Source organism: Streptomyces sp. NPDC056503 (genome assembly GCF_042794995.1).
Classification (GTDB): domain Bacteria; phylum Actinomycetota; class Actinomycetes; order Streptomycetales; family Streptomycetaceae; genus Streptomyces.
Window position 1 is genome coordinate 1 of sequence record NZ_JBHTST010000049.1, and the last position, 50,209, is coordinate 50,209.

Here is a 50,209-nt window from a genome sequence, read left to right on the forward strand (position 1 = left end):
GCCTCCGTCGGTGACGGAGGCGGGGCGCTTCGGAGGACCCCGAGCGGCCGGCCGGGGGAAGGGCCGCGGGGCGGAAGGATCAGACGGTGACGACCTCGATCCCCGCCTCGGCGAAGCGCGCGGCCATGTCGGGGGCCAGGCCCGCGTCGGTGACCAGCACGTCGACGCGGTCGAGGCCGCAGATGCGCGCGAACGCCCGCTGCCCCACCTTGGTCGAGTCCGTCGCGAGGACGACCTTCCGGGCCCGCTCGGCGAAGAGCCGGCTGATGCCGGCCTCGTCCTCGTGCCGGGTCATCACCCCCAGCTGGGGGTCCACGCCGTCCACGCCGAGAACCGCGATGTCGAGCACCACCTGGTTCAACACGCCTTCGGTGAGCGGCCCCACCAGCTCGTACGTCTGCGGACGGGCCACACCGCCGGTGACCACGATCTTGAACTGCGGACGCACGGCCAGCTCGCCGGCGATGTTGAGGGCATTGGTCACCACCGTGAACTGCGGCGCGGCGGGGCCTTCGTTCCGCTCGCCCGCACCGCTGCCGGCGCGGAGCGCCAGGGCCCGGGCCACCTCCGTCGTGGTGGTGCCGCCGTTGAGCCCGACGACGTCCCCCTCCCCCAGGAGCTCGACCACGGCCTTCGCGATCCGCTGCTTCTCGGACGTGCGCCGCGAGGACTTGTAGCGCAGCGGCAGTTCGTACGAGACGCCGTGCGCCATCGCCCCGCCGCGCGTGCGGACGAGGAGCTTCTGCTCGGCCAGCTCGTCGAGGTCCCGCCGGATGGTCGCGGGCGACACGGCGACCGCGGCGGCCGCCTCCTCCACGTCCAGCTTGCCGTCGACCGCGAGCAGCTCCAGCAGCTTGCTCCATCGCTCCTGCTTGGACATGCGGCACATCCTTCTGGGTCCCCGGACTCGTTCGCTCCCTCATGGGATGCGCGAAAGCGATCGTAGCCCCGCAGCCTTCACGCACGGCGCGTACGGGGCGATCTCCGCACGCCAGCAGCGTCCGCGCACGCCGACCCCTGGACTCCACGACCACCCCAGCGGATACTTCGCTCAGTCTGACTGCATCTATACGCTCAATATAGGCAACAAACATGCAGAATCATGCACAAGGACGGTCTGGTCACATGACGCGAAGCCCTTATCCCCCTCCCCCGGCGCCCACCGCGGGCTCCCGTTCCCGCGGGCCGGACGACCGGGGCTGCGTCCTCGGTCTCGACGTGGGCGGCACCGGCATGAAGGGGGCCGTCTTCGACTCCGCGATGAACCCCCTCGGCTCGTTTCACCGCCCGACACCGCGCGCGGAGGGACCCGGCGCCGTCGTCGCCGCCCTCACCGACGCGCTGGCGGCGCTCGCCCGGACGGCCGCCGAACACGGGCGGCAGATACGTCACGCCGGGGTCGTGGTGCCCGGGATCGTCGACGAGGACCTGCAGAAGGCCGTGTGGTCCGCCAACATCGGGTGGCGCGACCTGCCCCTGGCGTCACTCCTGCGGGACCGGACCGGCCTGCCCGTCACGCTGGGGCACGACGTACGCGCGGGCGGCCTGGCCGAAGCGGCCCTCGGGGCCGCCCGAGGAGCCCGCGACACCCTCTTCGTGGCCATCGGCACCGGCATCGCGGCGGCCGTCGTCAGCGACGGCCGGTCCGTCCGCGCCGGAGGGTACGCCGGCGAGCTCGGGCACGTCGTCGTCGAAGCCGACGGCGACCCGTGCGCGTGCGGCGGCACCGGCTGCCTCGAAACGGTGGCCTCCGCCTCCGCCGTCGCAGCCGCCTACGCGGCACGCACCGGACGGGCCGTCTCGGGCGCGGCCGACGTCGCGGCCCTGACCGAGCGGGGCGACCCGGCGGCCCGCGCGGTCTGGAATCGGGCGGCCGACGCGCTGGCGACCGCGCTGGCGACCGCCGTCACGCTGTTCGCACCCCAGACGGTGGTGATCGGAGGCGGCCTCGCCGAGGCGGGCCGGCTGCTGCTCGACCCGGTGGAAACCGGGCTCGGCGCACGACTGACCTTCCAGCGCCGCCCCGCCCTCCTCCGGGCCGAACTCGGGGACAGGGCGGGATGCCTCGGCGCCGGACTCGTCGCCTGGCAGGAAGCCCGGCGCGCCCCCTCCACCGCGCCGACGGGAGCCCCCGCCTCATGATCCTCACCGTCACGCTCAACGCCGCCCTGGACGTCACGTGGCACGTCGACCGCCTCACCCCCCGCTCCTCCCATCGCGTCGACGCCGCCCACGAGCGAGCGGGCGGCAAGGGCGTCAACGTGGCCCGGGTCCTCGCCTCCCTCGGGCACACGCCGATCGCCACCGGCCTCACCGGCGGGCCCACCGGACGTCTGATCCGCGAGGGGCTCCACGCCGCGGGCATCCGGGACGAGTTCACCGACGTGGCCGGGGACTCGCGGCGCACCCTCGCGGTCGTCTCCCGCGACGACGGTGACGCCACGGTCTTCAACGGCCGGGGTCCGCGGATCGCGGAAGCCGAGTGGGAGGCCTTCCGCCGGCACTACGCGACCCTTCTCCCCGAGGCGCGCGTGGTCGTGCTGAGCGGCAGCGTCCCCCCGGGACTGCCGGGGAACGCGTACGCACAGCTGATCCACGCGGCGGCGAAGGCCGGGGCGGCCACCGTGCTCGACACCAGTGGTCCGGCGTTGACGGCCGCCCTGAAGGCGGGGCCCGACGTCGTCAAACCGAACGCGGACGAGATCACCGCGGCCACCGGCCGACACGACCTCCGGGCCGCGGCCGCCGCGCTGCGCGCCCGGGGCGCCCGCGCGGTCGTCGCGTCCGCGGGCCCCGAAGGCCTGTACGCGCTCACGCCGGAAGGCGGCTGGCGCGCGAAGCCCCCCGAGCGGCTCTCCGGCAACCCGACGGGGGCGGGCGACGCCTGCGTCGCCGCCCTGGCGGCGGGCCTGGCGGCCGGCTCTTCGTGGACCCGCATGCTGCGGGAGGCGGTGGCCCTGTCGGCGGCCGCGGTTCCCTGCCCGGCGGCCGGGGACGTCGACGCGGGGGTGTACGAGCGGTTCCGGCGCGAGGTGCCCGTCGAGGCCCTGCCCGCGATCTCGGATCAGCAGATCACCTGATGCTCATTAATGCTCGAAGTGCGCGCTGTACACGCAAGTATTGACACTCAACATGCATGTAGCACACCATGGGCGGACAGCGCTCTCGTCATCCCGTAGGCCCAGGAAGAAGGAACCCGCGTGACCACCTTCGAAACCTCCCGCACGTCGATCGAGATCGACTCCCAGCCGGCGGTCTGGCAGCGCACCGTCGACTCCGTCGGCGAGTTCGCCCCGGCACTGCCCCGGCGCGGTGAGCGCGTCGCCGTGGTGGGCTGCGGCACGTCCTGGTTCATGGCGCACGCGTACGCGCAGCTGCGCGAGGCCGCGGGCCACGGCGAGACCGACGCCTTCGCCGCCTCCGAGTTCCCGCACGGGCGCCAGTACGACCGGGTCCTCGCCATCAGCCGGTCCGGCACGACCACGGAGGTCCTCGACCTGCTCGGCCGGGTGCGGGGGGCCGTGCCCACGAGCGCGATCACGGCGGACCCGGACACTCCCGTCATGACCGCCGCCGACGCGGTGGTGGTGCTCGACTTCGCCGACGAGGAGTCCGTGGTCCAGACGAGGTTCGCCACCACGGTGCTGGTCCTGCTCCGCGCCCACCTGGAGGCGGAGGGCGCCCTGCCCCCGGGCGTCCGTCCGGTCGCCCAGGCGGTTCGGGACGCCCGACGGGCATGTGAGCTGCCCCTCGGCCCCGACGTGACCGGGGCCGAGCAGTTCACGTTCCTCGGCACCGGCTGGACCTACGGCCTCGCCCAGGAAGCCGCCCTGAAGATGCGGGAGGCGGCCGGCGCGTGGACCGAGGCGTACCCGGCCATGGAGTACCGCCACGGCCCCATCAGCATCACCCGCCCCGGCCGCGTCGCCTGGCTCTTCGGCGCCGCGCCGCGGGGACTCGCCGACGACATCGCCCGGGTCGGCGGGCACTTCGTCTCCGCCTCCGGGGACACGGCCGACGGTCTCGACCCCCTCGCCGACCTGGTGATCGCCCAGCGGCTGGCCGTCCACCTCGCCCTGGCGAGCGGTCAGAACCCGGACACCCCCCGGAACCTGACGCGCTCCGTCATCCTCCAGGACGCCTCCGCGTAGACGCGGCACGTTCCCCCGAAGCCGGCGGGCGGCCGAGCGTTCCGCTCCGGCCCCCGCCGCGGCCTTGGCCGTCCGCGGACGGCGCCCCCACCGCTCTGTGGAGAACCCTCATGCCCCTCACCCCCACCGATGACATCATCGGTCCCGCGTCCGCCGGCAACCGCGGCGTCGGCGCCTTCAACGTCGTCCAGATCGAGCACGCCGAAGCCATCGTCGCGGGAGCCGAACGAGCCGGGCTCCCCGTCATCCTGCAGATCAGCGAGAACACCGCCCGCTACCACGGCGCCCTCGCCCCGATCGCGGCCGCGTCGCTGGCCCTCGCCCGTGCCGCCGCCGTGCCCGTCGCCGTCCACCTGGACCACGCCGAGACGGCGGAGCTCGTCCACGAGGCCGTCGCGCTCGGCTTCACCTCGGTGATGTTCGACGCGTCCAGGCTCCCGTACGGGGCCAACGTGGCCGCCACCCGCATGATCACCGACTACTGCCACCGGGCCGACGTCTGGGTCGAGGCCGAACTCGGCGAGGTCGGCGGCAAGGACGGCGCGCATGCCCCCGGCGTCCGCACGGATCCCGAGGAGGCCCGCGCCTTCGCCGCCGCGACCGCCGTCGACGCGCTGGCCGTCGCCGTGGGCAGCTCGCACGCCATGCTCACCCGCGACGCCGTCCTCGACCTGGACCTCGTCACCCGCCTGCGGGACGCCCTCGACATACCCCTGGTCCTGCACGGCTCCTCCGGTGTCGGCGACGAGGACCTCGCGAAGGCCGTCGCCGCCGGCATGACGAAGGTGAACATCTCCACCCACCTCAACCGGCTCTTCACCCGGACGATCCGGGAACGGCTGGCAGAGGCCCCGGCCGTCGCCGACCCCCGCACGTACCTGGGACCGGCCCGCGAGGTGGTGGCCACCGAGGTCGAGCGACTCCTCGGCGTGCTCGCCGGACGCTGACGAGGAGACCGGACGGAAGGGCCCGGCCGCTCAGGCGGCCGGGCCCTCTCCCGTGTCGGTCGGTCGTACGTCAGGCGGAGAAGGACCATCGCTGCGCGGTGCCGCCGTCACAGGTCGCCAGGGTCAGCCGGGTGCCGTTGGCGGTGGCCGAGCCGACCGGGACGAGGCACTTGCCGCCGCTGCGGATCGTGCTCTCGGCGCCGAGGGACCACCGCTGCGCGGTGCCGCCGTCGCAGCTCTGGACCGTGACGTTCGCGGTCGACCCGTCCAGGCAGACCCCGTTCAGTCCGGTCAGCCGACCGTCGGACCGGAAGCTCCACCTCTGGTTGCCGCCACCGTGACAGCTGTAGAGGGTGGGGAGGGTACCGGGCGCGGTGCTGCTCCCCGGAAGGTCGACGCAGCTGTTCGAGGCGGCGTTGACCACGGCCGTACCGGTCGGCAGCGGCGCCGCGGTCCCGGTGGCCGACAGCTCGCCCACGCTCGTCCACGGCCCTCGGTCACCTGCCTCGCTGAGGGCCTTCAGCTTCAGGTAGCGCCCCGTCTTCGGAGCCGTTCGCACGGTCGTGCTCCCGGCGGTGTCGGCCAGGCTTCCGGTGGCCACCGGACTTCCCCAGTCGGCCGTGGTCTCGGAGACGTAGACCTCGTAGCGACCGATGCGGCCGTTCACGCCGCCGTCCTGGCGGGGCACGTGGGTGAGGCCGTCCACGATGTACCGGCCGCCGAGGTCGACGCGGAGCTCGTGCGGCAGGGCGGCCGGGCTCCCGGAGGACCAGGCCGTGTGCCACTGGGTGGCGGGGTTGCCGTCGACGGCGTTGCGCGCGGGCTCGGCGGCCTCCTGGCTGTCGGCGGTGGCCGTCCAGTCCGCCCGGGGGATCTGCGGCGAGGCGGGGATCGCGTCGGCGGTCGGCAGGGTCGTACCGGTGGCCTTGACCGTGAAGGCGCCGGACGTGTCGCCGGCCTTGATCCACAGGATGCCGCCGCGGTCGGCCGCGTCGAAGTACCAGCCGGTGGAGGCCCCGTCATAGGCGCTCTTGGACGGGTGCTTCGTCAGCTTCGTCGTGTCGACGGTGACCGCGGACGGGGCCTTGGCGACGTGGACGCTGAAGTCGTAGCCCCGCGAGGCGGGCTTGCCCGTGTAGCTGCCCGTGGCGGCGCCGACGGAGACGGTGACGTCGCCGGCACCGGCGTTCGGGGCGGTGACGTCGACCTTCTGCTTGGCGAAGGCTCCGTTCTGGAAGGCGCGGGTGAGGCCGTCGTCCTCGTACAGGGTGAAGGAGGAGGTTCCGCGCGGGTGGATGTCGTAGGTGAGGGTCGAGACGGCCTTCTCGCCGGTGTGGTTCATCTGCGGCCACATCGGGACGATGCCGCCGCCCCTGACGAACAGGGGCAGGGTGTCGAGCGGGGCGTCGTACCCGTTGATCCAGCCCGGACCCTGGTGGGTCCTGCCGGTCCAGTAGTCGGTCCACGTGCCGGCCGGAAGGTAGATGCCGTCGCGGACGGTGGTGTCGGAGACGACGGGGGCGACGAGGAAGGAGTCGCCCGCCATGAACTGCCCGCTGGTCGCGTTGCCGCGGGCCACCGGGTCGTTCGGGTACTCCAGCACCATGGCGCGGGTGCTGGGGACACCGGTCTCGTGGGCGACGCGGCTCGCGCTGTAGAGGTACGGCATGAGACGCATCTTGAGCTTGAGGTACTTGCGGTTGATCGACAGGTACGGGTCCGGGAAGCGCCAGGGCTGCTTGTCGTGGTAACCGGCCGCGGGGTTGGTGGCGCCCCAGCCGGACATGGTCATGAAGGCCGGGGTGAACGCCTTCCACTGGAGGTCGCGGACGTACGTCCTGGGACTGCCGTCGAAGATGCCGTCGACGTCTCCGGCGGCGTAGTTCAGACCGGAGAGCCCGGCGCCGGCTATGGCAGGGACATGCCAACGCATGTCGTCCCAGGTGCCGTGGGTGTCACCGGTCCACACCACCGCGTTGCGCTGCGTACCGGCCCAGCCGTCGACCGTCCACACGAACCGGCGGGCGTCGGAGTTCTTCTCGATGCCCTCGACCGCCTGCTTGACGCCGTCGTAGGCGTACTTGTACCCGGAGCCGATCCAGGCCACGTCGGTCTTCACCGCGCGGCTGCCGGCCGCACCGACCTCCTCGTCGATGTCGGCCAGCCCCGTCGACGTCCACAGGCCGGTCCGGAAGCCCTTCGCCTTGAGGCCGTCGACGGTCTCCTTCAGATCCGCGTGGCCGCAGCCGTAGCCGTCGTTCGGCAGGAACCAGCCGGAGGGCATGTCGGCGGCACGGGCGTCCGCCGCGTAGCCGAGCACGTCCTTGGTGGTCTGGTGACGGGCCCTCGTGTGGTCGCCCCGGTAGTCGGGGTTCGAGGCGTTCCAGCAGTCGGCGTTGCCGAGCTCGAAGCCCCACTGGGGTGCCATGAACGGCTTGCCGGTGACGTCGGTGTAGTCGTCGAGGACGCCCTTGAGGGAGGTGTCGACGAAGTACCAGGCGTCGAAGCGGGCCTCGTCGTGGGTGAACGCGCCCGGCGCGCCGAAGCTGTACGAGCCGGGGGCCCAGGTGTTCCGCATGACGCCGTAGCCGTTGGTCGACATGTAGAACGGCGCCGGACTCGCGTTGGTGTTCTCCCGGTACTTGTTGTCGACGGCGACGGGCACCGTCTTGCCGCGCAGCGCCCACTCCCCGAGGCGCAGCCCCGTGCCGTAGAACTGCTCGTCGGGGCCCTGGGCGAGGTGCTGGGTCGTCTTCCCGCCCGCCCAGCTGGTGGCCGCGGTCTCCCGCCACACCAGGGTGGTGTCGTCGGCGCGGTAGACGGAGAAGGTCAGCGGCGACTTGTTGACGTGGATCGACAGGTCGGGCGTGGTGATGCGGTAGTACGAACCCGCGTCGGTCCAGTCCGCCGTCACCGGCCCGAAGTCGGTGTCGACGGCGAGGTCGTCGCCCGCGGGGTCGTCGCTGAACCGCCCCGCCGGGTCGATCCAGATGCGGAAGACGTCCGAACGGGCCAGCGAGATACGGGCTTTGGCGCCGGACGTGGTCGTGGCCGTGAACGTGCCGCCGGACCGGCCGAAGCCGGTCACGGAACCGGCCGTGTCCGCGGCCGCCGCGGACGCGACGGGTCCGGCGGTGGCGAGTCCGGCTCCGGCGAGGAACATGGCGAGCGCGATCGCCGCGGCTCTCCGGCGGCCGGTCCGCCGCGCGGTGCTCGAACCGTGTCTCATGGGGCTCCCTGAGGGGATCCGGGGCCGGTTGGAGCAGCCGGCCGACGTGAGGGGTTGCGTGAAATGTACGCGACAACCCCTTCGAATGAACAGACCTGCTACAGCAGAGGCGATTTCAAGCAACTTCAAGCATGATCGGCTGGCTCCGCTGTTCGCGTGGCAACCGGTGGGAAGCGCCCGGACGGAGAGACGCCCGGTACGGCGCTGGGCCGTACCGGGCGTCCCGGGAGTCCCGGAAGGGGGTCCCCCGGGGGTCGTGCGGGGTGGGTCAGCCGATCGCGCAGGTCATGTAGTACGGGAGCTTGGTGCAGGTGACCTTGGTGGAGGCGGTGCCCGTGGCGCCCTTGGCGTCGGTGACGGTCAGCGTGGTCTGGTACGTGCCGGAGGCGTTGTACGGGAACTGGTGGCTGACCTCGGCGCCGGTGCCGGTGGTGCCGTCGCCGAAGTTCCAGGCGTACGAGGCGAGGGTGCCGTCCGGGTCGTAGGAACCCTCGGAGTTCAGCGAGCAGTGGCCGTTGACCGTGCAGAAACCGGAGACCTTGGCGGTGGGCTTGTCGTTGTGGTTCGGGGCGAGCAGGCGGAAGGTGGTCTGGTTCCGGCCGGTGCGGCCGGAGGAGTCGGTGACCGTCAGTTTCACGGTGTAGGTGCCGTAGGCGGCGTAGGTGTGGGTCGGCTTGACGCCGGTGCCGGTGGTGCCGTCACCGAAGTCCCAGCCGTAGGAGAGGCCGCTGCCGCCGGTGAGCGCGGCGTCGAAGGAGCAGGCGCGGGTGGCCCGGTCGCAGTCGGGGACGAAGGTGGCCTGGGGCGCTGCGGTGCCGCCGGCCGGGTACGCGGCGGTGTCGGTCACGGCGAGGAGCGGCTCCTTGGCGCCGTCGCCGGAGGTGTCGGTCCAGTGGGCGTTGCCGGTGGCGACGAGGCGGTCGCGGACGGCGAGGACTCCGGCCCGGTTCGTGGGCTTGGCGGAGCCGCGGGTGAGCCAGCCGGCGGCGCCGGCGACGTGCGGGGCGGCCTGGGAGGTGCCGCTGTAGTTGGAGTAGCCGCCGTCCTTGAACGCGGAGCGGATGCAGTCGCCGGGCGCGGCGAGGTCGACGCCGCGGCCGAAGTTGCTGAAGTTGGAGAGCGTGTCGTCCTTGTTGGTGTTCTTCGCGTTGCACCAGGCGAAGTCGCCGAGGGCACCGGGCTTGCCGTCGGCGTCGCTGAGCGAGGAGACGGTGATGGCGTCGGCGACGTTGGCAGGGCTCTGCTCGGCGACGTCCCGGGAGTCGTTGCCCGCCGAGACGACGACCACGATGCCCTTGGCGATGGCCCGGTTCACGGCGTCGTTGACCGCCTGGACGGTGCCGTCGAAGCCGAGGCTGAGGTTGACGACCTCGATCTCGTCGGCGTGCGCGGTCACCCAGTCGATGCCGTTGACGATCTCCTCGGTGCTGCCGCTTCCCTTGCTGTTCAACGACTTGACCGACCAGAGGCGCGCGCCGGGCGCGACGCCGACGTAGCCGATGCCGTTGTCGAGTCCGCCGACGATGCCGGCGACGTTGCTGCCGTGCCCGTTGTCGTCCATGCCCGCGTTCTCCACGCAGGAGGTGACGCCGACGCAGTTCACCCGGCGGACCACGTTGAGGTCCGGGTGGGTGTAGTCGATGCCCGAGTCGATGACGGCGACGTCGACGTCGACGCGCTCGTCTCGCCCGTCGCCGACCTTCAGGCCTGAGTTGGCGGTGGCGCCGATGCGGGCGGTGCCGTTGGGCGTCGCCTGCCCGTGGGCGTGGGCGATCGCGGACTTCTCCACGTACGCGACGTTCGGGTCGTTCCGCAGCGCGACCACGGCCGCCGGCGTCAGCTCGGCGGAGAAGCCGCTGAGCGCCGAGCGGTACACCGACCCGAGCGCGACGCCCGCGGCGGACCGGGCGACGGAGACCGGGTCGGCGGTGGCGCCGTTCTTCAGGACGACGACGTACCGGGCGCCTTCACCGTCCGGCGCCACGCCGCCCTGGGCCGCGGCCGGAACCGTACCCAGCGCCGCGGCGACGGCCAGCGTGAGGCCCGCGGATATCGCGAACCGCTTCATGCTTCCTCCTGGTGGGGGTGGGGACATCGGCCCAGACAGTAGGGCCGGGAAAGCAGGAGCGGTACGCCGGATAACCGACACTGTCGCTGTTCCGACACTCTGGGGAGCCCTGTCGGACAGGGGGTTCGTCGACTTCCCCCGGGCCCTTGGGGCCGGTGTCGGACAGGCTTCGAGCACTCCTTGAGGGGGCTTTCCGCCCTGGGTGCGGAACCAGCGGGATCTGTATGCGAAACGTGGCCGAACACCTCGTGACGTCGGTGCCCGAGGTGCCGCCGCGGCAGAGGACGACCGGTGCCCACCCTCGCGCGGCGCCCAATGACGTCTCGTCAACTTCGTTGTTTGAAAGGGATGTTCTGCGTTCCACTCCGCCCGGGAGGAGTCAGGTGCTCCCCCGCCCCCGACGGCGCGACCTCCACACGGCCCCCCGTGGAGGTCGCCCGAGCCGAAGCCACGTGGACGTCGGCTGAACCGCTCCACCCGTTGCGCTCGGCGGAGGCCCGGAGGGGCCGCGAGCAGTCCGGCGCCGCTCACCCGGGTCGGTCCGGCGTGTCGGCGGCGCCCGCCGCCTCGGGCCGCGCGGATCGAAGCCGTGGCGCACGGGCGCGCCCGGCGAGGTCCGCCGGACGCCCACCGGCCCGCTATATCTTCCGGTTGCAGGACGGCGACCACCGTTCCGCACCCGACGTGAGGTTCTCCAGTGACCGGACGCACCCCCGAACCCGCCGAAAGCCCGAGCCGGGCCGAGCCCGACGGCGAGGCCCGCTGGCCGATGGCCATGGCCGTCGGCACCGCCATGGTGCTGACCGTCCTGCTCCCCGACGACCTCCGTCTGGCGCCTCGCTGGGTGCTCCCGGCCGTCGAGGGGCTGCTGTTGCTCGCGCTCGTCGCCGGCGACCCGGGCCGGATCGACCGGCGGTCGACGGTCCTGCGCGCCCTGTCCATCACCCTGGTGGGCGTCCTCGCGCTCAGCGCCGTCTGGTCCACGGTGCAGCTGGTCGACGACATCCTTCACGACGGCAAGGAGACCAGCTCCGCCACCAGCCTTCTGCAGTCGGGCGGCACGGTCTGGGCCTGTACCGTCCTGGCCTTCTCCCTGCTGTACTTCGAACTCGACAGCGGCGGGCCCGCCGCCCGTGCCCACCACCTCCCCCGCACGCCCGCGCTCGCCTTCCCCCAGCAGCTCAACCCGGAGCTGGCGAGCGCCCACTGGCGGCCGCGCTACGTCGACTACCTCTACCTGGGGCTGACCAACGCCACCGCGTTCAGCCCCACCGACGTGATGCCCCTGGCGCCCTGGGCCAAGATCGCCATGGGCGTCCAGTCCCTCGTCTCACTGCTCGTCCTCGGTCTGGTGGTCGCCCGCGCCGTCAACGTCCTCGCGTGACGAGGCCGTGCGCCCACACCGTCTCGCACAGCGCGTCCGGGGCGCCCGAAGGGCCACTGCGGTGCCGCCCGCGCGGGAAGGCGCGGGCGGCGGGGTGAGGATCGGGCGCCGGGGGATCAGGCTCCGGAGGTCGGGCGCGGAGATTCAGGCTCCGGAGGTCGGGTGCCGAGGTCAGGCGCCGAGGATGCGGCTCTTCTGGGCCTCGAACTCGGCCTCGGAGAGCACTCCTTGTTCCTTGAGCTGGGCGAGCTCCTTCAGCTGGGAGATCTTGGTGTCCATCGACACCTCGGCCGGCGGTTCGGGCGCGGGCGGCGGAGCGGAGTACGCCTGCTGGGGCGCCGGGGCGGCGCGTCCGGATTCCTGCTGCGCCCATCGGCCCGCCTGTCGGCGCGACACGCGGTTGGACACGGCGGTGGCGGTACCGGAGATGACCGCGGTGCGCGCGACACCGCGAAGGAGACCGGGCATGACAGATTCCTTGTCGTGAGGTGGGCGTCGGCCGACGGCCGTCAGGAGCCGGATCCGGTGGTCCCGGCCTCGATGGCCTCCAGACTCGCCAGGAGGTCCTCGGCCGGGATCCTCCCGTTGGCCACCATGCGTGCTCCGCCGCGGCGCAGGGCGGCCGCCAGCGGCACGGCCCACAGGTTCTCGTACACGAGGACGCCCGCGGAGTTGCCGGGTTCGAGGACGGCGGCGGCCTCCTGGAGGTCGTCCTCGCCGAGCAGGCCCGAGGAGGCTCCCTCGAACACGGCCAGGTCGAGTTCCCCGTCACCGTCCAGGTCGGCGATCTTCAGCGCCGTGATCGAACCGTCCTCGTCCTTGCGGACGAAGGACAGGTCGAGGACACGGATGACGCGCCGCTCGACGAGGTCGAGCAACAGGGGCAGCCCTTCTCCGGTCATACGATTTCCCGGGAACTCAAGGATCAGGAAGTCCACGGGTCCCATCTCGGAGAATTCGTCGACGCTCATTCCGACTCCTCGCTGGCGGCTGTCAGCCTTCGACCGTGCGGCAGCGATACCCCTGCCGCACGCGTTGCCCCCTTCCATTCCAGCACCGCGCGACCGCGCACGCACCTTCGTGGCGGCAGGGAGGTGCGCGGCATCCGGCGGCGGCGACTCCGGGCACCCCTCTCGTGTGCGCCCTCGGGAGGACGACGCCGCGCCTCCGGCGGCGGTCAGACGGCCGTCGCCGTGGCCAGCCGATCCCGGGCGAGCAGCCCCGCTCCCAGGAACCCCGCGGCGTCCCCGAGGGCCGCGGGCACGATCGCGGGGTGCCGCTGGTAGGTGAGGCGCTCCGCCACCGCGGCGCGCAGGGGGCCGAGCAGGGTGTCGCCGGCCTCGGCGAGGCCCCCGCCGATGATCAGGGTGCGGGGGTCCAGGACGGTGACCGCGGTGACCAGGCCGTCGGCGAGGGCCGCGACCGCCGTCCGCCACACCCGGGTCGCGGCCTCGTCGCCCGCCTCGACGGCCCGGGCGCAGTCGGCGGCGTCGGCGGCGGGGGTGCCGCTCGCCCCGGCCCAGGCGCGGCCGACCGCGGCGGCGGAGGCCAGCGCCTCCAGGCAGCCGCGGCCGCCGCACGCGCACGCCGGGCCTCCGGGGCGTACGACGATGTGGCCGATCTCGCCGGCGCGGCCGTGGGCGCCGGCCTCGACGCGGTCGCCGATGCCGAGGGCGCCGGCGATGCCGGTGCCGAGGGACACGAAGAGGAACCGGCCGGTCCCGCGGCCGGCTCCCAGGCGGCCCTCGGCGAGGCCGCCGGTGCGGACGTCGTGGCCGAGGGTGACGGGCGTGCCTCCGAGCCGGTGGCTCAGCAGGGCCCGGAGCGGGACGTCGCGCCAGCCGAGGTCGGCGGCGTGGACGGCGACGCCCCGTTCCGTGTCGACGATGCCGGGCACGGCGAGCCCTACGGCCTCCGCCGCCGTGCCGAAGCGCGCCCGCCCGCGGGCGCGCAGGTCCTCGGCGAGGCGGAGGACCGACTCCACGACGGCGTCGGGCCCGCGTTCGCGCCCGGTCGTCCGCCGCTCCTCGTGCAACAGCGCCCCGTCGAGACCGATCAGGGCCGCTTTCATTCCGGTGCCGCCCACGTCGAGGGCGATGACATGCCTCACGGAAACACTTTCGCTGGTGACGTCCGGCGGGTCGGCCCACCGGGTGGTGCCGGCCGCCGCCGCGTGCCGCGGCGGCGCGGGGCGGGAGGCTCCTCGCGGTGGAGGAGTCCCGCCCCGCCGGCTCATGTGCGGGAGAGGTCCAGGACGCGGATGTCGTCGTGATGGACGGTCCTCGTCGGTACGTCTCCCTTCTCGAGCGACTGGCCGGGACGGTAGAGGCCCCACTTGAGGTAGCCGAACTCCGCCGGGTTCACCGGGTGGAAGGTCCTCACGTTCTCGTACGCCTGCCGCAGCGTGAACTGTGATGCGCCGGGCAGCCGGGTGGAGATCCTGTAGTAGCCGGTGTCGTCGTCGGTCCAGCTCACGTCCACGCGGAAGTGCATCCACCGATCGACGTGCGGGCGGAAGTCGTCCACCACGGTGGACTGGAGGTCGAGGGTCGGCGAGCGGAAGGCGATGCCGTTCCGCTTGGTCATGAGGTAGAAGGAGGGGAGGTTTCCGCCGGCGTGCTTCCCCTGGAAGATGATGTCGCCGCTCTCCGAGTCCCCCGGCCGGAAGGGCTTCCAGTCCTTCAGCAGCACGCTGAACTCGTACCGCTGCTCGTCGCCCACGACGAACGTGCCCTCGTGGACGTCGTTCGTGGCGCTCTCGCTGCGGGGGGCTCCGTCGGAGACGTAGGCGGGGTCGCCCAGGGTCACCTTGTGGACGACGGCGTGGTCCGCGCCGGACGGGACGACGTACGACGCGTCGGCGGCCGTCGCGTGGGTCGTGGTCAGGTCCGGGATGCCGGAGGTCGGCGTGCCGTTCCCGTAGTCGATCGTCAGCAGGGTCGCAGGGCCGTCGGCCTCGGCGCACGACGGGCCGGACGCAGTCCGGCTCTCGCCGTTCTGCCCCGCCTGCGCCGCGGTCGGGCCCGCCACGGTGAGCGTCCCCGCGAGCGCCGCGGCCGTGACGGACCGCCTCGTCGACTTCCTCATGGTCGTCACCGCCTGTCCTCGACGCGGACGAGGTTGCGGCCGCGCATCGTGTACAGCCGGCCCTGGTGGTCGGCGTTGACGTGCGGACCGCTGTACCAGCCGCCGTTGATCTCGGGGACGACGGTGTCGACGGCGAAGGTCTTGGGGTCGAAGCGGAAGAGGGTGGTGTCGGAGACGCCGTAGACGACCCCCCGGCTGGTGACCATGGCCGCGAAGCCGGGGCAGACGGCGCGGTGGTCGGCGGTGTGGACCACCCGGCGGATCGTGAGGTCGACGACGAAGAAGCCGCCCTTCCTGGTGAGTCCGTACAGGTGCCGGCCGCGCACCGCCAGCGCGGCGGTTCCCGTGGTCAGGGAGGCGGGGAGGTCCAGGCGCCACAGCTCGCGTCCGGCGACCGGGTCGAAGGCGACGAGGGTGCCGCGCGGCCCCTGGGCGGTGGGGTTGTCGCCGCCGAGGTACGCGACGCCGTCCCGGGTGGCGACGGCGCGCACCAGCTGGGTGCCGTCGACCGGGTTGACGTACGCGGCCTTCTCGCCGGTCCCGGGCGCGTACGTCCACAGCGAGCCGCCGCCCTCGGTGTCCGACTGGACGCCGACCAGCAGGAGTTCGTTGACGGTGTCGTAGCAGACGTCGAGCGGACGGTTCTGTTCGCCGGGGAAGGCCGCGAGCTGGTGCGGCTGCCCGCCCTTCAGGGGGTCGTAGGTCCACATGCCCTGCGAGCTGTACTGACCGGTGTAGAGCACTCCGTTCAGCACCTCGGCGTCCTTCGCCTCGCCGGGTGCGCGGAGGTTGACCACCGTGCCGGTGCGCAGGTCGTGGCGGGCGATGCCGTTGTTGCCGCCGACGTAGGCGTACCGGTGGTCGGCGGCGATGCCCATCGTGGTCTGCGGGGTGACGGGCGCGCCCGCCTCGCCGAGATCGGTGACGACGGCCCGACCGGTGGCCAGGTCGATCTCGCCGACGAAGCCGTATCCCGACACGACGGTCAACGTGCCGCCGACTGCATCGAGGCCCCAGACCTCGCCGAGGTCGCCGTCGAACTCGACGGGGCTGATGGCCTTGGTCGCCATCGAGTAGGAGTGCAGACCGGCGTCGGTGGCGAAGTGGACCGTGTCGCCGTCCGTCGTCAGGTTCTTGACGACCTTGCCGGTGGTGGGCGTCACGCTGTACGAGGAGAGGTCGGCGAGGTCCATCACGGCCAGCTTGGCCGACTCGGTCGATCCCGAGGTGCTGATGACGAGGCGGTCGCCGGCGACGACGAGGTCGCGCAGGCTGGGGTCCCTCTCCATCTCCGGCGGGGTGATGTCGGCGAAGGTGCCCGTGGCCCGGTCGTACGCGTACAGCGAGGCCTTGCTCGCCCCCTCCCCGCCGGACAGGACGCTGCCGGCGCCGAAGAAGACGGTCGTGTCCGTGGCGGCGACGGCCCTGGCCAGGGTGGCCTTCGGGTCGGGTATGCCGAGCTTGGTCACCGTGCCGGTGCCGGGGTCGTACGTCCACAGCGCGGGTGCCTTGCCGGGGATCCCGCCCACCGCGTAGACGGTGCCGTCCGGGGCGACGGCGAGATCGCGGATGTCGCGGTCCTCGGTCCGGCCGACGCCCACGGCGGGCTTCTCCGGGGTGGTCAGGTCCCAGCGGAAGAGGTTGGGCTTGCCCTCGTCGCCCTTGGTCAGGATGCCGGCGTACAGGAACCTGCCGGTGGAGTCGGCGGCGAGCGCCTGGATCGAGTGGCCCACGCCGAGGACGGTCTGCGCCACCACCTTGCGGGTGGGCAGGTGGAAGCCGATGACCTGGGTCGGTTCGAGGTTGCGGGAGCCAATGTAGACGGTGTCGCCGACCTGGAGCGCGCTCATGAGCGCGAACTGCTCGATGCCGGGGCCGAGATCCGTGATGCGGACGCAGGGGGGTCCGTCGGGCGCGGTCCGCGCCTCCGCCCGCGCCGTGAGCAGGGGGGCCGCGGCCGCGGTGACACCGAGGGCACCTCCTGCCATGAGCAGCCGGCGTCTGCCCACTGTTCGGGAGTGCTGCATGGGGGGACTCCTTTGTTCGTCGTGCGGGGACACAGTGCGGGGAGGAGCGGTCGCCGTGGCCGGGAGGGGCACGGCGGGGGGGGGGACGACCGGTTCCCGGAGCGGCGGCGTCCGGGGCCGGCCGGTGCCGTCAGGCCGAGGTCGCGAGGGCGGCGTGGTGCACGGCGTGCGCGAAGGGTTCTCCGGAGCAGTAGCGCTCGATCTCGTCGAGGACGCTGCCGGTGATCCGGTGGAGTTCGCCGCCGAGCGAGCCGGCGATGTGGGGGGTGAGGAGGACGTTGGGCAGGGAGTAGAGCGGCGAGGTGGGGGGGAGCACCTCCGGTTCGGTGACGTCGATGACCGCGTGGATGCGGCCGCTGGTGGCTTCGGCGGTGAGGGCGTCGGTGTCGACGAGCGAGCCACGGGCCGTGTTGATCAGCGTGGCGCCGTCGCGCATCAGCGCGAGCCGGCGCGCGTCCAGCAGGTGACGGGTCTCGGGCAGCGCGGGCGCGTGCAGGGAGACGACGTCCGAGGCGCTGACCAGTTCGTCCAGTTCCACGCGCCGGACGCCCATGGACGCCGCCCGCAGCGTGCTGACGTGCGGGTCGGCGAGGAGGATGTCGAGGTCGTACGGCCGCAGCAGTTCGATCACCTTGCGGCCGACGAGCGACGCTCCGACCAGCCCCACGGTCCGGCGGTAGTTGCCGAAGCCGGGGAAGTGCCGGGACCAGTCGAGGGGGGAGCGGTGCTCGCGGTAGAGGCCGCCGATCTCCAGGACCCGCTTGTTGGCGAAGAGGACCGCGGCGACCGTGTACTCGGCGACGGGGACGGCGTTGGCCGCGGCGGCCGAGGAGACCACGAGACCGCGGTCCCAGCAGGCCTGCGTGACATGGTGCTTGACGCTGCCCGCCGCGTGCACGATCGCCTTCAGCGCCGGTGCCCGTGCCAGGACCTCCTCGTCGAGGACGGGGCAGCCCCAGGAGGTGATCAGGACCTCCGTCTCCCCCAGGGCGGGTTCCGCGGCGAGGCTCTCGGCGACGTGGTCCGGGTCGATGTCGACGTACGCCGTCAGACGCGCGGTCTCGGCGGGGGCGAACAGCGCGTCCCGGTGGCGGCGGCCCATGGCGAACAGGGCGCGGGGGCGGGTGGTCGGGGTCGGGGTCGGGCGCATGGGTGGATTCCTCACGGTGGCGGCCTACTTGACGGCGCCGGCGGTCATGCCGGACTTCCAGAACCGCTGCAGCATCAGGAAGACGGCGATCAGCGGGGCCACGGCCACCAGCGAGCCGACGACGGCGAGCAGGTAGTCCTCGGGGTGGCCCTGCGTGAGCGCGGACGAGTACCAGACGTACAGGCCCAGGTTGACCGGGTAGAGGTCCTGGTCGGAGAGCATCACCAGGGGGAGGAAGAAGCTGTTCCAGATCTGGGTGAACTGGAAGAGGAAGAGGGTGACGAAACCGGGCGCGATCATCGGGAAGGCGATGCGGCAGAAGATCCGGAACTCTCCGGCCCCGTCCATCCGCGCCGCCTCCAGCACCTCGTCCGGCACGTAGGAGGCGCTGAAGACGCGGGCCAGGTACACGCCGAACGGGAAGACCAGTCCCGGGACGAAGACGCCCCAGAAGGTGTTCACCAGACCGACCTTGGCGGCGAGCAGGTAGAGCGGGATCGCCATCGCCGTACCCGGCACCATCACGCCGAGCAGCACGAGCGAGAAGAGCCGCTCCTTGCCCGGGAACGAGAGCTTGTCGAACGCGTAGCCGGCGGCGACGCCGAACACCGCGGCCAGGAGCGCGCCCACACCGGCGTACAGCACCGTGTTGACGAGCCACCGGACGTACACTCCGCCGTCCGCGGCGAAGAGGTGGCCCAGGTTGCCGGCGAGGTGGTTCTCGTCGCCGAGCGCGAAACCGCTGGTGCCGAAGAGGTCCTCGCGGCTCTTGGTGGAGGACAGCAGCAGCCAGGTCAGCGGAAGCAGGGTGTAGAGGGTGGCGAGGCCCAGCATCGCGGTGACCCCGGCCTTGGACAGCAGGACGGACGGTGGCTTCACGGGTCCCCTGGGTCTGCGGGATGCCGGCCGGCGGCCGGACGGCGACGGCGTCACCGGTGCGGGAGTCGGGGCGTCGAGGGTGGGGGTCCTGGTCACGAGGTGCTCCCCCGGCGTGAGACGCGGGTGACGACGAACGACAGCACGGCGGCGAACAGGGCGATCAGCAGGGAGGCCGCCGCCGCCAGGCCGAAGTCGTTGTTCTGGAAGGCGGCCGTCTGGACGTACATGTTGGGGGTCCAGCTGCTGCCGATCGCGCTGGAGGCGTTGTAGATGACCTTCGGCTCGGTGAACAGCTGGATCGAGCCGATGACGGTGAAGAGGACCGCGAGGGCCACCGCCGGGTAGATCATCGGGACCTTGACGGAGAGCGCCGTCCGTACGGCGCCCGCGCCGTCGACCTTCGCCGCGTCCAGGGTCTCGCGGGGCACGGCCTGCAGGGCGGCGTAGAAGATGACCATGTTGTAGCCGGTCCATTCCCAGACGGCGATGTTGGCCGCGGAGAACACCGCGTTGTCGACCGACAGGAAGTCGACGTCGAAGCCGCCGGATTCCAGCAGGTCGATCACCGGGCTGAGGCCGGGGGTGTAGAGGTACACCCAGATCAGCGCGGCGATCAGCCCCGGTACGGCGTGCGGCAGGAACAGCGCCAGCTGGAAGAAGGACCGGGCCTTGGCCAGCCCCGAGTCGAGGAGCAGGGCCAGGACCAGCGCGCCGCCGATCATGACGGGGATGTAGACCGCGCAGTACGCGGCGATGACGAGGAACCCGTCGCGGAACGCCTCGTCGGACAGGGCGCGGGCGTAGTTGCCCAGCCCGGAGAAGACGCTCTCGGTGCCGCCGAACCCAAGGCCGGAGGTGCGGGTGGTGAACAGGCTCAGCCAGGCCGCGTACAGCAGCGGGGCGAGGGTGACGGCCGCGAACAGGCCGAAGAACGGTGTGAGGAGCAGCGCGGCGGTCCGGCGCTGGCCTCGGGCGGATGGGCTTGCCATACCGGCCTTCCTTGGGTGGGGCGGGTGGGGCGGGTGGCGCGAGTGGGAGTGGTGGCGCGGGTGGGGGTGGTGGCGCGGGTGCGGCTGGTGGAGAGCGGGAAGTGCTACGGGGCCGTGACCCGCAGGCCGCGCTGCTCCATCTGGGTGACCGTGACCCGCTCGGCGGCGGAGAGGGCGTCGGGCAGGTCCACCGATCCGTCCGCGACCTTCGGGAGCCGGTCCACGAGCGCGGTGTTGGTGGCACCCATGACCGGGCCCCACGTCCAGCCGGGCGGGATGGCGTCGTAGGACCGCGCCATCAGGGCGTAGACGTCCTGGCCGCCGTAGTAGTCCGTCCTGAAGGCGGCCTTCGTGACGGGCACGAGGTCCGGGTCGGCGGGGAACATGCTGCTGGTGCCGGAGGACACCCATGCCTTCATGCCCTCGGGATCGGTGGTGATCCACTCGATGAACTCGGCGGCGGCGCCGCTGTTGTCGGACCCCTCCGGGATCACGAAGGACGATCCGCCGTACATGCCCGAGGCCGGCTTCCCGTCCCAGGTCGGGACGGGGGCCACGGCCCACTGGCCCTTCTGGTCGGGGACGGTGGCCTGGTGGGCTCCGGCGCACCAGCTGGCGCAGACGTAGGCGACGGTCCGGCCCTTCTGGACGCTCGTCCAGAAGGGGTCCAGCTGGCTCAGCGAGTGGACGAGGTCCTCACGGGCGAGACCGCCCCAGTAGGCGGCGACCTTCTTCGACGGGCCGTCGTCGACGGTGACCTTCCACGCGTCCTCCCCGGTCGAGAACCACCGGCCGCCGGCCTGCCAGGAGAGGGCTTCCAGGAGGCCGGGGTTGTCGGTGTACAGGACGCCGCCGCGGGCGGCGGGGTCGGCCTTCCGCACCTGCCGGGTCATGTTCCGGTACGCGTCCCACGTGGCGGGGACCTCGATCTTGTGCCGGGTGAAGAAGTCCTTGCGGTACATCAGCATCAGGGGGGCCGCGTCCCGCGGGACGCCCCAGGTCCTGCCGCCGAGTTCGACCAGCTGCCGCGTCGCCTCGGGGAACCGCTCCTTCACCACCGGGCCGAGCGTGCCGCTCAGGTCCTCGACCTTGCCCTGGGCGGCGAACTCCGGCAGGTGCGGGTACTCGACCACGGCGACGTCCGGTGCGGTGCCGGCCTTCACGGCGTTGGTGAGCTTGGAGTAGTACTCCTGGCCCGACGGCACCGTCTCGAAGGCCACCTCGATGTCCGGGTGGCTCCGGTTGAAGGCCTCGGCCACCTTGTCGGACCCCTTGACGAAGGACCAGAAGGTGACCTTCCCCTTCTTCTCCGTGGGGGAGGCCGCCTGGTCCGCTCCCCCACAGGCCGTGGCGAGCAGGGCGAGGGCTGCGGCGGAGCCGGCCAGGGCGGCCGTGGTTCTGCGAAGCATGAGGTGCACCGATCGTTCGCGGGGGCGTTGACCGGAATCATTCGTCAGTAAGCAGAGCCCGTCAATGCTTTTCGCTTCATTCGATGGAAAACGAAAGCAAACGATGCGATCCGATGCGGCTCCCCCGGCGCCGCCCTACGTGCGCTCACCGGCCGCGGCCGGGGCGCCGCTGGACTCCCGCACGCGCAGCTCGGGACGGAGCAGCAGCTCGGCCAGGGGCGCGGCGGGATCGGCGAGCCGGCGCCTCATCAGGTCCACCGCCCACGCCCCCACGGCCCGCTTGGGAGGCGCCACGGCCGTGAGCGGCACGTCGCCGAGCTCGGCGACCTCGTCGTCGTACGTCACTATGGCCAGGTCCTCGGGAACACGCAGGCCACGCGCCTGGAGGAACCCGATCAGGGCGACGGCGTCGAGATCGTTGTGGACGAGGGCGGCCCGGACCTCGCCCGCCTCGACCGACCCCGCGAAGTCCTCGAACCATCCGGCGGGAGCCGCGCCGTCGGCCGGGTCGATGGCGTACTCCGGCCCCTCCGGCAGCCGCAGGGCCCGACAGGCCTCCGCGTAACCCTCCCGGATCAAGGGCGTGTTGGGGCTCTCCGCCCGCGCGATCAGCGCGATCCGCCCGTGCCCCAGCCCGGCGAGGTGCCGCACCGCCAGCCCCGCGCCGTGGGCGTGGTCGGACGCCACCTGCTCCAGCCGCCCGCCCTGCCCGCCGGCCCTGCGGTCCACGAGCACGACCGGTACGTCGAGGCCGGCCAGCCACTCCTCGGCCAGGTCGGCGGGGTCCAGCCCGGCCCGCGGCATCAGCAGCAGGCCGTCGGCGCCCGCCGCGATCAGCCGCCGGACCTGCTCGCGGTTGTCGCCCAGCGTCTCGCCGGAGACGGCGAGGACGACACGCACCCCGTGTGCGCGCGCCGCGTCCTGCACGCCGCGGATGACCTCCGGGTAGTAGTAGGCCCCCGGCGGCACGATCAGCCCGAAGACGTCCCCCTGCCCCGCCGCCGGCCGGGCACCGGCGGGCCCGGCCACGTCGGCCGCCTGCGCGGCGCTCGGCGACATGGCCCCTCCGTGCACCCGCACCACCAGGCCCCGGCCCGCCAGGTCCCGGACGTCCTGGCGCACGGTGACGGCGGAGACCCCCATCTCCTCCGCCGCGTCCTTCACCTTGACCGCCCCGCGGCGCTCGATCAGGCGGAGGAGGACCTCACGCCGCTCTTCAGCCAGCACGTCACGTGCCCCCTCTCTCGGCGCAAGCGAAGCCATTTGCTTTCACTTGACAAATGAAAGGTATCAATCAACCTGCGGGGAGCGGGCCGGGACCGCCGGCCGATACGGATCCTGCCGTGAAGGACGGGGCCTCCCGTGAAGGACGGGCCGGAAGGCCGGACGGCGGCGCGGGGGCCGGACGGCGGCTTCGCACGCGGCCGGCGGCGTCCGGCGGTGGTCCGGCGGCGTCCGGCAGCGTCCGGCAGCGGTCCGGCGGCGGACGGCAGCGGGCGCACCGCCACGTGCGGCCCCGCACGGGTGACGTCGGGCCGGCGCGCGCGTGCCTCCCGCCCCACCGGGTACGCGCGCCCCATGCCCCCCACCATGGATTCCGCCGCCCCGTGGCACGACAGCACGCTCGGGCTCCTGGCCCACGGCTACGCGTGGCTGCCCAACCGGATGCGCGCCAGCCCCGACGGCACGGTCAGGACCCGCTTGCTCGGCCGGCCCGCCATCGCCCTGCGCGGGCCGGAGGCGGTCGCCTTCTTCTACGACGAGCGGCACGTCGTACGCGCCTCCGCGCTGCCCGACCCCGTCCTGGACACGCTCTTCGGCCACGGCGCCGTGCACGCCCTCGACGGGGACGCGCACCGGGCGCGCAAGGCGATGTTCCTCGCCCTCCTCAAGGACGGCGCCGGGGTCGCCGCGCTCGGCCGGCACATCGCCCGGCGCTGGCGCGAGGCGATGGCCGATCGCCGCCGGGACCCTCTGGTCCTCTTCGACGAGGCCGCCAGGGTCCTCGCGCTCGCCGTCCGCGACTGGGCGGGCGTGCCGCTCTCCGACGCGGCGGCCGCCGACCTGGCCCACGACTGCACGGCCATGGTCGACGGCTTCGCCGGCCCCGGCCCCCGCCATCTGCGCGCCCGCCGTGCCCGGCACCGCCAGGAGCACGCCCTCGCCGACCTGATCACCGAGGTGCGCCGGGCGCCGGAGCCGGGCGCCGGGGGTTCGGCGCTGGAGACGGTGGCCTGGCACCGCGACCCGGACGGGACCCTTCTGGACCCCCGTACCGCCGCGGTCGAGCTGCTGAACGTCATCCGGCCCACGGTCGCCATCGCCTGGTTCGCCACCTTCGCCGCGCACGCGCTGCACCGGTGGCCCCAGGACCGCGCCCTCCTGCGCGCCGCCCCCGGAGGGTCCTACGCCGAGGCCTTCGCCCACGAGGTGCGGCGCTTCTACCCCTTCGCGCCCTTCGTGGCGGGTGTCGCCGCGCGGGACCTGACCTGGCACGGGAAGGGCGTTCCCCGGGACACCCTGGTCCTGCTCGACCTGTACGGGCAGAACCACGACCCGTCCCTGTGGGAACACCCCTACCGGTTCGACCCGCACCGGTTCGGCAGCGGCGACCGGACGCGGCGGCCGCTGGAGGAGCTCGTCCCGCAGGGCGGCGGGGACCCGGCCCGCGGCCACCGCTGCCCGGGCGAGGACATCACCGTCACCGCGCTCGCGGTCCTCGCGACGGAGCTGGCGCGGCTCGACTACGACGTCCCCGACCAGGACCTCAGCATCCCCCTGTCCCGCATCCCCACCCTCCCCCGCAGCGGTTTCGCCTTCAGCCCGAGGTGACCGCCCTCAGGAGGCCGCCGTCAGGGGACCGCCCTGACGAGGCCGTCGTCAGGGGGGAGCGCCTTCATGGGGTGACCGTCAGCTCCGCGCACCGGGTGACGACGGAGGCGAGACCGTTCCCGTCGGCGTGCAGCCGACGCTGGGTGCGGGCTCCGTTTCCGCGTTCGTGCAGGCGGGCGATGCCCTCCCGGACCCGCTCCTCGTCGCCGAAGTCCTTCAACGCCTCGCGCACGTGCTGGTACAGGACGTCGACGGCGTCCTCGGCGGAGGTCTCCCGCATGGTCCCGGGGTGCAGGAGGGGCCCGTCGAGGCCGGAGCGGCCGGCCCGCCACGAGGCCAGTCGCAGCAGACTGGTGCAGACCCTGTCCGGAGGCCGTCCGTCCTGCCAGTCGCGGGACGCCGTCTCGACCAGTCCGCGGACGAGGGCGGCGAGCAGGACCGGCGTGCAGGCGTCCAGGCAGACGTCGGCGACCCGGACCTCCACGGTGGGGTAGGTCGCCGACAACCGGGCGTCGAAGTAGATCATTCCCTCGTCGCGGAGCACCCCCGTGTCGATCATCTCGCGGACCAGCGTGTGGTAGCGGTCGGCGGAGCCGAAGACGTCGACCGGTCCGGCGGAGGGCCACCGGTTCCACACCCGGCTGCGGTAGCTGGCGTAGCCGGTGTCCGTGCCCTGCCAGAAGGGCGAGTTCGCGCTCATCGCCGTCAGGACGGCCAGCCAGGGCCTGACGCGGTCCAGGACCGCGACGCCCTCCTCGTCCGACGCGACCGACACGTGGACGTGGCACCCGCAGGTCAGCTGTTCCTGCGCGGTCAGCCCGAACTGCTCGCCCAGCCACCGGTAGCGCCGCCCGACGCTCAGCGAGGGCCGGACGGCCAGCGGGGACGTCGCGACCGCGGCCACGACGGCTCCGGCGCTCGCCGCGTGGCGGGCGGCCTCGCCCCGGATGCGGACGATCTCCTCCTGGAGCTCGCCCATCTCCGTGACCGGCTTGGTGGCGAACTCCACCTGCTCCTTCTGGAGTTCCTTCTCGAACTCGTGGTCCTGTCGTCCGTTCGTGTCGGGGCGTTGCCAGGCGGAGCGCTCCGCCGCCGCCAGCATCGCCCCGGAGACCGCGAGCGGGGCACCGCTCTCCGCGTCCACGAGCAGCAGCTCCTCTTCCATGCCTACGCTTCGCACGTCGCCGCCCGCCTGTGGTTCGAATCGTCGTCTTCGTCCCCCACCTCTGCCCCTTTTCCCCGCCTCCACGCCCGCCACTCCGGCGGGCGCCGGGCGGAGGCGGGTCCCTCCGCCCGGCGTCGGCGCGGGCCGGGGGTCAGGCGTGGCGGTGGCGGCCGCCGGTGACGAGGCGGTGGAGGCCGAGGAGGATCATCGAGCCGACGACGGCCGCGATCCAGGTGGAGAGGTCGAAGAAGCCGTCGATGGAGTCGACTCCGAAGACCACCTTGCCGAGCCAGCCGCCGAGCAGACCGCCGGCGATGCCGAGGAGCATGGTGACGATGACGCCGCCCGGGTCGCTGCCCGGCATGAGGGCCTTCGCGATCGCGCCGGCCAGCAGGCCGATGAGGATCCACGCGATGATGCCCATGGTGAGCCTCCGATTCTTCGCCCGATGGGTTCGTGGGTTCCGCCTGCGCCGATCCGGCGCCGTCAAACCCCCCTTTCTTCACGGGGCCGCCGGAACCACCGGGGGGCACCGGTTCCGCGCGGGCCGGAGGCCGCCGTGGACCACCGCGTCACGCCGGTCCTCCGGGCGGTCCGGACCTGGTCCGGACACGGTGCGGACGTGGTCAGGCCGCGGTGCGGACGTGGTCAGGCCGCCGCGGGGGCGAAGCGGTGGAGTTCGTCGACGCCCGGCTGCACCACGCCGTAGCTGTTCTCCGGCACCTCGTTCCAGGCACCGGGCAGGTCCCCGAGGGGTTCGGAGACGATGAGCCGGGTCTCTCCGGAGATGCCCCGCAGGAACTCGACGTCGGGGTGGAGCCGGCGCAGGGCCTCCACCCGGCTGCTGTAGAACAGCGAGCGGGAGGCCCGGGCGCTGGAGTAGCGGAAGGCCCAGACGCGCTCGCCGTCGGTGAGCGCGAGGGTCATCTGGAGGGGGTGCTCCACCCCGTGCTCACGGCCGACCCGTTCCACGACGCCCGCCATCCTGGCGACGGCCGCGGGCGGGTCCTCGTCGAGACCGTAGGTGAGGGCCAGGTAGAACATGACCTCGGAGTCCGTCGTGCCCTCGATGTCCGCGTAGAGCGCGGGGTCGACGAGCATGGTCAGGTCGCGGCGCAGGCGCGGGAACCCGGCGATGGCGCCGTTGTGCATGAACATCCAGCGGCCGCGCCGGAACGGGTGGCAGTTCGACTGCTGCACCGCCGTCCCGGTCGACGCCCGGATGTGCGCGAAGAACAGCGGGGACCTGACGTGGTCCGCCAGCTCGCGCAGGTTGCGGTTGCTCCAGGCGGGCCCGACCTCGCGGAGGAGCGCCGGGGTGTCGTTGTGATCCGAGTACCAGCCGACGCCGAACCCGTCGCCGTTGGTGGTCTCCACTCCGAGTTTGGAGTGCAGGCTCTGGTCGATGAGGGAGTGCTCCGGCCGGTACAGGATCGTTTCGAGCAGCACCGGTGTCCCCCAGTACGCGAGCCATCTACACATACGCGATCACCCGGGTCCTCGCACTCCACGCCGTCCGGTCCTCCCATTCTCGGTACCGTCCCCGCGCGGCGCCACAGCAGCGCCCGCGCCCCCCTCACCCGCCCTGACGGCGCCCCTCCTCGCCCGGCAGGCCGGCCCCGCGCCGCTCCTCCTCGCTCCACGCGCGCGTGTCGCGGGGTTCGACGTACGGCTCCCGGTCCGGCGGCATGCCTCCCGCCACCGCGCGACGGCGCAGCAGCTCGGCGTCGAACTCCAGGCCCAGCAGCACGGCCAGGTTGCCGATCCACAGCCACACGAGGAACACGACGACGCCGGCCATGGTGCCGTAGACCCGGTTGTACGAGGCGAACTCGGCCACGTACACGGCGAAGCCCGCCGAGGCCGCCAGCCAGATCAGCAGGGCGAGCACGCTGCCGGGCGTGATCCACCGCCACCCCCGGCCCTTCGCGTTCGGGCTCGCCCAGTACAGCAGGGCGATCATGACCACGGCGAGCAAGAGGAGGGCGGGCCACTTGGCCACCGACCAGACCGTCAGGGCGGTGTCGCCGACGCCCAGCAGGTCACCGGACCGGCGCGCCACGTCCCCGCTGAGCACGAGCAGCAGGGCGCCGACGGCGGCCATCACCGTCAGCGCCACCGTCATGCCGAGCCGGATCGGCAGCAGTTTCCACACGGGACGCCCCTCGGGCACGTCGTGGACGCGGTTGGCGGCGCGCATGAAGGCGCCGACGTAGCCGGAGGACGACCAGAGCGCGAGCACGAGGCCGACCACGGCCATCGTGGCCCCCGTGGCGGCGTTGTCCCGCAGGGACGCCATCGCCTGTTCCAGGACGTCGCGGGCGGGTCCCGGCGCCGGTTCGAGCAGGCTCTCCAGCACTCTGTCGGTGGTCCGCCGCCCGCTGATCCCGAGCAGCGAGACGAGGGCGAGCAGCCCGGGGAAGAGCGACAGCACGCCGTAGTACGTCAGCGCCGCGGCCCGGTCCACGAGCTCGTCGTCCGTGAACTCGCGCACCGCCCCCTTGAGGACCGCGGACCACGAGGCCCCGGGGAGGTCGGCCGGCGAGTCCGGGGCGCGCGCCTCGACGGCGGGGCCCGGTCCGGCCACCTCGGTGTCGGACGGTGCGGGGTGCGGGGTCCGTCGCTCCGGCGCCCGCCGTTCGGGGATGCTCCGTTCGGCCATGTCGGCGCGCGTACCCGCGCCGCCCGGTCCTACGCCGCCCGGCCCCGCGACGGCCGGTCCCGCGACGGCCGGTCCCGCGGGCCGGCACTTCCGGGCTCACCCGGTCGGCTCACCCGGTCGGGTCGCCCGCGCGCCGGCGCCACCAGCGGGGCCGGGTGCGGGGATGGACGGCACGGCCCAGTCGCCGGCCGGCGATCACGTAGCCGAGGAGCGCTCCCGTCGTGTTGAGGAGGACGTCGTCGATGTCGAAGGCGCGGCCCGTGACGAGCGCGCCCTGCACCAGCTCCACGAGCAGCATGGTGGCCGCGGTGACCGCCGCGACACGGAGGAAGCCGCGGGCCCTGCGGGACAGCAGCGGCAGCAGGATCCCGAAGGGGACGCCGAGGAGGACGTTCCCCCCGAGCTGCTTGACGGTGTCCACGAAGCCGGGCCGGCCGAGGTAGCTCCCGATGGACCGACCCGGGGTCAGGTTGCTGTGGGTGAGGGGTACGGAGGCCGGTGAGGCCGCCAGGGTCAGCCGGGCCAGGACCACGGCGAACGCCACCATGCCCGCGAGGGCCGCCAGGGCGACCAGCGCCCGCACGAACCGCCCCGGCCCGCGACGGACCGGGGTCGCCGCCGTCGCTCGCGGCCTCCCCTTCGCCCGCGGCGCCCGGGTGTCCGGCGCCTCCCGGCCCGGCCGGCTCCCCGTCGGCCCGTCCCCGTCCCCTCCCCTTCCGGCCGGGCCGCCGGCACCGGCGGTCTCCGTTCCCCCGCCCGGCTCGTCCCGGGGCCCGGCGGGGGCCGCCGTCCCGCCGCCCGCCGCTCCGGCCCGTCCGCCCCACGCTCTCCATCCGGCCATGTGCCCGTTCCTCCCCTGGACGATCCTCCGTGAACGGACCCCGCGTACCCGCGCCGGGGCGGCCGCATGCCGTGCGGTCCACCGGGCCCCCTCCTCCGCCACACCCGCCTCCTGGGTACCAATGGGCTTGATTCCGGCGAGAGTTGGGATTGAGACGCGCGGAGCCGGGCACCCGGCGGCCATGGGAGTGGACACCGAGAACAGACCCGCATCGCCCAGCCCGGCGCGGCAGCGCTCCGGAGCGAGGTGGCGCCTCGTCACCGTCGCCCTGCTCGCGCTCGCCGTCGCCCTCATCCTGATCGGCCAGTTCCTCAGGCTCCCCGGTCTGGACGTCTTCGGCACCGACGTGAAGGACCGCTCCGGTCCCGCCGTCCTGAAGTCCGTCCAGGACCTGAGCCGGTACGAGGGCGCGGCGGGGACCTACCAGGTGGTGGTCGACCTGGAGCACGACGCGCGGTTCCTGCCCGACGCGATCCGCGGCACCCGCACCCTGTACGTGGCCAGCGGCAGCGTCGGCGCCTACGTCGACCTGGGCGGCCTCGGGGACGACGCCGTGACCGTCGACGCCGACCGGACCGGGGCCACGCTCCGTCTGCCGCACGCCCGGCTGGCCGCCGCGGCGCTCGATCCGGAGCGCTCGTACGCCGTCTCCAAGCAGCGCGGACTGCTCGACCGGCTGGGCGACCTCTTCTCGGACAACCCCGCCGGCGAGCAGGCCGTGAACGTCCTCGCGGCCCGGCGGATCGGCGACGCCGCACGCGAGTCCGACCTGACGTCCCGGGCGGAGCGGAACACCACCGCGATGCTGGAGGGACTCCTGCGCGGCCTGGGCTTCGAGCGGGTGACGGTCGCCTACGGGTGAGCCTCCCCGCCCCGGCTACCGGCTGCGCAGGAGGAACAGGGCGATGTCGTCCGTGTGGCGGTGCGGGGGAGCCGCGTGCCGGAGGACCGTGTCGGCGACCGCGTCGAGGGACCGGTCCCCCACCCGGTCCAGGTGGTGGGCGAGGTCGGCGAGGGCGTCGGTGATGTCCGTGCCGGGGCTCTCCACCAGCCCGTCGGTGTAGAGCGCGAGCAGGGACCCCGGGGGAAGGTCGGCGGTGGTGACGGGGTAGTCGGCCTCGGCGCACGGCCGGATGCCGAGCAGCGGGCCGGGGTCCACGGCGAGCGGGGCGGTGCGCGGCACGCCGGCGGGACCGCGCAGCAGCGGCGGCAGGTGTCCCGCGCTGGCCAGCCGGAGGCTCCGCTCCGCGAGGTCGATGTGAAGGTACAGGCAGGACACGAAGAGGTCGGTTTCGAGGTCCATCAGGACGCGGTTGGTACGGGCCAGGACGTCGCCGGGACGGGAGCCGGCGGTGGCGTGGACGGCGGTGCGGACCTGGCCCATGAGGGCGGCGGCGTTGATGTTGTGGCCCTGCACGTCACCGATGACCGCGGCGGCGGCCGTGTCGTCGAGGCGGATCAGGTCGTAGAAGTCCCCGCCGACGTCGATGCCGTGGGCGGCCGGGAGGTAGCGGGCGGCGACGGCCAGCCGGGGGACGCGCGGGAGGGTCCCGGGGAGGAGCGCCTGCTGGAGGCCGTGGGCCAGATCGTGCTTGGCGTCGTACAGCAGCGCCCGGTCCATGGACTGGGCGATGAGCCCGGCCAGGGACACGAGCACGGCGCGGTCGCCCGCGCTGAAGGGGTGCTCGTCGTCGTAGGACAGGATGCAGCAGCCCACCCGGCGCTCGGCGACCACCAGGGGCAGGAACGCCCAGGCCTTCTTGTCGCTGACCAGGGGGGCGCGCGGGTGGGCGCGGACCATCTCGGCGCGGTCGGCGTAGAAGGCGGGCACGCCGCTGCGCAGGACGTGGCCCACGGGGGCGACCGCGGTGTCGATCGGCAGGCCGTCCAGGCGTGCCACGGTCCGAGGGTCGTAGCCGCGGTGCCCGATGATCCTGAGGCGGCCGGCGTCGGCGGCGGAGACGACCATGCCCTGGGCCCCGAAGGCGGGGAGGATCTGGTCGGCCACGGTGCCGATGACGTCGGACACCGTGACGGTCTGGCTCAGCGCGGCGGACAGGTGCATCAGCTGGTGGATCCGGCCCGCGCCGACCGTGTCCGCCGAGCCCTCCGGGGCGGCGGCGACGCGGGGCGGCGGAGCGTCGGCGGACGACTCGCGCGCGCTCGGCGAGATGAAGGCGCTCATGCCGCTGTCGCCGGGGTACAGCCAGATGTCGTACCGGCGGTCGGGCGGCCCCGTCGCCGTGTAGGCGACCGGCTCGCGGCTGAGCACGGCGGTGCGGTACCGGTCCTCGTGCACCGGGGAGTCGAGCCAGGGCACCGACTGCCAGGGCAGGGTGCCGAGGAGGCTGTCGGCACTGCGGCCGAGCAGCCGGGCGGCCGCGTCGTTGACGTAGGTGACGCGGCCCTGGAGGTCGATGCCGAGCGCGCCGACGGGCAGCCGGCTCAGCAGGTCGTCGGCGGCCATCCCGGTCTGCGCCGGGTCCGGACCGGTGTGGAGCAGGGGGACCGCGCGCGGCTCGTCGGGGATGCCCCGGGAGCCGGGCTCCTCGTCCAGGATCCGGGTGACGCCGCTCGCGCTCGCCAGGACGGCGCCGCGTTCGCGCCGGGTGAGCGAGGGCGGATGGCTCTTGGGCCAGACGAGCGCCAGCGCCCCCCAGCGGCGGGCCCCGCGCAGGGGCGCGAACGCCAGCGCGAACTGGTACGGAAGGCCCGCCGCGGCGTTGGGATACAGCCGGGCCATGTCCTCCTGCCGCCCCACCCACACGAGGTGGTCCTCCCGCACGGCCTCCGACAGCGGTCCGGCCGCGGACACCGCCACCCGCCACCACGGCGCCACCGCTCTGGCCGGCATCCCGCACACCGCGGCCAGGTGCAGCACCGGCTCGTGCGGCGCGAGCAGGTACACGCCCGCCGCCAGCGCTCCCGTGCGCTGCACCGCCGCGCTGAGCGTCCGCTCCAGGGACGCCTCTCCGCCGGTCGCGGGGCCGTCATCGCTCATACGACCGACATTAGGCCCGAAACCGCCTCCGCGGCTGCCCGGCCCGCGCCGGTGGACGGGCGGGCGGCCGGCCGGCGGGCCCGCTCAGCCGCTTTCCAGCAGGCCCGCGCGCAGGCGCTTCATGGTGCGCGCGAGCAGGCGCGAGACGTGCATCTGGGAGCAGCCGAGGCGTTCCCCGATCTCGGCCTGGGTGAGTTCCTCGACGAACCGCAGGTGGATGATCCGCCGATCGCGCTCGTCGAGGTCGGCGATGAGCGGGGCCAGCGACTGGAAGTCGTCCACCAGCGCCATCGCGGGGTCCTCGCTGCCGATGAAGTCGGCCAGCGAGGCGTCGCCGTCCTCGTCCTCGCCGCCGAGCGCGGCGTCGAGCGACGAGGAGTTGTAGCCGTTGGAGGCCAGCCGGGCCTCGGTGACCTCCGCCTCGGTGAGGCTCATGAGTTCGGCGAGCTCCTTGACCGTCGGCGTCCGGCCGAGGCGCGTGCTCAGTTCCTCGGTCGCCTTGGCCAGTTCCACCCGGGCCTCCTGGAGCCGGCGGGGCACGTGCACCGCCCACGAGGTGTCCCGGAAGAACCTCTTGATCTCGCCGACGATGTAGGGCACGGCGAAGGTGGTGAACTCGACCTCCCGCGAGAGCTCGAAGCGGTCGATCGCCTTGATCAGGCCGATCATGCCGACCTGGACGATGTCCTCCATCTCGTCGGCGCGGTGGCGGAACCTGCCCGCGGCGTAGCGGACCAGGCTCATGTTCATCTCGATGAGGGTGTTGCGCGCGTACTGGTACGCGTGGGTCCCCTCCTCCAGCACCGTGAGCTCCTGGAAGAAGACCTTCGACAGGGCCCGCGCGTCCCTGGGTGCGACCGCCGACGTGTCCGGGATCACCGGCAGCGTTCCCGTTCCGGCCTCGATCCCCGTTGCCGTCATCGTGGTGACCGTCACACCATTCCCCTTTCACGTGTATCCCGTTCCGGGACGCGTGGCCCTGTGGCTCGTCGCCTACCCCGAGCTCTCCGCTTCACACCGACGGTCTTCCCGCCGGTGCGGCGCGGGGCTGAGGGGCCCTCAGCCGCCGGGTCCGGAAGGCCCGTCGGGGCCGCCGGGGGCCGGTCGCCGGGTTCTTCCCCCGATCGCCGGGCAGACGGAACGTGCGATGTGGTCGTCGGAAGGAGAGTCATGACGCAGGATCCCTCGATGAGAGCGGTCGGATGGGCGCGGTCGCTGCCCCTCGGCAGCAGTGTGAAGACGGCGCGGGACTGGACGCGCGGGCACCTCGCGACCCTCGGCTGGGACCGGACCTCGCCCGACGTGGCGGACTCCGTGGTGCTGGCCGTCTCCGAGCTGGTCACCAACGCCCACGTGCACGCCCACAGCGACGCACAGCTCATCCTCACGTGGGACGAGCGGTGTCTGCACGTCACCGTGCACGACGGGTCGCCCCGGATTCCCGAGCAACGCAGCCCCGACGACGGTGCCCTGGGCGGGCGCGGCCTGTTCCTGGTCGACGCCCTCGCCGACGAGGTGCGGACCCATCCCTGTCCGCGGGGCAAGGACGTCACCGCCTGCTTCCGGCCGTCCCCGTCCGGCCGGCCGGACTGAGCGGCGTACGCGCGGGCGGGCCGCCCGGAGCCGTACGGGGACGCGTGCGGCACGCGTCCCCGTACGGCGGCCTCGCGCACCACCCCTCAGTGCCCGAGGGAGGCGAGCAGGGGGCCCCAGTCGATGTGGCGTTCCTCCGTGCCCTGCGGCACCAGGACGAACGTGTCGCGCACCAGGCGGGCGAGCACCTCCTGGTCGCACCGGACCGTGACGCGGTGCGTGACGTCCCCGAGCCGCAGGAGGAGCCGGCCGTCGAGGGCGGGCCGCAGGTGGACCTCTCCCTCGCCGACGGACTCCAGGGCTCCGGTCAGGACCATCGCGCGGTCGAGCCGCCACACCACGGAGTCCTCGCCGGGGAGGTGGAAGGCGATGCTCAGCGCGTGGGGGTCGCGGGAGGTGTAGCTGACGGTGGTGTCGATCCGGACGGCCACGTCCGGGCCGAGCAGTTCCATGGACACGGGCTGCGCGAGGACGCGCGGTGCGGGGAGCGGCGCGACGCGGTGCTGGGGCATGAGGTCCTCCGGCTGAGGGGACGTTCGGCGAGGGGTGCGGTGTCCGCTTGACCCGTCCCGCCCCTGTTACACCTCGCGCCGGCGAGACGGATGCGCCGGTGGTGTCGGAGTTTCGTGAAGACCGTGAAGACGTGAAGACGTGCGGGCCGCGGGCCGTCAGGGGCCGGTGGACGGACGGACGGCGTACGGCGCGGTGAGGGCGACGACCGCCCTGTCGTCGCGCGGGATCGGCGGACGCGGGTGGCCGGCACCGCTCGGCCGCGGCCCCACCCGCCCGTCCGGACGGAGCGCGGAGGCCGGCACCAGGGTGGCGAAGCGGGGGTGACGGGCGGTCAGGAGGGTGCCGTTCGGCCGCCTCGGGACGCGCGCGGCGGCCCGCCGCCCTCCCGGTCGACGACGGCTCGTCCGTCCCCCCTTCCCCGGGGCGCGCCGCGCGTCGGGCGGGCCTCCCTCTTCCGGTCGGCCCCCGGTGCCGGAAGGGCCGTTCAGGTGGCGGTGAGGACGAGCACCGCCCGGTCGTCGTCGATCTCGTGGCCACCGGTGAACTCGCGCACCGTCCGGGTGACGGCGTCGACGACCTCCTGGGCCGAGGGGCGGGGCGGGGCGGCGGCGACGGCCTCGGCGAGGCGCCGCTCGCCGAACTGCTCGCCGTCGCCGTCGCGGGCCTCGGTGATGCCGTCGGTGTAGAGCAACAGGCTCTCGTGCGGGGCGAGACGGAGGGTGCGGGAGGCCACGTCGACGTCCGGGGAGATGCCGAGCAGGGACCCGGGGGCGTCGACGAGGCGGGTGGAGTGGCGGGAGTCGAGGAGGAGGGGGAGGGTGTGGCCCGCCCTGACCAGTTCGACCTCCAGTCCGTCCGCGGTGGGGGTGAGCCGGCCGTACACGAGGGTGACGAAGCCGGTTCCGTGGCTGCCCGGCCTGTTGACGAGGGCCCGGTTGACGGCCGCGACGACGTCCGCGGGACCGGGCAGGAGGGGGGCGACGGCCCGTGCGGTGTGGCGTACGAGGGCGGTGGTGGTGGCGGCGATGGCGCCGCGTCCGCAGACGTCGCCGAGCAGGAACGCCCACCGGCCGTCGTCCAGCGGGAAGACGTCGTAGAAGTCGCCGCCGATGTCGAGGCCCTCGCCGGCCGGGTGGTAGGAGGTGGCGACGTCCGCGCCGGGCACGTCGGGGAGTTCCGGCATGAGCAGCCCGGCCTGGAGGTCCCGGGCGAGGGTCACCCGGTGGGTGTACTGGCGGGCGTTGCGGGCGGCGGAGGCGGCGCGCCGGGCGAGTTCCTCGGCGAGGGCCACGCGGTGTCCGTCGAAGGCGTCCTCCTCGGTGGAGAGCAGGGTCACGGCGCCGAAGGCGGTGCCCCGGTCCAGGAGCGGGACGCACAGGTAGCCGGTGACTCCGAGTTCCTTCCAGGGGCCGGGGCCGGTGGGCCCGCGCCGCGCGACCTCGCTCACGCGCGTGGCGAGGACCCGGGCGACGGCGTCGTCGTCGGGGTCGTAGACCGGGAGGTGCGAGGCGAGGACCCGGCGCCACCGGTCGTCCGGGGCCGCCGCGGCGACGCGGCGCAGGCGCCCGTTCTCCACGATGTCGACGGCGCACAGCGACGCCAGGCGCGGGGCGCAGGAGTCGGCCAGGCGCTCCAGGGTCTGGACGGCGTCGAGGTCGACGGTGAGGGCCGTGCTGGCCCGCAGGAGGAAGGCGAGGTCCTCGCGGGCCGCCCGCTCCCGGGTCTCGGCCGCCGTGCGGGCGGTCTCGGCCTTCTGCCGCTCCACGGCGAGCGCCGCGGTGTCGGCGAAGAGGCGGGCGAGGACCAGGTCGGCCTCCCGGGGGGCGCGCGGGGTGCGGTGGTACATGGCGAACGTGCCCAGGAGGGTGCCGTCGCGCCCCAGGACGGGCGTGGACCAGCAGGCGGACACCCCGGCCCGCCGCGCCAGGTCGCGGAAGTCGTCCCACAGGGGGTCCGTGGTGATGTCGGAGACGATCACGGGTTCACGGCGGTGGGCGGCGGTGCCGCAGGATCCGACGCCCTCGCCGACGTCGATCCCGTCGATGGCCTCGTTGTAGAAGTCGGGCAGGCTGGGGGCCGCTCCGTGGAGGAGGCGCCTGCCGTCGTCGTCGGCGAGGAGGACGGAGACCGCGAGGTCGTCGGTCGACAGCTCCTCTATCGCGCGGGCCATGCCGTCCAGGACCTCGCCCAGGGGCGCCTGACGGGCGATCCGCTCCAGGAGCACACGGTGTTCCGCCGTGAACCGCTGGGCCTGCCTGACCTGGGTCGTCTCCACCCCGATGACCCGGACGCCGGTGACGTTGCCGCCGGAGTCGACGCGCGGCTCGTAGGTGAGGTCGAAGAACGCCTCCCGGTGCCGGGCCCCGTCGCCGAGGAGGACCTTGGCGTCGCGGCCGGTGTGCGGCTCGCCGGTGCGGTAGACCCGGTCCAGGAAGGCGATGAGTCCCTGGTCGGCGGGTTCGGGCAGCAGCTGCCCGAGGGGTACGCCGGTGCGGGCGTGCCGGCCGGCCCCGATGGCGCCGAAGAAGGCCGGGTTCGCGCTCTCCACGGTGTGCGCCGGTCCGGCGAGGGACGCGAAGACCGCGGTCGCCTGTCCGAACAGGGCTCGGAGGTCCTCCTCCGCCGGGCCGACGGCGGCGGGACCGGTGTCCTCCGCCCGGCCGGGCCGGTGTGGCTGCTGACCCGGTACGCGCCTCATGCGGTCTCTTCCCTGTTCTGCCGGGCCGGTGCCACGGCTCCGGTGGCGGTGTCCGGGCCCGCCGGTCCCGCGGCGAGTGCCCGTTCCGCGTCGGGGTGTGCGGTGAAGATCCGGTCCAGCCCCGTCAGGGCGAAGAGGCGGAGGACCGTGGGCGGTACGGCGGCGAGCGTCAGGAGCCGGCCCTGGGCGGAGAGTCTCCGGTGGAGCCGCAGCAGGGCGCTGACGCCGCTGGAGTCGCAGAAGGTCACCGCGGCCAGGTCGACCACGACGGGCCCCTTCCCGCCGGACGGTGCCGGCTCTCCGCGCGCGGCCTCGTCGAGCTGCACGGCGCTGTCGAAGTCCAGTTCACCGCGCAGCACCAGCACCGTCCCCCGCTCCTCCTGCCCGACCTCTACCGAGAACACCCGCGCCTTCCTCCGTCCCGGCTCCCGCGCGGACCTTCCCGGCGCGAGGAGCGGCTCCGACTTCCCTGCCCCCTTCCGCGTTCCCCACCCCTTCGGATTCAAGACGGTGGGAAGTCGGCCGGGCCCGGTGACACGCGGGCGCCGGACCGGTCACCGCCCGGGTTTCGAGGGCGGGCGAACGGTCAGGCGGACGGGGACGGAACCCCGACTCGTGTACCAGGAGGCTCGCATGGACAGCTGGCGTACGGCCGCCGCCTGCCAGGAGGTCGACCCCGATCTGTTCTTCCCGGTGGGGATGGGGTCGCCCGCCCTGGCCCAGGCCGAAGAGGCCAAGAAGGTCTGCGGGCGCTGCCCGGTGCGGAACCGGTGTCTGCGTACGGCCATGGCGGATCCCCACCCGCCGGCGGGTGTGTGGGGCGGCCTCACCGAGGCCGAGCGGCAGGCCCTCCGGCGCCGGTCGGCCCGCCGGGCGGACGCGCGGCGGTGAGGGCCCGGCCGGCCGGCTCCCCCGGTGCCCTCCCGGGCCGGGCGGGCCGGTGCGGAGCCGTGGGGTCGGCGCGCGCCCCGGCGCTCCGGGTCGACCGGGCGGACCGGGCGCTCCGGGTCGACCGGGCGGGCCTACTCGGGCAGGAGGGAGAGGAGGGCGCGGACCCGCTTCCCCTCCGGGGCGGGCTCCACGGTCAGGCTCTCGCAGACCGCGACGACGATCTCGACGCCGTGCTGGCCGATGCGGCGGGGATCGTGTCCGCGGGGCACGGGGGCGGCGGCCTCGCCGTCGAAGACCGAGATCTCCAGGGTGTCCCGCCGCAGCTCCAGCCGCAGTCGGCAGGGGCCGGCCGTGTGCCGGATCGCGTTGGTCACCAGCTCGCTGACCACCAGCTGCGCCAGTTCGACGCGCTCGTCCGGCACCGGTTCGGGCCGCACGGACGGGGCGGCGGCGAGGAAGTCGGCCGTGAAGGCGCGGGCGGAGGCGATCGCGCCGCCGCCGTGGGAGGCGTCGTCGTAGACGGCGCTCACGGACAGCAGGGGCTCCGGTGCTGCACGCTCCGCGGTGATCGCGTCCGTCATGGCGCTGCTGCTCCCCTCGTCCGGGTGGGTCGGCTCGGCTGGTCGCCTCGTACTCCGCCTTTCCCCACTTCGCCGTTCCCACACCGCCCGCACCGGGGATCACACCCGCCGGCGGTGCGTCAGGGGGACGGCGGGGGTGGGGCGGGCTCCCCGCCCCGTCCCGCTTCCGGTGTCCCGGCCCCGTGTCCGCGCCAGTCGAGACAGAGTACGAGGACGGTGTCCGGAGCGCCACGGGGCGTCTCGCGCAGGGCCCGCACGACCGCCCCGGGGGCGTCCGCGCCCCTCAGCCGGCCGGCCCCGGCCAGGGCGCGGGCGACCGGACCGTCCGGTGCCCCGTGCTCCCCCGCGGCGACGAAGACCAGCCGGTCGCCGCGGCGGAGGCTCAGGTGCTGGGTGGCGTAGACGGTGTCCTCGAACATGCCGAGGGGCAGCTGGCGGTCCAGTTCGATGCGCTCGGTCGTCGTGCCGCGGATCCGCCAGAGCGTCGGCGACCCGGCGTCGACCACCTCGATCTCGCCGCTGTCCAGGTCGAGGCGGAGCAGCAGGGCGGCGAGCGGGCTCTTCCCGCGGTACTGCCCGTAGAGCGCCTGGTCGGTGAGGCTGGCCTGCGCCACCAGGTCGAGGCCGGCCCGGCGGGCGTTGCGGACCGCCGTCAGCGCGAGGGCGCTCACCAGGGCGGCCGGGGTGCCGGGGCCGGCGCCGTCGGCGACGGCCAGCTGGAGTCCGTGCCCGGTCACGCTCCAGTCCAGGAGGTGCCCTCCGGAGGTGTAGGCGGGCTCCCAGTAGGCGTGGAGGTCGAAGGCCGGTCCGGCGAAGGCCCGGCCCGGCAGGGTGTCCCACTGCATCTCCCCGGCGACGCTGAGGGCGTGGGTCCTGCGGGTGCGCCGGTACAGGTCGGTGTGACGGTCGGCGACGCGCAGGGCGTGTCCGAGCGTCTCGGCGACCCGGGCGAGGCTCGCGGTGGTCTCCGGGGTGCCCCGGTCGGCCGGCAGGACGACCACGAGGACGCCGAACCGGTCGCCGCGGACCGTGACGGGAAGGTAAACGGTCGCCGTGGGCCCGACATCACGGAAAAGATATGGTTGCTGCGTGCGGAAGACGCGGCCCGCGGGGCCCGCGTCCACGGGCACGTGGGGCATCCCGGCGGGTGTCTCCACGGGTTCCACGGGGCGCAGGGACGTGCATCCGTAGTCGATGAGCAGCAGGTCGGCGGAGGTCGCGGCGTACAGGTGCGCGAGACTGGTACGGAGGGAGTCCAGAAGGAGATGTGGTGCCGCCCCGCGCAGTGCGCCTTCCACTGTCACGTGTCGGTCCACCGGGTCCGTACCGCCTTCTGGAGAGATGTGGAGATGACCGGTCCGCCGCCAGGCCGATGTCCTCGGCCCCGAACGTCCGAGGAGTGTGGGCAGGCATGAACAGCAACCCCGCCCCGTCCCCGCGGGAACCGCAGCAGACGGCCGAGGCCGCTCGGGAGCTCATCGAGCTGCTGGAGGTGCTGTGGGAGCGCGGCCGGGACATGGTGTCGGCGACACCGGTCTCGGCGAGTCAGCTGCGCGTGCTGTACAGCCTGGACCGCGAGGAGGGCATCAGCCTGCGCACGCTGGGCGACCTGCTCGGCTCCGCGCCGCCCTCCGTGAGCCGCATGTGCGACCGGCTGGAGGCGCTGGGCTTCGTCCAGCGCCTGCCCAGCCCGGTGAGCCGGCGGCAGCTGGAGCTGCACCTGACCGTCCACGGCAAGGCGTACCTGCGGGAGCTCCGGACCCAGCGCGAGGAGGCCCTGCTCGCGGTCATCGGGGACATGTCCCCGACGAGCCGCAAGGCGCTGCTGCGGGGACTCGCCGGCTTCCAGGAGGCCCTGGAAGGAAGCGGACCGACCGCCTCGTCACGCCCCCGCACGCCGCTGAAGAACGTCAGTTCGGCCTGATCTCCGCGCGGCACCGTCTCCGGCCGGGCGCACACCCCTCGTCCTCATTGCCACCTCTGGTCGTCCTTGACGCGATCTACCGGGCACCCGCCAGGTGTTGCCCCAAGGATACAGTTGTCATTCGGCAACTGTTGACACGGTGCCGTGCCAGTCGAGACAGACGACGAGGGCGTCGTCCTCCAGCGGGACGCCGCCGTGGTGGGCGGCGAGCTCCCGCAGCACCGCCTGCGGCACGTGCGTGGGCGGCAGCAGGCGCGTCCCGCGCAGCGCCCGGGCCAGAGCCCGGTCCCCGTAGCTCTCCCCGGCGGGCGAGACGGCGGCGTACACGCCGTCGCTGCCGAACAGCAGGCGGTCCCCCGGCCGCACGGCGAACCGCTCGGGGACGTAGACGGTGTCCTCGAACATGCCGAGCGGCAACTGCGCCTCGAAGCGGACGGGTTCCACCGTGTGGCCCCGCAGCCGCCACAGGCGGGGCGAACCGGCGTCCACGGCCTCGACCTCGCCCGTGGCCAGGTCGAAGCAGAGCAGGAGCACGGAGACGAAGGCGCCGCCCCGGTACTGCGCGTACACGGCCTGGTCGGCCAGAGCGGCCTGGTCCGCGAGGGCGAGACCGGCGCGGCGGGCGTTGCGGAGCGCGTTGATCGCGAGGTTCGTCAGCAGGGCCGCCTCGATGCCCTCCCCCATGCCGTTGGTGACGGCCAGGGTCAGCCGGCCGTCCGAGACCGACCAGTCGTAGTTGTCGCCGAAGATGGCGTAGGCGGGCTCCAGGTGGGCGGCGAGGGCGAACTCGGGCCGGGCGCAGGAACGGCCGGGCAGGAGCTGCCACTGCATCTCCGCCGCGAGCGTCAGCCGCGTCGCACGACGGGCCAGGACGTACAGGTCCGTGTCGCGCTCGGCGACCAGGATCTCGTGGCCGAGCGCCTCGCAGAGCTGGGCGAGTCCCGGGAGCAGGGGCCGGAGGTCCGCGTCCGCGGGCAGGGTGACCGTCAGGACCCCCAGCCGGTCTCCGCGGACGGTGACGGGCAGGTGGAGCAGGAGCGCCCCGGCCTCCCGGAGGACGTACGGCTCCTGGGCGCCGAAGGCACGCCCCTGCGGGCTGTCGTGGATCGGGACCGACACCTCCGCCCCGGCGGTGCGCTCGACGAGCTGGAGCGTCCGCAAGCCGTAGTCGGCCAGGCGGAGTTCCACCCGCAGGGCCCCGCAGCGCTCCCGCAGGGCGTCCTCGACCACGCCCGCCAGCTGGTGCGGAGCCGCCCGGCGGAGCGCCTGCTCGATGTCGGCGATCTCGTGCACGCTCTTCCTCTTCCTCGTCGCCCGGTCCCGGCCCCGTGACCGGGGACCGCACGGCCCTTCCGCTATCTCGCGCCGCCGGCCGCGGCCAGCGCCTCCGGCACGCCGTCGTGCGGCGGCATCGTCGCCGTCACTCCGGTGATCTCCAGGATCCGCCGCACCGGCGGGGTCGGCGCGGCGAGATGCAGGTCGCCGCCGGCGTCCCGCGCCCGGTGGACCGCCCTGATCAGGACGTTCAGCCCCGACGAGTCCATGAAGGCGAGGGCGGAGAGATCGAGGACGACGTGGCACCGCCCCTGGCGGAGCTGTTCCGCCATGTGCTCTTCGAGCCGGCCGGCCGTCTCCATGTCCAGCTCACCCCCCACGGACAGCACCGCCGTGAGGGCGTCACGGATCTCGACGTCTACATCCAGGTTCGCTTCCTGCTCGGACATGTTCCCTGCTTTCCGGTGGGGGCGGTCGGTGGGCGGGCGGTCGGTGGACGGTCGGGCGGCGGGCGGTGGGGCGGGTGTCAGGACACCTGGACACCGATCACACACGTGTCGTCGTCGGTGTCCGACTTGCTGCGTGCCAGGAGCTGGTCCAGCCGTCCTTCGAGGCTTTCGGACGGCAGCCGGGCGACGGCGAGCAGCTGGGCGACGGAGTCGTGGACGGCGGTGTCCCGCCGTTCGACCAGTCCGTCGGTGTACATCAGCACGTTGTCACCGGCTTCGAGCCGGAGCTCCGCCTCCTCGTACTCGGCCTCCGCGAGCGCCCCCAGCAGCATCCCCCGCAGCAGCGGCAGGTCCACGGCCTCGTCCCCGCGCACCAGCACCGGCGGCAGGTGCCCGGCGCGGGCCCAGCGCAGCGTGCGGGTCCCGGGGTCGTACACGCCGCACACGGCGGTGGCCGTGACATGGGTGGTGAGGTGATGGGCGACGCTGTTCAGCCAGGACAGCAGCTGTCCCGGTCCCGCGCCCGTGACCGCCAGGCCCCGCAGGGCGTTGCGCAGCACCACCATCCCGGTGGCGGCCTCCACGCCGTGGCCCGCCACGTCCCCGACGCACAGCAGCACCTTCTTGTTCGGCAGCACCACGGCGTCGTACCAGTCGCCGCCGACCAGCGACTCGGACTCGGCCGGGCGGTAGCGCACGGCGACGTCGAGCCCCGGCGCGTCGAGCGGCGGTTTGGCCGGCGGCATGATGGCGTGCTGGAGCTGGAGGGTGAGCCGGTTGCGCTCCTCGGCCGCCTCCTCCGTGGCGACCAGCCGGTCGCGGGTGGCCGTGAGGGCGACCTCGGTCCAGTGCTGCGCCGAGATGTCCTGGTAGGCGCCCCGGACGACCTGGAGGACGCCGCCGGTGCCCAGGGCCGGCTCGGCGGTCACCCGGATGTGCCGCGTGACCCCGTCGTGGCGGAGCATGCGGAAGGCCGTGGAGCCCACCCGCCGCTGGTACAGCACCGCCTGGAGGAAGCGCCGGATGGTGTCCGCGTCGTCGGGATGGGCGTGGGCGGCCAGATCGCGCAGGGCGACCGGCGGCTCGGTCGACCGGCGGCCGAAGAGCTCGAAGAGCTGGCCGTGCCAGGTGATGTCCCCCGTGACGACGTCCTCCTCGAAGGCGCCGACCCGGCCGAGGCGCTGGGCGTGCTGGAGCAGGCTGGCGAGGCGCGCCGACTCGTCCTCGACGCGCCAGATGAGGAGGACGCTCGCTCCGACCCGGCTGATGCTGATGTCGGCGAGCGAGGTGAGCGGGACCTGGTCCACCAGGGCGGTGAGCCGGGCGCGGCGGGCGCGGAACGGCTCGCCGGTGGCGTAGACCCGCTCGATCCGCTCGAAGAGTTCGCTCCCGCCGGCCGTGGCGGGGTACGCCTCCAGGAGCCGCGCCCCGTCGACGGAGCCGCGGGGCCGTCCGGCCGGGTCCTGGAAGTGCGCGTTGGCGTGCCGGATGCGGAAGTCGACGAGCCTCCCCTCCTCGTCCAGGTGGGGGGTCAGGACGAGCGCGGGGTCGTAGAGGCCGTCGGAGAGCGCGGCCAGTTCCGGCGAGCCGTCCCCGCCGGCGCCGAGGGAGCCGGCCGGGGGCCGGTGCTCGGGCAGCGACTCCAGGGTGTGGGCGCAGAGTTCGGCGAGCGCCTCTATCTGACGCTCCACCGCCCGCGGCTGGGGGTCGAGCGGCCGGTCCCAGCAGATCTCCAGGACGCCGTGGATGCGGCCGCCGGTCCCGGCCGGGACGACGACCCGACCGCCGTCGGGGTGGCGCGCGCGTCCGATCGAGGGGACGCCCGCGGCCGCCAGGGAGGGATACCAGACGGTACGGCGGCCGGTCAGCGCCTGGCGGGCCGCGGTGGTCACCCCCGGCGGGACGTGGTGCCAGCGGGCCGCCTCGTCGGTGCCGAAGCCGGCGTGGCCGCGCAGGCTCAGCGAGGCGTCCGGGCCGGTGGTCCAGATCGCCACGGCGACGGCGCCCAGGGGTTCGAGGGCGTGCGTGAGCAGCGACTCGGCGACGGCCTGGGTGTCGTCCGCGCCGAGCGCCGCGCTCTCCGCCGTACGCAGCCGCACCGCGACGGAGGCGGGCCGCGCGGCCCGGCCGGGGGTGCCGGGCTCGCCGACGGCCGTGCGCACGAACTCGCCCGTGACCTCGGCGACCCGGTCGCGGGCCGCCTCGTTGATGATGTCGGCGGCCAGCTCCAGCCGGGACAGTCCGGCCCGGTCGGCGAGTTCGGCGAGCTGCCGTGCCGCCTGGGCGGGGCCGCAGCCCAGGCGCTCGACGATGACCCCCTTGGCGAGTTCGATCAGGGCGCGCCCCTCGGCCGCCGCGTGCGCGGCGCGCACCTCTCCGCGGAGCCGCTCGACCGTGGCGGTCAGCCGGCCGTCGACGGACTCGTGGCGCACCGGGGGCCGTTCGCCGCCCAGGGGGGACGGAGTCGCCCCCGCGGACGCCACGGACGCCGGGGCGCCCTGACCGGGAAGGCCGGCGGACGGGTCTCCGTCCCGGTCGCGGGGTCCGGTCACGTCGACGACTCCTCGGTCGGGGCGGCCTCGGGGCCGCCGTGCGGACAGGGACGGGGCGTGCCGGACCGGCGCGGCGCGGGCCGCGGAGCGCGGACCGGCACGGCGGGCACGGGCACGGGGCTAGTCATCGTTCAGCCAGCGGCCGACGCAGGCGACGAGCTCGTCGGCGTCGACGGGTTTGGTGACGTAGTCGCTGGCCCCCGACGCGAGGCTCTTCTCCCGGTCGCCCGGCATGGCCTTGGCGGTGACCGCGATCACGGGCAGGTCCGCGTACTGCGACAGCTCCCTGATCCGTGCCGTCGCCGTGTAGCCGTCCATCTCCGGCATCATCACGTCCATGAGGACGAGGGCGACGGACGGGTTCGCCAGGAGCGTCTCGATCCCCTTCCGGCCGTTCTCGGCGTGCAGGACCTTGATGCCGCGCAGCTCCAGGATGCCGCTGAGGGCGTAGAGGTTGCGGGCGTCGTCGTCGACGACGAGGACGGTCCGGCCGTGCAGCGCGGTGTCGATGGTCTGGGGTGCCGGGGCCCAGTGGTCCCCGCGGACCAGGGGAACGACGTCGCCGGGCTGCTCCGCGGACAGGTGCAGGGCGATCCGTTCGCGCAGCTCGTCGAGGCTGGACAGGAGTTCCAGCGGGCGGCGGCGGGCGAGCTCCTGCAGGGCGCCCTCCTCGTCGGCGGGGAGCCGGCGGTTGTTGTGGGCGAGGACGGGGACGGTGCGCAGCCCCTCGTCGCCGTCCATGGCGTCCAGGAAGCGCAGGGCGTCGCCGTCCGCCATGTCGACGTCGAGCACGACGCAGTGGAACGGCTGGGTGGCGAGCGCCGTGGCGGCCTCCTGCGGGCCGACCACCGCGATCAGTTCGATGTCCGCCCGCTCGGCGTGCCCGCCGTCGGCGGCGAGTTGCGTGACCGCGTTCTCGGCGACGACGGCGAGGAGTCCTCGTGGGCGCTCCTCGATCACGAGGAGGCGCCTCGTCGGCCGGCCGGTCGCCGCGCCGGGCCCGGCAGGCAGGGCGCGCGCGGCGCTCCGGGCGGGGAGCGGGACGCCCGTGGCGGTCTCCGTCCGCGGGACGTCGGGGTCCGGCCGTTCCGTGAAGTCGGTGCGGGTGACGGGCAGGTAGAGGGTGAAGGTGCTGCCCTCGCCGGCCACACTCCGGACCGTGAGGGCACCGCCGAGCAGGTACGCGATCTCGCGGCTGATGGAGAGGCCGAGGCCGGTGCCGCCGTACTTCCGGTTGGTCGTGCCGTCGGCCTGCTGGAAGGCGCCGAAGATGGCCTCCAGGTTCTCGGTGGCGATGCCGATGCCGGTGTCCGTGACGCGGAAGGCGACGACGGGGCCGCCCCGCTGGACCGACGGGGGCAGCTCGTCGTCCGACGCCGGTTCGATGCGGAGCTCGACGCCGCCGCGTTCGGTGAACTTGACCGCGTTCGACAGCAGGTTCCGCAGCACCTGGCGGAGCCGGGAGTCGTCCGTGACGAGGTCGACCGGGACGCCGGCGGCCGTGGAGACCGTGAAGGCGAGGCTCTTCTGCGAGGTGAGGGGGCGGAAGGTGGCCTCGACGTAGTCGAGGAGCCTGCGCAGGGGCACGCGCTCCGGGTTGAGGTCCATCTTCCCGGCCTCCACCTTGGACAGGTCGAGGATGTCGTTGATCAGCTGCAGCAGGTCGGATCCGGCCGAGTGGATGATGCCGGCGTACTCGACCTGCTTGGCCGTGAGGTTGCGGGTCGGGTTCTGGGCCAGCAACTGGGCCAGGATCAGCAGGCTGTTGAGCGGGGTGCGCAGTTCGTGGCTCATGTTGGCCAGGAACTCGGACTTGTACGTCGAGGCCAGCGCGAGCTGCTGGGCGCGGTCCTCCAGTTCCTGCCGGGCCTGCTCGATCTGGAGGTTCTTGGCCTCGATGTCGCGGTTCTGCGTGGCGAGGAGGGCCGCCTTCTCCTCCAGCTCGGCGTTGGAGAGCTGGAGCTCCTCCTGCCGCACCTGGAGTTCCTCGGTGCGCGAGCGGAGCTCGCCGGCCAGTCGCTGGGACTCGTCCAGCAGTTCGTCGGTGCGGGCGTTGGCGACGATGGTGCTGACGTTGACGCCCACCGTCTCCATGAGCTGTTCCAGGAAGTCCCGGTGCACGGAGGTGAAGGGGGTGAAGGACATGAGCTCGATGACGCCGAGCACCTGGTCCTCGACGACGATCGGCAGCACCACCAGGCTGCCCCGGGCCGTGCTGCCGAGGCCCGAGGAGATCGTGACGTAGTCGGCGGGGACGTTCTCGGCGGTGATGGCGCGGTGGTTGCGGGCGGCCTGTCCGACGAGCGACTCGCCCAGCCGGAAGCGGTCGCGTCCCCCGTCGCCGGCGGGTCGTCCGTAGGAGCCGACGAGGCCGAGCTCGACGCCGTCCGCGCCCTCCTCGGCCAGGTAGAACGCGCCGTACTGGGCGGCGACGAGCGGGGTCAGCTCGTCCATGACGAGCTCGGCGACGACGGCCAGGTCCCGGTGGCCCTGCATCAGCGCGGAGATCCGGGCCAGGCTGGACTTCAGCCAGTCCTGTTCCTGGTTGGCCCGCGTCGTCTCGCGCAGGGAGCCGACCATCGCGTTGATGTTGTCCTTGAGCTCGGCCACCTCGCCCGACGCCTCGACGGTGATCGAGCGGGTCAGGTCGCCTTCGGCGACGGCGCTCGCGACCTCGGCGATGGCGCGAACCTGGCGGGTGAGGTTGCCGGCCAGCTCGTTGACATTCTCGGTCAGCCGCTTCCAGGTCCCGGAGACGCCCTCGACCTCGGCCTGTCCTCCGAGCCGGCCCTCGCTGCCGACCTCGCGGGCGACCCGGGTCACCTCGGCCGCGAAGGAGGACAGCTGGTCGACCATCGTGTTGATGGTCGTCTTCAGCTCCAGGATCTCGCCGCGGGCGTCGACGTCGATCTTCTTGGAGAGGTCGCCGTTGGCGACGGCGGTGGTGACCTGGGCGATGTTCCGGACCTGTCCGGTCAGGTTGTTCGCCATGGAGTTGACGTTGTCGGTGAGGTCCTTCCAGGTGCCGGCCACGTTGGGCACCCGGGCCTGGCCGCCGAGCCGGCCCTCGGTACCGACCTCGCGGGCGACCCGGGTCACCTCGTCGGCGAAGGCCGACAGGGTGTCCACCATGGTGTTGATCGTGTCCGCGAGGGCGGCGACCTCGCCCTTGGCCTCCACGGTGATGCGGCGGGAGAGGTCGCCGCGGGCGACGGCGGTGGCGACCTGGGCGATCGAACGCACCTGCCCGGTGAGGTTGGACGCCATCACGTTGACGTTGTCGGTCAGGTCCTTCCAGGTGCCCGAGGCTCCCCGGACGGTGGCCTGGCCGCCGAGGTTGCCCTCGGTCCCCACCTCGCGGGCGACCCGGGTCACCTCGTCGGCGAAGGCCGAGAGCTGGTCGACCATCGTGTTGATGGTCGTCTTCAGCTCCAGGATCTCGCCGCGGGCGTCCACGTCGACCTTCTTCGACAGGTCGCCGCCCGCCACCGCCGTGGCCACATGGGCGATCGCCCTCACCTGGGCGGTGAGGTTGCCCGCCATGGAGTTGACGGAGTCGGTCAGGTCGCGCCAGGTGCCGGAGGCGCCCTTCACGTCCGCCTGGCCGCCGAGGATGCCCTCCGTGCCCACGTCACGGGCCATCCGCGTGACCTCGTCGGCGAAGGAGGAGAGCTGGTCGACCATGGTGTTGATGGTGTTCTTGAGCTCCAGGATCTCGCCGCGGGCGTCCACGTCGATCTTCTGGGAGAGGTCTCCCCTGGCGACCGCGGTGGCCACCTGGGCGATGTCGCGGACCTGGGTGGTGAGGTTGCCGGCCATCGCGTTCACCGAGTCGGTGAGGTCGGCCCAGCTCCCGGAGACGCCGGGCACCTCGGCCTGTCCGCCCAGCGTCCCCTCCGTGCCGACCTCCCGGGACACCCGCGTCACCTCGGACGTGAACAGGGAGAGCTGGTCGACCATCCCGTTGAACACCCGGGAGATCTCGCCCATCAGACCGTCCGCCTCGTCGGGCAGACGGGTGCCGAAGTCACCGTCCCGCACCGCCGTGAGTCCGGCCAGGAGCTGCCGGAGCTCGGCCTCGCCCATCGCGGCCGGTCCGGGCCGCCCCCGGCTCGAGGAGCCCTTGGTCGTCGTCTCAGACATGCCCCATCCTCGTTCCACCACGCTTCGTTCACGGACCGTCGGCCCCGGTCACGGGCCGGACGTCCGCTCCTCCGGGACGGTTCCGGCTGCCGCGATCGTTGCCGTACGGCAATCATGACGACACTACCCCTCCGTGATCGACAAGAGGAGGGCGGTGCCGGGTCATACGGCCGGAACCCGCCGTCGGCCCGGGTCCCGGGGCAGGCGCATGCGACGCCGGAGCCGGGGTACACGCGCGTCGAACCGGGCGGTAGCCGCCCTGCGGACAAGGGAGCAGAACGTGTTGATGGCCCATCCCGTGGTGCTGCGCAATCTCATCGAGCAGTACGAGACGCTCAAGGTGCTCGGGGCGGAGGACGGCGGCGACGAGGTACGCCGGCGCATGGACGACCTCGCGTACACGCTGTGCGTCTCCACCGGCACGCGCGACGTGGACACGGCGCTGATCGCGGCCCGCCACCGGCTTCCGGGCGCGCGCCCCGAGGACGACTCGGTGCTGACCGCCTGAGCCCGAGCGCACGACCGAGCCCGGCACGCTCCTGACGGAGGTGCCGGGCTCGGTCACGCCGCGGGCGGGTCCACGCAGCGGGGCCGCCTACCAGCGGTACCAGCGGCCCGTGCCGCCCTTCGGCCGGGCCACGAAGCCCACCAGCCACAGGACGAGCACGATGACGGCGACCCACCAGAGCGCCTTGAGCGCGAAGCCGGCGCCGAAGAGCAGCAGGACGAGGAGCAGCACGAGAAGCAGGGGGATCATGGAGATCGACCTCCGGAAGGACGGTTGCGGAAGGAAGACGGAGGAACGGCGGAGGCACGGCGGGAGGCGGTCGGCCTGCGTACCGGGACGCGCCTCCGGCAGGGGCGGGAAGCCCTCGTTCAGAGGCGGCGCTCGAAGAGCAGGGCGACCGGACCGAGGCCGCGCCGTGCCGCCCGGCGCCCGGCCCGCCGTCCCCACACGTGCGCGAGGGCGAGAGCGGCCGCCGCGCCCACGGCGGCACCCCCCGTCACCGCCTTGTGCGCGCGCACGGCGGTCCACAGGTCGCTCCCGGTGCCCCGCGCCCCGTGCGCGGCCGCGCGGGCCTTCTCGGCGAACGGCGCCGGGAGCACGGGCGGCTCCCGTGTGTCCGCCGGGTCGTACGCCCCCTCCGCGCCGGAGTCGGGTACCCGCTCCACGTCGGGGTCGTCCGTCCGCGGCAGGTCGGGGTAGTCCGGCACGGCGTAGGGGCCGGTCCAGGGGAACTGGTTCGGTTCGTCGTTCCGCGAAAGGCTCATGGGGGTCGTCTCGCCGGACACGCCCGGGTCAAACCTGGTCCGTCGCGCCGCCCGTCCGTCCGGCCCCGCCGCGGCCCGGCTCCAAGGCCGGCCGGGAGACAGCCGCGGTCCGGGGCGTCCCCGAGGGCCGCACGGTGATCTCCCCGCCGTACCACCGCGTCTGCTGAACGGACGGTCGGCGCGTTCGGATGGTTTGTTCTCGTCCGTACCGGTCAGACGTCCCGTGTCAGACGTGTCGGATGTGTCGCACGGAGAAGGAGTGGTTCCTGGTGTCCGGTGAGCAGAAGATGAAGGCCAAGGGCGAGCGCGCCAAGGGCAAGGCGAAGGAGGTCGTCGGCCGGATGACCGACGACGAGCGTCTGGAGGCGGAGGGCCGGGCCGAGCAGGCCAAGGGCGACGCCCGCGAGGCCAAGGAGAAGGCGAAGGACGTCTTCAAGCACTGATCGGCCGGACGACGGACCTCGTCCGCGGAAAAGAGGGGCGGCCCGCCATCCGGC

General features: G+C 73.6%; 43 protein-coding genes. 12 read left to right on the forward strand and 31 right to left on the reverse strand.

What is annotated here, in order from left to right; all coding sequences use genetic code 11:
* Window positions 1-79 precede the first annotated feature (79 nt).
* Window positions 80-880: a DeoR/GlpR family DNA-binding transcription regulator gene (locus tag ACFQ8C_RS17015; RefSeq protein WP_383457710.1), complete on the reverse strand. Its 801-nt coding sequence runs from the start codon at window positions 878-880 to the stop codon at window positions 80-82.
* Between the two features lie 245 nt (window positions 881-1,125).
* Between ACFQ8C_RS17015 and ACFQ8C_RS17020 the strand changes: the two genes are divergently transcribed.
* From ACFQ8C_RS17020 to ACFQ8C_RS17035, 4 genes are all read left to right on the forward strand, one after another.
* On the forward strand, window positions 1,126-2,142 hold the full coding sequence (locus tag ACFQ8C_RS17020; RefSeq protein WP_383457713.1) for an ROK family protein: 1,017 nt from the start codon (window positions 1,126-1,128) through the stop codon (window positions 2,140-2,142).
* A complete protein-coding gene (locus ACFQ8C_RS17025; RefSeq protein ID WP_383457715.1) occupies window positions 2,139-3,080 on the forward strand; it encodes a 1-phosphofructokinase family hexose kinase in 942 nt (313 codons plus the stop codon). Before ACFQ8C_RS17020 ends, ACFQ8C_RS17025 begins: the two co-directional genes overlap by 4 nt.
* 120 nt (window positions 3,081-3,200) lie before the next feature.
* The gene (locus ACFQ8C_RS17030) at window positions 3,201-4,151 is read left to right on the forward strand and encodes an SIS domain-containing protein (protein WP_383457718.1); all 951 of its coding nucleotides are present in this window, start codon (window positions 3,201-3,203) and stop codon (window positions 4,149-4,151) included.
* Between the two features lie 110 nt (window positions 4,152-4,261).
* Window positions 4,262-5,098, forward strand: coding sequence for a ketose-bisphosphate aldolase (locus ACFQ8C_RS17035; RefSeq protein WP_383457720.1), 837 nt, complete (start codon window positions 4,262-4,264; stop codon window positions 5,096-5,098).
* Window positions 5,099-5,168: 70 nt separating this feature from the next.
* Here ACFQ8C_RS17035 and ACFQ8C_RS17040 read toward each other — a convergent pair whose 3' ends face one another.
* Both ACFQ8C_RS17040 and ACFQ8C_RS17045 read right to left on the reverse strand, forming a co-directional pair.
* Window positions 5,169-8,327: a TIM-barrel domain-containing protein gene (locus ACFQ8C_RS17040; protein WP_383457722.1), complete on the reverse strand. Its 3,159-nt coding sequence runs from the start codon at window positions 8,325-8,327 to the stop codon at window positions 5,169-5,171.
* Between the two features lie 268 nt (window positions 8,328-8,595).
* Window positions 8,596-10,395 (reverse strand): S8 family serine peptidase, encoded by a 1,800-nt coding sequence (locus ACFQ8C_RS17045; RefSeq protein WP_383457725.1) that lies wholly within the window; start codon window positions 10,393-10,395, stop codon window positions 8,596-8,598.
* Window positions 10,396-11,092: 697 nt separating this feature from the next.
* Between ACFQ8C_RS17045 and ACFQ8C_RS17050 the strand changes: the two genes are divergently transcribed.
* On the forward strand, window positions 11,093-11,779 hold the full coding sequence (locus tag ACFQ8C_RS17050; RefSeq protein WP_383457728.1) for a hypothetical protein: 687 nt from the start codon (window positions 11,093-11,095) through the stop codon (window positions 11,777-11,779).
* Window positions 11,780-11,950: 171 nt separating this feature from the next.
* Here the strand turns inward: ACFQ8C_RS17050 and ACFQ8C_RS17055 are convergent, their stop codons facing one another.
* From ACFQ8C_RS17055 to ACFQ8C_RS17100, 10 genes are all read right to left on the reverse strand, one after another.
* Window positions 11,951-12,247 (reverse strand): SHOCT domain-containing protein, encoded by a 297-nt coding sequence (locus ACFQ8C_RS17055; protein WP_383457730.1) that lies wholly within the window; start codon window positions 12,245-12,247, stop codon window positions 11,951-11,953.
* A 41-nt stretch (window positions 12,248-12,288) separates the two neighbouring features.
* Window positions 12,289-12,750, reverse strand: a complete 462-nt coding sequence (locus ACFQ8C_RS17060; protein WP_383457733.1) for a DUF6325 family protein — start codon at window positions 12,748-12,750, stop codon at window positions 12,289-12,291.
* A gap of 206 nt (window positions 12,751-12,956) precedes the next feature.
* Complete coding sequence (locus ACFQ8C_RS17065; protein ID WP_383457736.1) at window positions 12,957-13,889, reverse strand: ROK family protein; 933 nt, start codon at window positions 13,887-13,889, stop codon at window positions 12,957-12,959.
* A gap of 122 nt (window positions 13,890-14,011) precedes the next feature.
* The gene (locus ACFQ8C_RS17070; RefSeq protein WP_383457817.1) at window positions 14,012-14,866 is read right to left on the reverse strand and encodes a heparin lyase I family protein; all 855 of its coding nucleotides are present in this window, start codon (window positions 14,864-14,866) and stop codon (window positions 14,012-14,014) included.
* Between the two features lie 5 nt (window positions 14,867-14,871).
* On the reverse strand, window positions 14,872-16,893 hold the full coding sequence (locus ACFQ8C_RS17075; RefSeq protein ID WP_383457738.1) for a PQQ-binding-like beta-propeller repeat protein: 2,022 nt from the start codon (window positions 16,891-16,893) through the stop codon (window positions 14,872-14,874).
* Window positions 16,894-17,023: 130 nt separating this feature from the next.
* On the reverse strand, window positions 17,024-18,043 hold the full coding sequence (locus tag ACFQ8C_RS17080; RefSeq protein WP_383457740.1) for a hydroxyacid dehydrogenase: 1,020 nt from the start codon (window positions 18,041-18,043) through the stop codon (window positions 17,024-17,026).
* A 24-nt stretch (window positions 18,044-18,067) separates the two neighbouring features.
* Window positions 18,068-18,922, reverse strand: a complete 855-nt coding sequence (locus ACFQ8C_RS17085) for a carbohydrate ABC transporter permease (RefSeq protein WP_383457743.1) — start codon at window positions 18,920-18,922, stop codon at window positions 18,068-18,070.
* Window positions 18,923-19,014: 92 nt separating this feature from the next.
* Entirely contained in the window at window positions 19,015-19,911 is an 897-nt protein-coding gene (locus ACFQ8C_RS17090) for a carbohydrate ABC transporter permease (RefSeq protein WP_383457745.1), read from the reverse strand.
* Between the two features lie 104 nt (window positions 19,912-20,015).
* The gene (locus ACFQ8C_RS17095; protein WP_383457747.1) at window positions 20,016-21,320 is read right to left on the reverse strand and encodes an ABC transporter substrate-binding protein; all 1,305 of its coding nucleotides are present in this window, start codon (window positions 21,318-21,320) and stop codon (window positions 20,016-20,018) included.
* A 135-nt stretch (window positions 21,321-21,455) separates the two neighbouring features.
* Window positions 21,456-22,547, reverse strand: coding sequence for a substrate-binding domain-containing protein (locus ACFQ8C_RS17100; protein ID WP_383457750.1), 1,092 nt, complete (start codon window positions 22,545-22,547; stop codon window positions 21,456-21,458).
* 351 nt (window positions 22,548-22,898) lie between these two features.
* Between ACFQ8C_RS17100 and ACFQ8C_RS17105 the strand changes: the two genes are divergently transcribed.
* Window positions 22,899-24,152: a cytochrome P450 gene (locus ACFQ8C_RS17105; protein ID WP_383457753.1), complete on the forward strand. Its 1,254-nt coding sequence runs from the start codon at window positions 22,899-22,901 to the stop codon at window positions 24,150-24,152.
* A 64-nt stretch (window positions 24,153-24,216) separates the two neighbouring features.
* On the opposite strand, the gene ACFQ8C_RS17110 is transcribed toward ACFQ8C_RS17105, so the two are convergent.
* The 5 genes from ACFQ8C_RS17110 to ACFQ8C_RS17130 all read right to left on the reverse strand — a co-directional run bounded on the left by ACFQ8C_RS17110 (window position 24,217) and on the right by ACFQ8C_RS17130 (window position 28,562).
* Window positions 24,217-25,332, reverse strand: a complete 1,116-nt coding sequence (locus tag ACFQ8C_RS17110) for a glutamate--cysteine ligase (protein WP_383457756.1) — start codon at window positions 25,330-25,332, stop codon at window positions 24,217-24,219.
* A 136-nt stretch (window positions 25,333-25,468) separates the two neighbouring features.
* Window positions 25,469-25,741 (reverse strand): GlsB/YeaQ/YmgE family stress response membrane protein, encoded by a 273-nt coding sequence (locus ACFQ8C_RS17115; RefSeq protein WP_383457757.1) that lies wholly within the window; start codon window positions 25,739-25,741, stop codon window positions 25,469-25,471.
* A gap of 224 nt (window positions 25,742-25,965) precedes the next feature.
* Complete coding sequence (locus tag ACFQ8C_RS17120) at window positions 25,966-26,799, reverse strand: class II glutamine amidotransferase (RefSeq protein ID WP_383457759.1); 834 nt, start codon at window positions 26,797-26,799, stop codon at window positions 25,966-25,968.
* A gap of 94 nt (window positions 26,800-26,893) precedes the next feature.
* A complete protein-coding gene (locus ACFQ8C_RS17125) occupies window positions 26,894-27,979 on the reverse strand; it encodes a YihY/virulence factor BrkB family protein (protein WP_383457761.1) in 1,086 nt (361 codons plus the stop codon).
* Between the two features lie 109 nt (window positions 27,980-28,088).
* Entirely contained in the window at window positions 28,089-28,562 is a 474-nt protein-coding gene (locus ACFQ8C_RS17130) for a VanZ family protein (RefSeq protein ID WP_383457764.1), read from the reverse strand.
* 439 nt (window positions 28,563-29,001) lie between these two features.
* On the opposite strand from ACFQ8C_RS17130, the gene ACFQ8C_RS17135 reads away from it, so the two are divergent.
* On the forward strand, window positions 29,002-29,682 hold the full coding sequence (locus ACFQ8C_RS17135; RefSeq protein ID WP_383457765.1) for a DUF4230 domain-containing protein: 681 nt from the start codon (window positions 29,002-29,004) through the stop codon (window positions 29,680-29,682).
* A 15-nt stretch (window positions 29,683-29,697) separates the two neighbouring features.
* Here the strand turns inward: ACFQ8C_RS17135 and ACFQ8C_RS17140 are convergent, their stop codons facing one another.
* Window positions 29,698-31,821: a SpoIIE family protein phosphatase gene (locus ACFQ8C_RS17140; RefSeq protein WP_383457768.1), complete on the reverse strand. Its 2,124-nt coding sequence runs from the start codon at window positions 31,819-31,821 to the stop codon at window positions 29,698-29,700.
* An 84-nt stretch (window positions 31,822-31,905) separates the two neighbouring features.
* Window positions 31,906-32,757, reverse strand: coding sequence for an RNA polymerase sigma factor SigF (locus ACFQ8C_RS17145; RefSeq protein WP_383457770.1), 852 nt, complete (start codon window positions 32,755-32,757; stop codon window positions 31,906-31,908).
* A gap of 234 nt (window positions 32,758-32,991) precedes the next feature.
* On the opposite strand from ACFQ8C_RS17145, the gene ACFQ8C_RS17150 reads away from it, so the two are divergent.
* Entirely contained in the window at window positions 32,992-33,414 is a 423-nt protein-coding gene (locus ACFQ8C_RS17150; RefSeq protein WP_383457773.1) for an ATP-binding protein, read from the forward strand.
* A gap of 86 nt (window positions 33,415-33,500) precedes the next feature.
* On the opposite strand, the gene ACFQ8C_RS17155 is transcribed toward ACFQ8C_RS17150, so the two are convergent.
* The 3 genes from ACFQ8C_RS17155 to ACFQ8C_RS17165 form a co-directional block, all read right to left on the reverse strand.
* Window positions 33,501-33,926: an SsgA family sporulation/cell division regulator gene (locus ACFQ8C_RS17155; RefSeq protein WP_383457775.1), complete on the reverse strand. Its 426-nt coding sequence runs from the start codon at window positions 33,924-33,926 to the stop codon at window positions 33,501-33,503.
* A 485-nt stretch (window positions 33,927-34,411) separates the two neighbouring features.
* On the reverse strand, window positions 34,412-36,625 hold the full coding sequence (locus tag ACFQ8C_RS17160) for a SpoIIE family protein phosphatase (protein ID WP_383457778.1): 2,214 nt from the start codon (window positions 36,623-36,625) through the stop codon (window positions 34,412-34,414).
* Complete coding sequence (locus ACFQ8C_RS17165; protein ID WP_383457781.1) at window positions 36,622-37,029, reverse strand: STAS domain-containing protein; 408 nt, start codon at window positions 37,027-37,029, stop codon at window positions 36,622-36,624. Before ACFQ8C_RS17165 ends, ACFQ8C_RS17160 begins: the two co-directional genes overlap by 4 nt.
* Window positions 37,030-37,258: 229 nt before the next feature.
* Here ACFQ8C_RS17165 and ACFQ8C_RS17170 point away from each other — a divergent pair, with 229 nt between their 5' ends.
* A complete protein-coding gene (locus ACFQ8C_RS17170) occupies window positions 37,259-37,516 on the forward strand; it encodes a WhiB family transcriptional regulator (RefSeq protein ID WP_383457784.1) in 258 nt (85 codons plus the stop codon).
* Between the two features lie 131 nt (window positions 37,517-37,647).
* Here ACFQ8C_RS17170 and ACFQ8C_RS17175 read toward each other — a convergent pair whose 3' ends face one another.
* Entirely contained in the window at window positions 37,648-38,097 is a 450-nt protein-coding gene (locus tag ACFQ8C_RS17175) for an ATP-binding protein (protein ID WP_383457787.1), read from the reverse strand.
* Window positions 38,098-38,216: 119 nt separating this feature from the next.
* Window positions 38,217-39,401, reverse strand: coding sequence for a PP2C family protein-serine/threonine phosphatase (locus ACFQ8C_RS17180; protein ID WP_383457789.1), 1,185 nt, complete (start codon window positions 39,399-39,401; stop codon window positions 38,217-38,219).
* 107 nt (window positions 39,402-39,508) lie between these two features.
* Here ACFQ8C_RS17180 and ACFQ8C_RS17185 point away from each other — a divergent pair, with 107 nt between their 5' ends.
* Window positions 39,509-40,021, forward strand: coding sequence for a MarR family winged helix-turn-helix transcriptional regulator (locus ACFQ8C_RS17185; RefSeq protein WP_383457792.1), 513 nt, complete (start codon window positions 39,509-39,511; stop codon window positions 40,019-40,021).
* Window positions 40,022-40,138: 117 nt separating this feature from the next.
* Here the strand turns inward: ACFQ8C_RS17185 and ACFQ8C_RS17190 are convergent, their stop codons facing one another.
* The 4 genes from ACFQ8C_RS17190 to ACFQ8C_RS17205 form a co-directional block, all read right to left on the reverse strand.
* On the reverse strand, window positions 40,139-41,314 hold the full coding sequence (locus ACFQ8C_RS17190; RefSeq protein ID WP_383457796.1) for a PP2C family protein-serine/threonine phosphatase: 1,176 nt from the start codon (window positions 41,312-41,314) through the stop codon (window positions 40,139-40,141).
* Window positions 41,315-41,376: 62 nt separating this feature from the next.
* A complete protein-coding gene (locus ACFQ8C_RS17195; RefSeq protein WP_383457799.1) occupies window positions 41,377-41,745 on the reverse strand; it encodes an STAS domain-containing protein in 369 nt (122 codons plus the stop codon).
* 77 nt (window positions 41,746-41,822) lie between these two features.
* A complete protein-coding gene (locus ACFQ8C_RS17200) occupies window positions 41,823-44,297 on the reverse strand; it encodes a SpoIIE family protein phosphatase (protein ID WP_383457802.1) in 2,475 nt (824 codons plus the stop codon).
* 120 nt (window positions 44,298-44,417) lie between these two features.
* Entirely contained in the window at window positions 44,418-48,440 is a 4,023-nt protein-coding gene (locus tag ACFQ8C_RS17205; protein ID WP_383457805.1) for a HAMP domain-containing protein, read from the reverse strand.
* Between the two features lie 280 nt (window positions 48,441-48,720).
* Between ACFQ8C_RS17205 and ACFQ8C_RS17210 the strand changes: the two genes are divergently transcribed.
* Window positions 48,721-48,948, forward strand: coding sequence for a DUF5133 domain-containing protein (locus ACFQ8C_RS17210; RefSeq protein ID WP_383457808.1), 228 nt, complete (start codon window positions 48,721-48,723; stop codon window positions 48,946-48,948).
* A gap of 87 nt (window positions 48,949-49,035) precedes the next feature.
* Here ACFQ8C_RS17210 and ACFQ8C_RS17215 read toward each other — a convergent pair whose 3' ends face one another.
* Complete coding sequence (locus ACFQ8C_RS17215; RefSeq protein WP_383457811.1) at window positions 49,036-49,197, reverse strand: hydrophobic protein; 162 nt, start codon at window positions 49,195-49,197, stop codon at window positions 49,036-49,038.
* A gap of 119 nt (window positions 49,198-49,316) precedes the next feature.
* Window positions 49,317-49,712: a hypothetical protein gene (locus ACFQ8C_RS17220; RefSeq protein ID WP_383457813.1), complete on the reverse strand. Its 396-nt coding sequence runs from the start codon at window positions 49,710-49,712 to the stop codon at window positions 49,317-49,319.
* A 269-nt stretch (window positions 49,713-49,981) separates the two neighbouring features.
* On the opposite strand from ACFQ8C_RS17220, the gene ACFQ8C_RS17225 reads away from it, so the two are divergent.
* Entirely contained in the window at window positions 49,982-50,155 is a 174-nt protein-coding gene (locus tag ACFQ8C_RS17225; RefSeq protein ID WP_383457815.1) for a CsbD family protein, read from the forward strand.
* Window positions 50,156-50,209: the final 54 nt, after the last annotated feature.

What these genes read in the sequence shown, in the direction of transcription:
- ACFQ8C_RS17105 (WP_383457753.1), top strand. Translation starts at nt 22,899, where the DNA reads ATGCCCCCCACCATGGATTCCGCCGCCCCGTGGCACGACAGCACGCTC.
- ACFQ8C_RS17220 (WP_383457813.1), bottom strand. Translation starts at nt 49,712, where the DNA reads ATGAGCCTTTCGCGGAACGACGAACCGAACCAGTTCCCCTGGACCGGC.
- ACFQ8C_RS17080 (WP_383457740.1), bottom strand. Translation starts at nt 18,043, where the DNA reads ATGCGCCCGACCCCGACCCCGACCACCCGCCCCCGCGCCCTGTTCGCC.
- ACFQ8C_RS17150 (WP_383457773.1), top strand. Translation starts at nt 32,992, where the DNA reads ATGACGCAGGATCCCTCGATGAGAGCGGTCGGATGGGCGCGGTCGCTG.
- ACFQ8C_RS17070 (WP_383457817.1), bottom strand. Translation starts at nt 14,866, where the DNA reads ATGAGGAAGTCGACGAGGCGGTCCGTCACGGCCGCGGCGCTCGCGGGG.
- ACFQ8C_RS17040 (WP_383457722.1), bottom strand. Translation starts at nt 8,327, where the DNA reads ATGAGACACGGTTCGAGCACCGCGCGGCGGACCGGCCGCCGGAGAGCC.
- ACFQ8C_RS17175 (WP_383457787.1), bottom strand. Translation starts at nt 38,097, where the DNA reads ATGACGGACGCGATCACCGCGGAGCGTGCAGCACCGGAGCCCCTGCTG.
- ACFQ8C_RS17090 (WP_383457745.1), bottom strand. Translation starts at nt 19,911, where the DNA reads ATGGCAAGCCCATCCGCCCGAGGCCAGCGCCGGACCGCCGCGCTGCTC.
- ACFQ8C_RS17025 (WP_383457715.1), top strand. Translation starts at nt 2,139, where the DNA reads ATGATCCTCACCGTCACGCTCAACGCCGCCCTGGACGTCACGTGGCAC.
- ACFQ8C_RS17035 (WP_383457720.1), top strand. Translation starts at nt 4,262, where the DNA reads ATGCCCCTCACCCCCACCGATGACATCATCGGTCCCGCGTCCGCCGGC.
- ACFQ8C_RS17215 (WP_383457811.1), bottom strand. Translation starts at nt 49,197, where the DNA reads ATGATCCCCCTGCTTCTCGTGCTGCTCCTCGTCCTGCTGCTCTTCGGC.
- ACFQ8C_RS17045 (WP_383457725.1), bottom strand. Translation starts at nt 10,395, where the DNA reads ATGAAGCGGTTCGCGATATCCGCGGGCCTCACGCTGGCCGTCGCCGCG.
- ACFQ8C_RS17055 (WP_383457730.1), bottom strand. Translation starts at nt 12,247, where the DNA reads ATGCCCGGTCTCCTTCGCGGTGTCGCGCGCACCGCGGTCATCTCCGGT.
- ACFQ8C_RS17185 (WP_383457792.1), top strand. Translation starts at nt 39,509, where the DNA reads ATGAACAGCAACCCCGCCCCGTCCCCGCGGGAACCGCAGCAGACGGCC.
- ACFQ8C_RS17205 (WP_383457805.1), bottom strand. Translation starts at nt 48,440, where the DNA reads ATGTCTGAGACGACGACCAAGGGCTCCTCGAGCCGGGGGCGGCCCGGA.
- ACFQ8C_RS17020 (WP_383457713.1), top strand. Translation starts at nt 1,126, where the DNA reads ATGACGCGAAGCCCTTATCCCCCTCCCCCGGCGCCCACCGCGGGCTCC.
- ACFQ8C_RS17140 (WP_383457768.1), bottom strand. Translation starts at nt 31,821, where the DNA reads ATGAGCGATGACGGCCCCGCGACCGGCGGAGAGGCGTCCCTGGAGCGG.
- ACFQ8C_RS17095 (WP_383457747.1), bottom strand. Translation starts at nt 21,320, where the DNA reads ATGCTTCGCAGAACCACGGCCGCCCTGGCCGGCTCCGCCGCAGCCCTC.
- ACFQ8C_RS17125 (WP_383457761.1), bottom strand. Translation starts at nt 27,979, where the DNA reads ATGGCCGAACGGAGCATCCCCGAACGGCGGGCGCCGGAGCGACGGACC.
- ACFQ8C_RS17160 (WP_383457778.1), bottom strand. Translation starts at nt 36,625, where the DNA reads ATGAGGCGCGTACCGGGTCAGCAGCCACACCGGCCCGGCCGGGCGGAG.
- ACFQ8C_RS17120 (WP_383457759.1), bottom strand. Translation starts at nt 26,799, where the DNA reads ATGTGTAGATGGCTCGCGTACTGGGGGACACCGGTGCTGCTCGAAACG.
- ACFQ8C_RS17115 (WP_383457757.1), bottom strand. Translation starts at nt 25,741, where the DNA reads ATGGGCATCATCGCGTGGATCCTCATCGGCCTGCTGGCCGGCGCGATC.
- ACFQ8C_RS17195 (WP_383457799.1), bottom strand. Translation starts at nt 41,745, where the DNA reads ATGTCCGAGCAGGAAGCGAACCTGGATGTAGACGTCGAGATCCGTGAC.
- ACFQ8C_RS17155 (WP_383457775.1), bottom strand. Translation starts at nt 33,926, where the DNA reads ATGCCCCAGCACCGCGTCGCGCCGCTCCCCGCACCGCGCGTCCTCGCG.
- ACFQ8C_RS17170 (WP_383457784.1), top strand. Translation starts at nt 37,259, where the DNA reads ATGGACAGCTGGCGTACGGCCGCCGCCTGCCAGGAGGTCGACCCCGAT.
- ACFQ8C_RS17135 (WP_383457765.1), top strand. Translation starts at nt 29,002, where the DNA reads ATGGGAGTGGACACCGAGAACAGACCCGCATCGCCCAGCCCGGCGCGG.
- ACFQ8C_RS17060 (WP_383457733.1), bottom strand. Translation starts at nt 12,750, where the DNA reads ATGAGCGTCGACGAATTCTCCGAGATGGGACCCGTGGACTTCCTGATC.
- ACFQ8C_RS17015 (WP_383457710.1), bottom strand. Translation starts at nt 880, where the DNA reads ATGTCCAAGCAGGAGCGATGGAGCAAGCTGCTGGAGCTGCTCGCGGTC.
- ACFQ8C_RS17075 (WP_383457738.1), bottom strand. Translation starts at nt 16,893, where the DNA reads ATGCAGCACTCCCGAACAGTGGGCAGACGCCGGCTGCTCATGGCAGGA.